Below are 57,409 nucleotides of genomic sequence, written 5' to 3' on the forward strand. Positions count from 1 at the left end.
CGTTGCTACACGCACGCTGCGCTGTTCATGGTGTCCGCACAACGAACAAGGCCACCCGTCAAGGTGGCCTTGTTCGTTGGATTCGGTGGTGGGCGATGCAAGGATCGAACTTGCGACACCTGCCGTGTGAAGGCAGTGCTCTACCGCTGAGCTAATCGCCCGCCGAGAACGCGCAATTTTAGGGGGAGTCGCGGAACGGGTCAATGCCTTGCGTGGATCGAACGTGCCGGGACGGGGATGCGGGTTGCTAGACTTGCCTCCCTCTCAAGTCGAAAGCGCACCACCATGGAATTCATCAGCGTTCATCTGGCCAGCATTCTGCGTGCCCTGCAGCAGTTCGAGCTGACGCCGTGGAAGATGGTCGGGTTTACCGGAACCTTGCTGTTCACCAGCCGCTGGTTCGTGCAGCTCTACTACACGCGCAAGTACAAGCGGGTGGTGATGCCGCTGGCGTTCTGGTGGCTGTCGGTGTTCGGTAGTGCCCTGTTGCTGGCGTATTTCGTGGTCGGCAAGAACGACTCGGTGGGCATCATCTCCAACTTCTTCCCGGTGTTCGTCTCGGTCTACAATCTGGTGGTGCATTTGCGCCACCGCAAGAACAGCGTCACCGGCGACACCACCGCGTGATGGCATGGCGCCGATGCGGGCGCCGTGCGGTTAGTCCGGGTCGTAGTCGAGGTTGGCGGCCAGCCAGCGTTCGGCTTCGGCCTGGCTCCAGCCCTTGCGTTTGGCGTAGTCCTGCACCTGTTCCAGGCCGAGCCGGCCGACCACGAAATACTGGCTGCCCGGGTGCGAGAAGTACCAGCCGGACACCGCCGCCGCCGGGTACATCGAGAAGCCTTCGGTAAGTTCGATGCCGGCGTTGCGGGTGGCGTCCAGCAGCTTGAACAAGGTGGCCTTCTCGGTGTGGTCGGGGCAGGCGGGGTAGCCGGGGGCGGGGCGGATGCCCTGGTACTTTTCGGCGATCAGCGCCTCGTTGTCGAGGTTTTCGTCGGGCACGAAGCCCCAGAACTCCTTGCGCACGCGCTGGTGCATGCGCTCGGCGAAGGACTCGGCGAGACGGTCGGCCAGCGCCTTCAGGATGATCGCGGAGTAGTCGTCGTGCTCGGCGTGGAAGCGCTCGAGATGCGCCTCGATGCCCAGGCCTGCGGTAACCGCGAAGCCGCCGATCCAGTCGGGCCGGCCGAACGCCTTCGGTGCGATGAAATCGGCCAGGCACAGGTTGGGACGTTCCACCGGCTTGTCGGCCTGCTGGCGCAGGTGGTGCAGCCGGGCCAGTGGCTGGGCGCGGGTTTCGTCGGTATAGATCTCCACGTCGTCCATGAGGTTGGCGGCCGGCCAGAAACCGATCACCGCGCGGGCCGTGAGCCACTTCTCGCTGACGATCTTGTCCAGCATCGCCTGGGCGTCCGCGAACAGCTCGCTGGCCTGCGCGCCGACCACGGCGTCGCTGAGGATGGCGGGATAGTGGCCGGCCAGTTCCCAGGCCTGGAAGAACGGCGTCCAGTCGATGCGCTGGCGCAGCTCGGCCAGCGGGTAGTCGTCGAACACGGTGATGCCGGGCTGCGCCGGCTGCGGCGGGTCGTAGCTGGCCCAGTTGCAGGTGAAGCGGTTGCCGCGCGCGTGTTCCAGCGTCACCAGTTTCTTGCCGGGACCGCGGTGCTTGTGGCGCTCGCGCACCTCGGCGTATTCGCTGCGCACCTTGGCGAGGAAGCCGTCCACCAGCTCCTTGCTGACCAGCGACTGCACCACGCCGACTGCGCGCGAAGCGTCCTTCACCCACACGCAGGCGGTTTCGTAGTGCGGCTCGATCTTGATCGCGGTGTGCGCGCGCGAGGTGGTGGCGCCACCGATCAGCAGCGGGATGTTGAAGTTGCGCCGCTTCATTTCGCGGGCGACGTGGGCCATCTCTTCCAGCGAGGGGGTGATCAGGCCGGAGACGCCGATCATGTCGGCGTTTTCCTCGATCGCGGTGTCGAGGATCTTCTGCGCCGGTACCATCACGCCGAGGTCGATCACTTCAAAGTTGTTGCAGGCGAGCACCACGCCCACGATGTTCTTGCCGATGTCGTGCACGTCGCCCTTGACCGTGGCCATCACGATCTTGCCGTTGGAGCGGCTGGTGTCGCCGCTGTTCTTCTTCTCCTCTTCCATGAAGGGCAGCAGGTAGGCCACCGCCTTCTTCATCACGCGGGCGGATTTGACCACCTGCGGCAGGAACATCTTGCCGGCGCCGAACAGGTCGCCGACCACGTTCATGCCGTCCATCAGCGGGCCTTCGATCACGTCCAGCGTGCGCGTCACGCCCTGGCGCACTTCCTCGGTGTCCTCCACCACGAACTGGTCGATGCCGTGTACCAGCGCATGCTCCAGCCGCTTGCGCACCGGCAGTTCGCGCCAGGCCAGCGCGTTGCCGTTGTCCTGCTCGCGTGCGCCCTTCTTGTGTTTCTCGGCGATTTCCATCAGCCGCTCGGTGGCATCGGCACGGCGGTTCAGCACCACGTCTTCCACGCGCTCGCGCAGCTGGGGTTCCAGCTCGTCGTAGATCGCCAGCTGGCCGGCGTTGACGATGCCCATGTCCATGCCGGCCTGGATGGCGTGGTAGAGGAACACGCTGTGGATCGCTTCGCGCACGGTGTCGTTGCCGCGGAACGAGAACGAGACGTTGGAGACGCCGCCGGAGAGATGCGACAGCGGGAAGCGCTTCTTCAGCACCTTGCACGCCTCGATGAAGTTCACCGCGTTGTCGGCGTGCTCCTCGATGCCGGTGGCGATCGGGAAGATGTTGGAGTCGAAGATGATGTCTTCGGGCGGGAAACCCACTTCCTCGGTGAGCAGCTTGTACGAGCGCTCGCAGATTTCCAGGCGGCGAGCCACGGTGTCGGCCTGGCCGTTCTCGTCGAAGGCCATCACCACGGTGGCGGCGCCGTAGCGCAGGATTTTTCTCGCCTGTTCGAGGAACGGGCCTTCGCCTTCCTTCAGCGAGATCGAGTTGACCACGCCCTTGCCCTGCAGGCATTTGAGGCCGGCCTCGATCACGCTCCACTTGGAGGAGTCCACCATCACCGGGATCTTGGCGATGTCCGGCTCGGCGGCGATCAGGTTGAGGAACTTCACCATCGCCGCTTCGGCGTCGAGCAGGCCCTCGTCCATGTTCACGTCGAGGATCTGCGCGCCGCTTTCCACCTGCTGGCGGGCCACTTCCACCGCTTCGTCGTAGCGGTCTTCCTTGATGAGTTTCTTGAACTTCGCCGAGCCGGTGACGTTGGTGCGTTCGCCCACGTTGACGAACAGCAGGTCGGGCGTGATGACCAGCGGCTCCAGGCCGGACAGGCAGGTATGGCGCGTCATGGTCATGCGGCCTCCGCTTGGTCGGCCGAAGGCAGTGCACGCGGGGCGATGCCGCGCACCGCCTCGGCGATCGTCTTGATGTGCGCCGGCGTGGTGCCGCAGCAGCCGCCGACCAGGTTGAGCAGGCCGTCGCGGGCGAAGCCGGCGATCACGCCGGCCATGTGCTCGGGCGTTTCGTCGTATTCGCCGAACGCGTTCGGCAGGCCGGCGTTCGGGTGCGTGCTGACGCAGCTTTCGGCGAGGTTGGCCAGGGTCTGCACGTGCGGGCGCAGGTCCTCGGCGCCGAGCGCGCAGTTGAAGCCGACCGACAGCGGACGGGCGTGGCGTACCGAGTAGTAGAACGCCTCGGCGGTCTGCCCGGACAGGGTGCGGCCGGAGCGGTCGGTGATGGTGCCGGAGATCATCAACGGCACCTGTGCGCCGCGCTGGTGGAACAGTTCGGAAAGCGCGAACAGCGCGGCCTTCGCGTTCAGCGTGTCGAAGATCGTCTCGACCATGATCACGTCGGCGCCACCGTCGATCAGGCCGCTGGCGGCTTCGGTGTAGTTCGCCGCCAGCTCCTCGAAGGTGACGTTGCGGAAGCCCGGGTCGTTGACGTCGGGCGACAGCGAGGCGGTGCGGCTGGTCGGGCCGAGCACGCCGATCACGAAGCGGGGCTGCTCCGGCGTCTTCGCCGTCATCGCGTCGCAGGCGGCGCGGGCCAGCTTCGCGCCTTCCAGATTCAACTCATGGGCCAGGTGCTGCAGCTTGTAGTCGGCCTGGCTGATCCGGGTGGAGTTGAAGGTATTGGTCTCGATCAGGTCGGCGCCGGCTTCGAGGTAGGCGTCGTGCACGCCGCGGATGATTTCCGGGCGAGTCAGGGTGAGCAGGTCGTTGTTGCCTTTCAGGTCGCAGGCACCGGCATGCTCGTGCGTGTGGCCGTCGTGGCCGTGCTCGAAGCGCTCGCCGCGGAAGCCGCTTTCGTCCAGCCCGTGCGCCTGCAGCATGGTGCCCATGCCGCCGTCGAGGATCAGGATGCGCTGGCGCAGCGCCTGCTCCAGCAGGGCGACGCGGTCGGGATGGAGCCAGGGCAGGGTACTCATCGAACTTCCTTTGATTGAACGGTGCAGCTGTGTTCAGGCGCTCTTGCGCGCCAGCAGGCTGATCACTTCGAAATGCGGCGCCTTGCGCTCGCGGCTGAGCCGGTTGCAGCTGAGTACGTCGAGGCCGGCGGCGCGGGCGTAGCCGTCGAGCTGCTCGCCGCTGAAACCGAGGTTGCGGTGGTCGAACGGCTCGACCGCGGCGCGGTGGTCGTGCTGGCCCAGGGTCACCGCGAGCAGACGGCCGCCGGGGCGCAGCAGGCGTGCAGCCTCGGCCACAGCCCTGGCCGGGTGCTCGGCGTAGGTCAGAGCGTGCAGCATCAGCACCAGGTCAAAACGCTGGTCGCCCAGCTCCAGCGCATGCATGTCGCCGCGGACCACGCGCACGTTGGCGAACGTCTTCAGCCGTTTCGCCGCGGCCGCGACGACGCGCTCGCTGGAATCCACGCAGACGATGGAGTGCGCGTGCGGCGCCAGCAGTTCGGCGGTGATGCCGTCGCCGGAGGCGATGTCGAGCACGTCGCCGGTCTCCAGCAGCTGCAGCAGCGAGCGGGCCAGTGTTTCCCAGGTGCGGCCGGGGGAGTAATGGCGTTCCATGTCGCCGGCCACGGTGTCGGCCCAGCCTTCCTCGCGGGCGCGGTTCGCCAGCACGCCGGGCAGGCGCGCCGAGTCCTCGCGCAGCAGCGCGTCGTCGATGCTGGTGCGCAGCGAGACCAGCAGGGCGTGCTGCGCCGCGTCGCCCTCGTTGTTGGCGCGGTAGTAGGCGGAAACGCCGGCGCGGCGGTCGCGCACCAGGCCGGCTTCCTTCAGCTTGGCCAGGTGGGTGGATACCCGCGGCTGTGCCAGGTGCAGCACCGCGGCCAGTTCGGCCACGGTGAGTTCCTCGTGTTCGAGCAGGGCCAGCAGGCGCACGCGGGTGGGGTCGGCCAGCAGGCGCAGCACGCTGGAAGCGGTGGCCAGATCCATCGGTTATCCCTGTATCGCGATACAAAGATGTACAGGCTAGGCCGGGCCTTGCCATGCGTCAAGCGCACATCGGTGAGCCGGCAGGCCATTTCCCGCTAAAATCGGCGGCTTGATTGCCTTCAGGAGCCGCCCGTGGATTTCCGTTTTACCGAAGACCAGTTGTCGATCCAGTCGATTGCCCGCGACTTTGCGCAAAAGCGCATCGTGCCGGTGGCCGCCGAGCTGGATGCGAAAGGCGAGTTCCCGCTGGAGAACATCCGCGAGATGGGCAAACTCGGCCTGATGGGCATCGAGGTACCGGAAGCCTACGGCGGCGCGGGCATGGACTCGATTGCCTACGTGCTGGCGATGATCGAGATTGCCGCCGCCGACGCGGCCACCGCGACCGTGATGAGCGTGAACAATTCGCTGTTCTGCAACGGCATCCTCAAGCACGGCAACGAAGAGCAGAAGCAGAAATACGTGCGCGCGATCGCCACCGGCGAGGCGATCGGCGCCTACGCACTGACCGAGCCGCAGTCCGGCTCCGACGCCTCGGCCATGCACACCCGCGCCACCAAGAATGCCAACGGCGACTGGGTGATCAACGGCAAGAAGAGCTGGATCACCTCCGGCCCGGTGGCGCGCTACATCGTGCTGTTCGCCATCTCCACGCCGGGCATCGGCGCCAAGGGCGTGTCGGCCTTCATCGTCGATACCCAGCTGTCGGGCTTCCACGCCGGCAAGACCGAGCCGAAGCTGGGCATCCGCGCCTCAGCCACCTGCGAGATCGAGTTCACCGACTACGTGCTGCCGAAGGAAAACCTGCTCGGTGACGAGGGCAAGGGTTTCTCGATCGCGATGGGTGTGCTCGACGCCGGCCGCATCGGCATCGCCTCGCAGGCGGTGGGCATCGCCCGCGCCGCGTACGAGGCGACCTTGCAGTGGTCGCGCGACCGCAAGGCGTTCGGCCAGCCGATCGGCACGTTCCAGATGACCCAGTCGAAGATCGCCGACATGAAGTGCAAGCTGGATGCCGCGACCTTGCTGACCCTGCGCGCGGCGTGGACCAAGGGCGAGACCGAGAAGCACGGCGGCCGCTTCGGCACCGAGGCGGCGGTGGCCAAGCTCACCGCGTCGGAAGCGGCGATGTGGATCAGCCACCAGGCGGTGCAGATCCACGGCGGCATGGGCTATTCGAAGGAGATGCCGCTGGAACGCTACTTCCGCGACGCCAAGATCACCGAGATCTACGAAGGCACCAGCGAGATCCAGCGCATGGTGATCGCGCGGGCGGAGACGGGACTGCGCTGATTGCCGTCATGCAGGGTAGAAGCCCGCTGGCGGGCGAGGCTCTTTTCACGGGATTCGGGATTCGCGCAGATAAAAGCATCGCCCGCCAGCAGGCTCCGACGTAGGGCATTGGCGGTGGTGCGAGCATGAAAAAAGCCCGGCATGGCTGCCGGGCTTTTTCATGCTCGTGGCGGATCAGACGCCACGCTTTGGGTCGGAGTCGAACGTGTGCGGCCCGTGGATGCCCGGATGCTCGTGGCCGTCCAGCTTGTCGCCCAGCAGGCGCCGCACCACCACGTAGAACACCGGAATCAGCAGCACGCCGAGCAAGGTGGCGAACAGCATGCCGCCGATCACGCCGGTGCCGATTGCGTGGCGTGCATTGGCGCCGGCGCCCGAGGAGACGAACAGCGGGAACACGCCCAGGATGAACGCCAGCGAGGTCATCAGGATCGGGCGCAGGCGCAGGCGGGCCGCCTCGATCACGCCTTCGCGCAAGGTGCGGCCATGCGCCTGCTGTTCCACTGCGAACTCCACGATCAGGATCGCGTTCTTCGCCGCCAGGCCGATCACCGTGATCAGGCCGACCTTGAAGTAGATGTCGTTGGGCAGCCCGCGCAGCAGGGTGAACACCACCGCGCCGAGCAGGCCCAGCGGCAGCACCAGCAGCACCGACACCGGGATCGACCAGCTCTCGTACAGCGCCGCCAGCGCCAGGAACACGATCACGATCGACAGCACCATCAGCAGCGTGGCGGCGTTGCCGGAGAGGATTTCCTGGTAGGACTGGCCGGTCCAGTCGAAGCCGTAGCCCTTGGGCAGGTCGTTGCCGACGATCTTCTCCATCTCGGCCATCGCCTCGCCCGAGGCGTGCCCCGGCGCCGGCGAGCCGACGATCTCCACCGCCGCATAACCGTTGTAGCGGTTCAGCGAGGGCGAGCCCATCTGCCAGTTCGCGTGCACCACGTTGGACAACGGAATCATCGCCGGCGTGCCGGCGGCGGTGGTTTGCGTGCTGGGCGTGAAGAAGTGCTGCAGCGCGTCCGGGCTCATCCGGTAGGACGAGTCGGCTTGCATGATCACGCGCTTCACGCGGCCGCCGTAGGTGAAGTCGTTGACGTACACCGGCGCCAGCATCAGGCCGACCGCGTTGTAGATGTCGCCCACCGACAGCCCCATCGACTGCGCCTGCACGCGGTCCACGTCCAGTCGCAGCTGCGGCGCGTCCTCCAGCGCGTTGGGCCGCACGCCGGTCAGCAGCGGGTCTTGGCTGGCCTTGCCGAGCAGCGTGTTGCGCGCCTGGGTCAGCGCCTCGCGGCCGGCGCCGCTGCGGTCCTGCAGGTACATGTCGAAGCCGCCGAACTGGCCCAGGCCCTGCACCGTGGGGATGTTCACCACGAAGATGCGGGCGTCGTGGATCTGGAACAGCGACCGGTTGGCGCGCTGGATGAAGTCCGCCGCGGTGCCCTGGCGCTCGGACCAGTCCTTGAGCTTGATGAAGGCCATGCCCGCGTTCTCGCCGGCCCCGATGAAGCTGAAGCCGGTCACCTGCAGCACGGTATCGACCGCCGGATCCTTCTTGAGGATCGTCAGCATCTGGCCCATCACCTCTTCGGTGCGCTGCTTGGTGGAGCCGGGCGGCAGCTGGATGACCGACATCGCGTAGCCCTGGTCCTCCTCGGGCAGGAAGCTGCCGGGCAGGCGGGTGTACAGGAAGCCGCCCAGCACCGCGACCAGCACGAACACGAACATCCAGCGCGGCGCATGCCGCACCGCGTTGCCGACGTGGCCGGTGTAGGTGTGCGTGGCCCACTCGAAGAACTGGTTGAACTTGCGGAAGACGATGTTCTTCTTCTTGTGGTGCTCAGGCTGCAGGAAGCTCGCGCACAGCGCCGGGGTGAAGGACAGCGCCAGGAAGGCCGAGAACGCCATCGACACGGCGATGGTCAGCGCGAACTGCTTGTAGATGATGCCCGAGGCGCCCGGCTGCAGCGCCGAAGGCACGAACACCGCCGTCAGCACCACCGTGATCGCCACCACCGCGCCGGTGATCTGGCCCATCGCCTTGCGCGTGGCTTCCTTCGGCGAGAGGTTCTCTTCGGTCATGATGCGTTCGACGTTCTCGATCACCACGATCGCGTCGTCCACCACGATGCCGATCGCCAGCACCATGCCGAACAGGGTCAGCTGGTTGATGGTGAAGCCGAGCACCAGCATGCCGAGGAAGGTGCCCAGCAGCGCCACCGGGATCACCAGCGTGGGGATGATGGTGGCGCGGAGGTTCTGCAGGAACAGCAGCATCACCAGGAACACCAGCACGATCGCCTCGACCAGCGTGTTCACCACCTCGTCGATGGAGATCTTCACGAAGGTGGTGCTGTCGTACGGGCTGAACCAGCTCACCCCTGGCGGAAAGCCGGGAGCCAGCTCGTCCATCTTGCCGCGCACCGCGGTGGCCACGTTCAGCGCGTTGGCGCCGGGCAGCAGCTGGATCGCGAAGGCGCCGATCGGCTTGCCGTCGACGGTGGTGTTGAAGCCGTAGTTGCCGGGGCCGAAGCTGATCCGGGCGACGTCGCCGAGCTTGACCGTGGTGCCGTCGGGGTTCGCGCGCAGGATGATGCCGGCGAACTGCTCCGGCGTGGTGAAGCGCCCTTCCGTCGACACCGTGGCGGTGAAGCCCTGGCCGGGCAGGGCCGGGTCGGCGCCGATCGAGCCGGCGGCGAACTGCACGTTCTGCGCGCGGATCGCGTTCAGCACCTGCGTCGCCGACAGGCCGTAGCCGTGCAGCTGGTCCGGGTTGAGCCAGATGCGCATGGCGTACTCGGAGCCGAACTGCTGGGTGCTGCCCACGCCCGGCACGCGCGCGATCTGGTCGAGCACCTGCGAGCCGACGATGTCGCCCAGGCGGTCGCGGTCGATGTTCGGGTTGTCGGACTTGAGCGCCACCACCATCAGGAAGCCGGCGTTGGCCTTGGCCACCACCACGCCCTGTTGGGTCACTTCGCTCGGCAGGCGCGGGGTGGCCAGCGCCACCTTGTTCTGCACCTGCACCTGGGCGATGTCCGGGTCGGTGCCGCTTTCGAAGGTTAGCGTGATGCTGGCGCGGCCGCTGGCGCTGGAGGAGGAGCTGAAGTACAGCAGGTGGTCGATGCCGGTTAGCTGTTGCTCGATGACCTGGGTGACCGCCTTTTCGGTGGTCTCGGCGCTGGCACCGGGGTAGGAGGCGCCCACCGTCACCGAGGGCGGCGCGATGTTCGGGTAGGACTCCACGCCCAGGTTGAGGATCGCCAGCACGCCGCCCAGCGAGATCAGGATGGCCACCACCCAGGCGAAGATCGGGCGGTCGATGAAGAAACTCGGCATGTTCGCTCTCCCTTACTTGCCGCGCGCCGGCGTGCCGGCGGCGGCAGGGCCGTGGTTGCCTTCGGCTTGCGGCTTCCACGGCGAGGCCTTGGCCGGCGCGCCTTCCTTCACGTTCTGCACGCCCGACACGACCACCTGGTCGCCCGCCGCGATGCCGTCGGTGACCACCCAGTCGCCGCCGCTGGCGGCGCCGAGGGTGACGTAGTGACGCGCGACCTTGCCGTCCTTGCCGACGGTGAACACGTAGGCGCCCACGGTGTCGCGCTGCACGGCCGCCTGCGGCAGCAGGAACACCTTGTGCTGCTGGCCGAGCTGCGCCTTCAGCGTCACGTACATGCCCGGCAGCAGGCTGTGCTTCGGGTTGGGGATCTGCGCGCGCAGGTTCACCGCGCCGGTGGCCGGATCGACCGTGGTGGAGGAGAAGTCGACCGTGCCGGTTTCGGCATAGCTGCTGCCGTCGGGCAGGGCGACCTGCACGCTGGCCTTGTTCGGTTCGGCCAGGGTGACGTTGCCGCTGGTCTGCGCACGGCGCATCTGCTCCATGTCGGCCACGCTCAGGGTGAAGTTCACGTAGAGCGGGTCGATCTGGTCGACCGTGGTGAGCAAGGTGGCCTCGCCGTTGCCGACCAGGGCGCCCTCGGTCACCTGCTGCTGGCCGGCGCGGCCGTCGATCGGCGCGGTCACGCTGGCGTAGCCCAGGCTGATGCGCGCGGCCTGCACGTTGGCGCGTGCCGCCTGCACCGCGGCGGCCGCGGTGCGTTCGGTGGCCAGCGCGTTGTCCAGGTCGGACTTCGAGATGTAGCCCTTCGGCGCCAGCTCGCGTGCGCGTTGCGCGTTGATCCTGGCGTTGGTGTCGGTGGCCTGCGCCTGCGCCAGCGAAGCCTCCGCTGCGCTCAGCGCCGCCTTCAGCGGGGCCGGGTCGATCTGGAACAGCAACTGCCCCCGCTTGACGTCGGTGCCTTCCGTATAGGCGCGCTTGAGCAGCACGCCGGCCACGCGGGCGCGCACGTCGGCGCTGCGGTAGGGCGAGAGGCGACCGACCAGATCCCGCGTCAGCGGCGAGTCCTGCGGCTGCACCTGGACCACGCCCACTTCCGGCGGCGGCATCTGCGGCGGCCCCTGCTCCTTGCCTTTGCCGCAGGCGGCCAGCACCAGCAGGCTCAGGCACAGCAAGGGTGTGCTCAGTGACGAGGACTTCATGGGAACTCCAGAACTTGTTCGAACGGGGATGGGGGTGACGCCGGAGTGCGTTGCGGGCTTGCCGTGGACGGGATACCGCATCGCGCTCCGCATGTCCTGTGTCATAGGTTGGTACGAGGCGGCGATCGCGCCTGGAAACGGCGCCTGTTCCGCCAAGCGCCGTACCAGGCGGCCTGCGAAGCAGGCTATACCGATCAGTTTACATTTTGTGGGCGCTGCGAATCCAGTCATTGACAGGGGCGTGGCGATCTGGACGCGTGCCCGCGGATGCGCCGCAGAGGATCGCATGCCGCATCCGTCGCGCGAGCGTGCCGAGCGGCCGAGCTTTTTCCCGCCGCTCGCCGGGTGTCGACGCGCGATCCGCGGCATCGCGAAAATCGGTCGCGGGAAGGCACGAAACCATGCGCGTGTGCATGGTCGCGGCGGGCCGCGCGGCTGGATTCGCCCTGCCGTGCGGCGTATCCTTCCGAGGCTTTTTACCTGCCTCACCCATCATCGTCTCCACCAATCAGAAGATGCCATGAATGCGACCCCTGCAGCGAACGACCCTTCCCTTTCGTCAGTAGTACTCGCAGAGCTGAAAAAGGGCGGTTTTTCGCCCGCGCGCCTGAACGAGGCGCAGGTTTTCTGCGAGGCTTTCTTTGCACGCATCGGGGGCGGCGACGCGCATCTGCACACACCGGTGCAGTGGGCGGCGCTGGTCGGCAGCCTGCTGGAGTTCATGCAGCAGCGCCGCGGCGGCCATGCCAGCGTGCGCGTGCTCAATGCGGCTGACGGGCATGCCGGCCGCAGCCTGCTGCAGATCGTCACCGACGACATGCCGTTCCTGGTCGACACGGTCAGCATGATCGTCTCGGCGAAGCTGCAGATCCATGCGGTGATCCATCCGGTGCTGAAGGTGGTGCGCGATGCTTCCGGCAAGCTGCTCGGCCTGGGCGGCGACGCCGGCAGCGCCGAATCGCTGATGCATTTCGAGATCGACCGGGTCGCCGATGCCGCCGAGCAGTCGCAGCTGGAAGCGCGGGTCGCGGCTGCGCTGGATGACGTGCGCGCCGCGGTGGGCGACTGGTCGGCGATGCGCGACAAGGCGCTGGCGGTCGCCAACGAACTGCCGCAGCGCAAGCTGCCGCTGGACGCGGCCTCGGTGCAGGAGGCCAGCGAGTTCATGCGCTGGATCGCGGCCGACAACTTCACCTTCCTCGGCTACCGCGAATACGAAGTCGCCGACGCCGACGGCGACCGCGTGCTGCGCGCGGTCGATGCGTCCGGCCTGGGCATCCTGCGCAAGAGCGATCGCTCGATGGCGCCGCGTTCGCTGCGCACGCTGGCCGCCAGCGAGCTGCCGCAATCGGGCGCCACCGACGCGATCATCCTGACCAAGACCAACGCGCGCTCGCACGTGCACCGCAGCGGCTACATGGATTACATCGGCGTGCTGCAGTTCGGCGCCGACGGCCGCGCGGTGGCCGAGCAGCGCTTCCTCGGCCTGTTCTCCTCCAACGCCTACATGGCCCGCCCGCAGGACGTGCCGCTGGTGCGGCACAAGGTGGAAACCGTGCTGGCGCGCTCGGGCCTCAAGCGCGATTCGTACTCCGGCAAGTCGCTGCGCCACATCCTGGAAACGCTGCCGCGCGAGGAGCTGTTCCAGAGCACCGAGGACGAGCTGTTCGCCACCGCGATGGGCATCCTCGAACTGCGCCAGCGCGCGCGTACGCGGCTGTTCATGCGCCGCGACCGCTACGGCCGCTTCTTCACCTGCATGGTGTTCGTGCCGCGCGACCGCTTCAACACCTCGGTGCGCGAGCGCATCGAATCGCTGCTGGGCGCGGCGCTGCATGCCGAGCAGCGCGATTCCTCGGTGCAGATGGGCGAGGCCGTGCTGGCGCGGCTGACCATCGTGCTGCGGCCGAAGATCGGTGACCAGCCGTCCTACGACCTGGCCGAGCTGGAGCAGGGCGTGGCCGGCATCGTGCGCAACTGGCACGACGAGGTGCGCGACGCGCTGGTGCGCCTGCGCGGCGAACATGAAGGCGTGGTGCTGGCCAACCGCTACGCGCGCGCACTGCCGGCCGGCTACGTCGAGGACGTCAGTCCGGCGGTGGCCGCCGAGGACGTGTACCAGCTCTCGCAACTGGCCGGCGACAACGCGTTGCGGATGTCGTTCTACCACCCGCCGAAGGCGCCCGAGACGCTGCGCTTCAAGGTCTACCGCTCCGGCGGCGACATCGCGTTGTCCGAAGTGCTGCCGCAGCTGGAGAACCTCGGCCTGCGCGTGCTCACCGAGCACGTCTACGACGTTTCCGGCGAGGCGCCGCTGTCGATCCAGGATTTCGAGGTGCAGCCGGTCGGCAAGCTCACCTTCGGCGTGGAGCAGGTCGGCGCGCTGTTCGAGGACGCGTTCGAGCAGATCTGGCGCGGCAACGCCGAGAACGACGGCTTCAACCGGCTGGTGCTCGGCGCCAAGCTGGGCTGGCGCCAGGTGGCGATGCTGCGCGGCTACTGCAAGTACCTGCTGCAGACCGGCGCCACCTTCTCGCAGTCGTACATGGAGGAAACCCTCAACCGCTATCCGGCGGTGGCCGGCCTGCTGGTGGAGTTGTTCCTGGCCAAGTTCGATCCGCGCCGCGAAGCGCTTTCCGCCGACGAGCTGAAGGCTGCCGGCGCGACCCTGGTCGCCGAGATGCTGGCGCTGATCCCGGCCAACGTGCAGGCCGCGCAGCCGGGCCTGATCGGCGAGCTGGGCGCGTCGTTGTCGAAGCCGCGCGACGCGCAGGTCCAGGCGGTGGAGAACGTGATCGGGATTCTGCTGGAGAACGTGGCCAGCCTCGACGAGGACCGCATCCTGCGCAGCTTCATGAAGCTGATCCGTGCCACCTTGCGCACCAGCTTCTTCCAGCAGTGGGACGGCGCCTACCGCGACTACATCAGCTACAAGCTCGACTCGCACCTGCTGCCCGACCTGCCCAAGCCGGTGCCGTACCGCGAGATCTGGGTGTGCGCGCCGCGCGTCGAGGGTATCCACCTGCGCTTCGGCGCGGTGGCGCGCGGCGGCCTGCGCTGGTCCGACCGGCGCGAGGATTTCCGCACCGAGGTGCTGGGCCTGGTCAAGGCGCAGATGGTGAAGAACACGGTGATCGTGCCGGTCGGTTCCAAGGGCGGCTTCTTCGTCAAGAAGTCCCCGCCCGCCAGCGACCGCGACGCGGTGCTGGCCGAGGGCATCGCCTGCTACCGCCTGTTCATCAACGGCCTGCTCGACATCACCGACAACCTGGTCGACGGCAAGGTGGTGAACCCGCACGACGTGGTGCGCCACGACGCGGACGACCCCTACCTGGTGGTGGCCGCGGACAAGGGCACCGCCAAGTTCTCCGACATCGCCAACGCGATCTCGATCGAGCACAACTATTGGCTCGGCGATGCGTTCGCCTCCGGCGGCTCGCACGGCTACGACCACAAGGGCATGGGCATCACCGCCAAGGGCGCATGGGAGTCGGTCAAGCGCCACTTCCGCGCGCTCGGCCGCGATTGCCAGAGCGAGGACTTCACCTGCGTCGGCATCGGCGACATGTCCGGCGACGTCTTCGGCAACGGCATGCTGCTGTCCGAACACACCCTGCTGCTGGCCGCGTTCGACCATCGCCACGTGTTCCTCGATCCGAACCCGGACGCGGCCCGTTCGTTCGTCGAGCGCAAGCGCATGTTCGACGTGCCGCGCTCGAGCTGGGACGACTACGACAAGTCGCTGATCTCCGCTGGCGGCGGCGTGTATCCGCGCAGCGCCAAGTCGATCCCGATCTCGCCGGAAGTGCGTGCAGTGCTGGGGCTCAAGCCCGACGTCGAGCATCTGGCGCCGAGCGACCTGCTCAGCGCGATCCTGAAGGCGCCGGTGGACCTGTTGTGGAACGGCGGCATCGGCACCTACATCAAGTCCTCCGGCGAAACGCATGCCGAGGTGAGCGACCGCGCCAACAACGCGCTGCGCATCAACGGCGCCGACGTGCGCGCGAAGATCATCGGCGAGGGCGGCAACCTGGGCATGACCCAGAAGGGCCGTATCGAGGCGGCGCAGAAGGGCGTGCTGCTGAACACCGACTTCATCGACAACTCCGCCGGCGTGGACACCTCCGACCACGAGGTGAACATCAAGATCCTGCTCAACGACGCCGTGCAGCGTGGCGAGCTGGGTTTCGATGCGCGCAACGCACAGCTCGCCGCGATGACCGACGAGGTGGGCCAGCTGGTGCTGTGGGACAACTACCGGCAGAACCAGGCGATCACCCTGATGGAGCACCAGTCGATCGGCCGCATCGGCTCGATGGCGCACTTCATCCGCACGCTGGAGGCCGAGGGCACGCTGGACCGCCAGGTCGAGAACCTGCCGTCGGAGGCCGAACTGACCGAGCGCAAGAGCCGCGGCCTGGGCCTGACCCGGCCGGAGCTGGCGGTGCTGCTGTCGTACGACAAGATCCGCCTGTTCCAGCAGCTGCTGGACTCGGACGTGCCGGAAGACCCGTACCTGTCGAAGGAACTGGTGCGCTACTTCCCGCTGCCGCTGCACGAGAAGTACGCCGCGCACATGCAGCGCCATCGGCTGAAGCGCGAGATCATCGCCACTGCGGTGACCAACTCGACGATCAACCGCATGGGCGCCACCTTCATGATGCGCATGCAGGAAGACACCGGGCAGGGCCCGGCGGCGATCGCCAAGGCGTATACCGCGGCGCGCGAGATCCTCGAGGCGCGCGAACTGTGGGCGCAGATCGAGGCGCTGGACGCCAAGGTCGCCGAGGACACCCAGATCGACGCGATCAAGCAGATCTGGTCGCTGCTGCGCCACATGACGCGGTGGCTGCTGAACCGTCCCGGCGGCTCGCTCGACATCGCCGCCAACGTCGAGCGCTACCAGGCCGGCGTGTCGACCCTGCGCAAGGCGCTGCCGGAGGTTCTGACGGCGACCGGCAAGGGTGATTTCTCCTCCAGCCAGGAGAAGTGGGAAGGCCTGGGCCTGCCGGCCGAGCTGGCGCTGCGGATGGCCCGCATGCCGGAGCTGCGCGCCGCGCTGGACATGGTCGAGGTGAGCCAGCTGAGCGGCCAGCCGATCGGGAAGGTGGCCGGCGTGTTCTACGAGCTGGGCGAGGCGCTGGACCTGGAGTGGCTGCGCGATCAGATCGAGGCGCTGCCGGTGGAAGGTCACTGGCACGCCCAGGCGCGCGGCTCGCTGCTGGACGAGCTCAACCACCAGCATCGGGCGTTGTCGCTGCAGGTGCTCAATCTCGGCGGCGGCAGCCAGCACGTCTCGCCGGTGCAGGCGTGGCTGCAGCGCGACGACGCCACGCTGCAGTACACCCGCGGCATGCTGGCGGAAATCCTCACCCAGAACGCGGACTACCCGATCGCCTCGGTCGCCGTCCGCCGCCTGGCGCAGCTGGCGCAGGTGCCGGTGGTCTGAGCCGGCCCGGGTTGAGCGAGTGACGAATGAAGGCGCAGGATCAGGCATGGTCTTGCGCCTTCATGCTGTGTAATCTCGGCTGACTTTCGCACCAGGTTTTTGCGCATGCGCCTAGCCTTCGTCGCCAGTGACACCAGCGTCGCCCAGCAGGCGTGGCGCAAGCTGGTGGAGCGCTACGGCACCGTGCCGCCGGAGCAGGCCGAGCTGATCGTGGCGCTGGGCGGCGACGGCTTCATGCTGCGCACCCTGCACGCGTACCACGCGCTGGAATTGCCGGTGTACGGCATGAAGCTGGGCCGGGTCGGTTTCCTGATGAACAAGCACCGGCTCGACAGCCTGCCGGAGCGGATCGCGCGCGCGCACGCGGCGTCGCTGTTCCCGCTGCAGATGGCGGTCACCGATGCGGCCGGCAACGAACACACCGCGCTGGCCTTCAACGAAGTCTCGCTGCTGCGCCAGAGCAACCAGGCCGCGCACCTGGAAGTGCAGCTCAACGATACGGTGAAGCTGGCGAGCCTGGTCTGCGACGGCATCATGGTCGCCACCCCGGCCGGTTCCACCGCCTACAACCTGTCCGCGCACGGGCCGATCCTGCCGCTGGATGCGAACGTGCTGGCGCTCACCCCGATCAGCCCGTTCCGCCCGCGCCGCTGGCGCGGCGCGATCCTGCCGCACCGCACCGAGGTGATCCTGCGCGTGCTCGATCCCGGCAAGCGCCCGGTCAGCGCCACCGCCGATTTCCACGAGGTGCGCGACGTGCGCACCGTGGCGATCCGTCAGTCCGGCGGGCAGGGCGTGCGGCTGCTGTTCGACCCCGAGCACAACCTGGAGCAGCGCATCCTGGACGAACAGTTCGCCGCGGAATGAGGAGTGAGTGGAGAGGAGTGAGCAGTGAGAGGGCCGACTCCGCTGTTGCTCGCTCCTCCCCACTCACTCCCCGCTCTTTGCGGTAGATTCGCGGCATGAGCCAGCCAACCGCCCACGATTCGACATCCACCACCGACAATCGCCTGGTGGTGGCGATTTCCTCGCGCGCGCTGTTCGACCTCGGCGACAGCCACGCGCTGTTCGAGCGCGAAGGCCTCGACGCCTACCGCGCGTTCCAGATCGACCACGAGAACGAGATCCTCAAGCCCGGCGTGGCGTTTCCGCTGGTGCAGAAACTGCTGGGGTTGAACAAGCTGGCCGGCGACGTGCCGCCGGTGGAGGTGATCCTGCTGTCGCGCAATTCCGGCGACACCGGGCTGCGCATCTTCAACGCGATCCAGCACTACGACCTGGAAATCAGCCGCGCCGCGTTCACCAGCGGCGCACCCACCTCCGACTACATCGCGCCGTTCCGGGCCGACCTGTTCCTCTCCGCCAACGCCGAGGACGTCGGCCGCGCGCTGGCCGCCGGCGTGGCGGCGGCCACCATCCTGCCCAGCGTCGCGCCACCGCGTATGAGCGAGCAGTTGCGCATCGCCTTCGACGGCGACGCCGTGATCTTCGGCGACGAGGGCGAGCGCGTCTCGCGCGAGGAAGGCCTGGAGGCCTTCCACCGCAACGAGCGCGAGCACGCCGCCGAGCCGCTGTCGGTGGGGCCGTTCCGCGGCTTCCTCGCCGCGTTGCACCGCCTGCAGACCGCGTTCCCGGCCGAGGACTCGCCGATCCGCACCGCGCTGGTCACTGCCCGTTCCGCCCCCGCGCACAAGCGCGTGATCCTCACCCTGCGCAAGTGGGGCGTGCGCATCGACGAGGCGCTGTTCCTCGGCGGCCGCGACAAGGGCCCGTTCCTCGACGCGTTCGGCGCCGACATCTTCTTCGACGACTCGCCGGCCAACGTGGAGTCCGCGCGCAAGCACGTGGCAACCGGGCACGTGCCGCACGGCGTGAGCAACCGCTAGCGAAGGCCTGGGCAAGCCGCCATCCTGGCGAAAGTCGAGAGCCTGGGCCTCGGCAACTGTCTGAAGGCACGGGGTTCCGGCTTTCGCTGGAACGACGAGCCAACGCCTGGCCCATTCCAAGGCGTTGCACGGCCGGGAAATCAGAGCATGCGGATCCGCTGCCACCAGCGCGTCACCTGTTCCTCGCGCACGAAGGTGAACAAGCCGGCGCCGAGGATGATCGCGATGCCGATCGCCATCGGCCAGTCCAGCCGGTCGTGGAACAGCACGTAGCCGAGCAGCACCGCCCACAGCATCTGGCTGTACTGGGTCGGCGCGACGTGGTTGGCCGGCGCCTTCTGCGTGGCCAGCATCAGCAACACCGAGGCCAGCGCGGCGAGCAGGCCGTAGCCGAGCAGCAGCCCCCACTGGACGAAGTCCGGCCAGCGGAAATCGGCCAGCATCAGCAAGCCGGCCACCAGCAACGAGCCGATCATGCCGGCGCTGTACAGGGTGATGCGCTTCTCGTGCGGGCCGGACAGGCGCAGCGCGATCATCGAGACGGCGCCGGAAAGCCCGCACACGATCGCCGCCAGGTGGCCGATGCCGAGCGCGCGGAAGCCCGGCCGCAGCACCACCAGCACGCCGACGAAGCCGGCCACCACCGCCGACCAGCGGCGCCAGCCCACGGCTTCCTTCAGCACCAGCACCGACAGCACGGTGACGAAGATCGGCAGCAGGAAGATCAGCGCGAACGCCTCGGCCATCGGCAGTGCGGTGAACGCCACCACCGCCGCGATGCTGCCGACCGCGCTGGCGAGCGCGCGCACCAGCCACAGGCCCGGGCGTTGCGCGCGCAGCGCCTCGTGCCAGCGGTCATCGGCGCCCTTGATGAACGGCAACGCGGTCAGGCCCAGCACGGCGCCGAAGAACACCGCCTCGTACGCCGGCAGCGAGCCGCGCAACGATTTCACGAACGCGTCGCTGATGGCGTACGCGGCAAAGGCCATGAAGCCGAGCAAGACACCTTTGAACATGGGTTTCCGTGGGCGAGCGTGCAGTGGAGGGCGGGATCGGGCCAGGCGGGGCGGGCGTGCTCCATACGCATCCGTCGGGCGCGTCCGGCCTGTGCGGGCGCATAGGTCGCGCTACAATACCGGCTTTTACGCGCCCTCTCTGGAGCTTCCATGGCTGTCCGTCTGAATCCGCTCGATCTGTACGACGTCCGTTCGCTGCTCAGCGACGAGGAGTGCATGGTGCAGGACACCGTCGGCCGCTTCGTCGACGAACGCGTGCTGCCGATCATCGGCGACTGTTTCGACCAGGGCCGCTTCCCGAAGGAATTGATCCCGGAGATCGCCGGCCTCGGCCTGCTCGGCGCGACGATCCCGGAGAAGTACGGCTGCGCCGGCATGAACGGCGTGAGCTACGGCCTGATCTGCCAGGAGCTGGAGCGTGGCGACTCGGGCCTGCGCAGCTTCGCCTCGGTGCAGAGTTCGCTGGTGATGTACCCGATCTACGCCTACGGCAGCGAAGCGCAGAAGATGGAGTACCTGCCGAAGATGGCGGCGGGCGAGGTGATCGGCTGCTTCGGCCTGACCGAGCCGCACGGCGGCTCCGATCCGGCCAACATGAAGACCCACGCCAAGCAGGACGGCGGCGACTGGGTCATCAACGGCGCCAAGATGTGGATCACCAACGGCAACCTGGCGCATATCGCGATCGTCTGGGCGCAGACCGATGACGGCATCCAGGGCTTCGTGGTGCCGACCGACACGGCCGGCTTCAAGGCGCAGGAAATCCACAAGAAGATGAGCCTGCGCGCCTCGGTCACCAGCGCGCTGTTCTTCGACAACGTGCGCGTGCCGGACAGCGCGCGGCTGCCCAACGTGAAGGGCTTGAAGGGGCCGCTGGGCTGCCTGACCCAGGCGCGCTACGGCATCACCTGGGGGCCGATCGGCGCGGCACAGGCCTGCCTGAAGGAAGTGCTCGACTACACCGCCGAGCGCATGCTGTTCGGCAAGCCGCTCGCCTCCAACCAGGCGATCCAGCTGAAGCTGGCCGACATGGCCCGGCGCATCACCACCGCACAGTTGCTGTCGTTGCAGCTGGGGCGCCTGAAGGACGCCGGCAAGATGCAGCCGACCCAGGTCTCGCTGGCCAAGTGGAACAACTGCCGCATGGCGATCGACATCGCGCGCCAGTGCCGCGACATCCTCGGCGGCGCCGGCATCACCACCGAGCACTCGGCCATCCGCCATGCGCTGAACCTGGAATCGGTGATCACCTACGAGGGCACCGAGACCGTGCACGAGCTGGTGGTGGGTCGCGAGCTGACTGGCATCAACGCGTTCTGAAGCGGGGTCGCATGGACCTGGATTCGTTGCGCATCGAAACCGAGCGGCTGATCCTGCGCCCGCCGCGGATGCAGGATTTCGACGCCTACGCGGCGAACATGGCCGATGCCGAGGCTGCGCGCTTCATCGGCGGCCAGCAGGCGCGCGCCGCCGCGTGGCGCGGCTTCCTGTCGCTGGCCGGTGCGTGGATGATCCAGGGTTTTTCCATGTTCTCGGTGATCGAGAAGCGCAGCGGCCAATGGATCGGTCGGCTCGGCCCGTGGCATCCGGCCGACTGGCCCGGCACCGAAGTGGGCTGGGGCCTGGCGCGCAGCGCCTGGGGCAAGGGCTATGCACTGGAAGGCTGCGTCGCCGCGATCGACTGGACCTTCGACCAGCTGGGCTGGAGCGAGATGATCCATTCCATCCATCCCGACAACCGCGCCTCGCAGGCGCTGGCGCAGCGGCTGGGTTCGAGCTGCCGCGGCCCGGGCAAGCTGCCCGCGCCGTACGAGGATTCGCCCACCGAAATCTGGGTGCAGACGCGCGAGCAATGGCGCCGGCGCCGCGCATGAGCCACCTCTCGCCCGCGCTTTACGCCACCCTGGCCGAGATCGTGCCCGAGCTGCACGTGCATTGCGTCGATCCGTGGTGCCTGATCGGGAGCGCCGCGGCACTGCTGCTCGGCGCGCAGACCGGCGCCGCGGATGTGGACGTGCTGACCTCGCGCGCCGACGCCGAGGCGTTGATGGCGCATTGGGCGTCGCGGCGCGAGCCCGCGTTCACGCCGCCGGAGGCCGACCGGTTCCGTTCGCACTTCGCCCGCTTCCACTTTCCCGGCGCGCCGGTCGAGGTGATGGGGGCGCTCGAGCTTCATGCCGACGATCGCTGGCGGCCGGTGCTGCCGGGGAAGCTCGTGCTGGCCGGCGTGAACGGCTTGGCCGTGCCGGTGCCGTCGGTCGAAGACCAGATCCGGCTTTGCGAAAGCTTCGGCCGTCCCAAGGACCTGCAGCGCGCCGCGCTGCTGAAACAACTGGGAGGGGAAAGGCCATGATCACCATCTACGGCATGCGCGCTTCCGGCAACTGCTACAAGCTGCAACTGCTGCTGGACCAGTTGGGCCGCGACTACCGCTGGGTCGACGTGGACAGCGCCGGTGGCGAGACGCGCACGCCGGCCTACCTGGCGAAGAACCCGAACGGCAAGGTGCCGCTGCTGGAACTGGAGGATGGGCGCCGGCTGGCCGAGTCCGACGCCATCCTGTGTTACCTCGCCGAAGGCACCGCCTATTGGCCGAATGGATCGGGGCCCGAGGATGCCTGGTTACGCGCGCAGACGCTGCAGTGGCTGTTCTTCGAGCAGTACAGCCATGAGCCGTGCATCGCGGTGGCGCGCTTCATCCGCGGCTGGCTGCCGCCCGACCACCCGCGCCAGGCCGAGCTGCCCGCGCTGCTGCACAAGGGCACGCAGGTGCTGGCAGTGATGGAACAGCACCTGGCCGGGCGCGACTGGTTCGTCGGCGAACGCTACGGCATCGCCGACATCGCGCTGTACGCGTACACCCATTGTGCCGGCGACGGCGGGTTCGAACTGTCCGCATTTCCGAACATTCGTGCGTGGCTCGGTCGCGTGCAGGCGCAGCCCGGCCACACCCCGATGCAACATCTACCGCTGTAGGAGCCCGCTTGCGGGCGATGCCCTTGAAGAGCATCGCCGCGCAAGCGGGCTTCTGCAGAACATTCCTCCACCTCACCGACGACACGCCATGCCCATTCCGTTCAACCTCAGCGCCCGCCACAAGGGCTTCAACCGCGCCGAAGTCGTCGACCAGAACTTCATCGAGTTCGTGCAGCTGTGGCAGGGCGAGGCACGCGCCGCGCCGCGCGACGGCGAGGCAGTGCTGCCGGGCAGCGCGCTGGACGCACGCGGCTTTCGCGAGCTGCTGGAATCCCAATTGATCTCGCGCCACCTCGACCTGATGGCGCGCGTGCTGCGCGTGCAGAACAAGGTGTTCTACACGATCGGTTCGTCCGGCCACGAAGGCAACGCGATGGTGGCGCGGCTGACCCGGCACACCGATCCGGCGTTCCTGCATTACCGCTCCGGCGGCTTCATGGCCGAGCGCTTCCGCAAGATCCCGGGCATGGACCCGGTGATGGATTCGGCGCTGTCCTTTGCCGCCAGCAAGGACGATCCGGCCTCCGGCGGCCGCCACAAGGTGTGGGGCAGCAAGCCGCTGTGGGTGCTGCCGCAGACCTCCACCATCGCCTCGCACCTGCCCAAGGCGCTCGGCACCGCGGTGGCGATCGAGCAGGCGCGGCGCATCGGCCACCAGCTGCCGATCCCCGACGACAGCATCGCGATCTGCTCGTTCGGCGACGCCTCCAGCAACCACGCCAGCGCGCAGACCTCGTTCAACGCCGCGGCATGGACGGCGTACCAGAAGCTGCCGGCGCCGGTGCTGTTCGTGTGCGAGGACAACGGCATCGGTATCTCGGTGAAGACGCCGACCGGCTGGGTCGCGGCCAACTACCAGCATCGCGCCAACCTCGATTATTTCTTCGCCGACGGCCTCGACCTGGCCGAGGGCTATGCCCAGGTGCAGCGTGCGGTGGAGCATTGCCGCACGACCCGCCGGCCGACCTTCCTGCATCTCAAGACCACCCGCGTGATGGGCCACGCCGGCACCGACTTCGAGATCGAGTGGCGCAGCATCGAGGAACTCTTTGCGGTCGAATGCTCCGACCCGCTGCTGCGTTCGGCCGACATCGCGCTGGCGTCCGGCCTGTATTCGAAGGACGCACTGCTGGATCTGTACGAAGCCACCCGCAAGCGCTGCTTCGCCGCTGCCGAGGATGCGGATTCGCGCCATCGACTGACCTCGCTGGAAGACGTGATGGCCCCGCTGGCGCCGTACACGCCGGCCGCGGTGAAAGCCGAGGCCACGCGCGCCGACTATGCGGAGAAGCGGCTGGCCGTGTTCGGCGGCGAGGCGAAGCTGCCGGAGAAGCTGCCGCCGCGGCACCTGGCGATCCAGATCGGCCAGGCGCTGCACGATCTCTTGGCGAAGTACCCGGAGGCGCTGCTGTTCGGCGAGGACGTGGCGCAGAAGGGCGGCGTGTACACCGTCACCAAGGGGCTGAACAAGACCTTCAAGGGCAGCCGCGTGTTCAACACGCTGCTCGATGAAACCATGATCCTGGGCCTGGCCCAGGGCTACGCCAACATGGGCATGCTGCCGATCCCGGAGATCCAGTACCTGGCGTACTTCCACAACGCCTGCGACCAGATCCGCGGCGAGGCGGCGTCGCTGCAGTTCTTCTCCAACGGCCAGTACCGCAACCCGATGGTGATGCGGGTGGCCTCGCTGGGCTACCAGAAGGGTTTCGGCGGCCACTTCCACAACGACAACTCGATCACCGCGCTGCGCGACATTCCCGGCCTGGTGGTGGGCTGCCCCAGCCGCGGCGACGACGCGGCATTGATGCTGCGCACGCTGATGGCGCTGGCGAAAGTGGACGGCCGCGTGTGCGCCTTCCTCGAGCCGATCGCGCTGTACATGACCAAGGACCTGTACGAAGCCGGCGACGGCCAGTGGCAGTTCGACTATCCGGCACCGGACCAGGCGATGACGCTGGGCGAGGGCCGCCTCTACCACGAGGCGGCGAACGACCTGGTGGTGTTCACCTTCGGCAACGGCGTGCCGATGGCGTTGCGTGCCGCGCGCACGATCGAAAAGGAACTGGGCTGGCAGGTGCGCGTGGTCGACCTGCGCTGGCTGGCGCCGCTCAACGACGCCTTCATCGCGGCACAGGCGAAGACGGCCAGGCGCATCATCGTGCTGGACGAGGGGCGCAAGAGCGCCGGCGTGGGCGAGGGCGTGATCACCGCGATCGTCGAGGGCGGCTGCGGCGCCACACCGATGAAGCGCGTGGTCGGCGCCGACACCTTCACCCCGCTGGCCGGTGCGGCGCTACTGGTGCTGCCGGGCGAGGCCGACGTGGTGGCGGCGGCACGCGGGCTGGCGGCAGGCTGACCGCGGCCGGCTTTCAGCGCTCGCGTTTCTCCACCACGTGCAGGTGGGGGCTGGTGCGGGGCGTCAGGCTGTCGGCGTGCAGGCAGACCCGGTTGCGGCCGCCGAGCTTGGCGTCATACATGGCCTGGTCGGCGCGATCGACCAGGGATTCCACGTCGTCGCCTTCCCGGCGTACGGCGATGCCGATGCTGACGCTGAGCAGCAACGAGTCCTCACTGACAGGTATCTCCAGCCGATGCACGCGCCGGCACAGGCGGGTTGCCACCTGCATGGCCTGCTGCGCCGGGATGCCGTCGAGCAGGGCGACGAACTCCTCGCCGCCGTAGCGCCCGAGCAGGTCGGTGGGGCGCAGCTCGGCGGCCAGTGCCTTGGCCACCGCGACCAGCGCACGGTCGCCGGCGTTGTGGCCGTGGCGATCGTTCAGCAGCTTGAAATGATCCAGGTCGAGGAACAGCAGCGCAATCGGCCGCGGCGGTCCGCCGGACAGCAGGGTGCTGGCGCGCTCGGTCCAGGCGCGGCGGTTGAGCACGTTGGTGAGCGCGTCGTGGTCGGCCAGCACCCGCACGATGTCGCGGTCGTGGCGCAGCCTGAGCGCACGGTCGGCCAGGCCGATCGACAGCACCACCGCCTCGAACGCGCCGCCGGCCAGGCTGGCGTCGTTGAGCCAGTCCAGTCGCGGCAGCGCGCCGCCGACCTGGGCGCTGGTCAGCGCGGTGAGCAGCAGCAGCGGCGTCCAGCCGGCCAGGAAGAACCACGCCTGGCGCGAACCGCGTGCCGCGGCGACGATGGCGGCCACCAGCAGCAGCACCGCACCGATCATCAGCAACGGGTTGAGCAGCAGTTGCGCCACGTCGACCAGCAGCGGGATCCGGCTGCTGCGCATCAGCACCAGCTGGATCATGCCGACGGCCAGCGCCGTGACCGGCACCCGCAGCAGCGGTGCGTAACGCTGCAGTTCGCAGAAGCGCATCATGAACAGCGAGGCGAACGCGACCGACAGCGCCACCGCGGCCGAACCGGCCAGCAAGGCCATGCCCGACAGCCACTGCCATTCCATCGGATGGAACACGAAGCCGGTCTGGATGCCCTGGATCAGCGCGTAGCAGAGCACGTAGCCGGCGTACCACGCATAGGTGACGTCACGCAGCATCAGCGCGAAGCTCAGCGCCATCAGCACCATCGTCAGCATCACCGCGAAGCAGGCGCTGGCCAGCACCAGCCAGCGCGCGTCGTTGCGCGCGTACTCGCCCGCGGTTTCCAGGTGGAAGCGGACCGGTGCGCTGAGCGTCTGCGATGGTTCGAACTTCAACAGGATCGGCGCCGACGCGGCCAGGCCGGCCGGCAGCTGCCAGGCCAGCCGGCCGTGGCCATGCAGCGATTCGCTGAAGTCGTCCAGCGCCAGCGTCTGTGGCTGGGCGCCGCCGAACACCGTGACCGTGCCCAGCGTGGCCGGGTAGATCGTCAGCACCCGCGCGCTGTCGTCCCAGGGCGGCTGCGCCGTGATCACCACCCAGTTGCCGGCATCGCCCTGCGGAAACCGTTGCAGCAGGGACGGGTCGAAACTTTTCAGCAGGCCGGCGTGGTACTCGCTCAGCACTGTCTGCGGGGTATCGCGGGGATGCGCCTCGCGCCAGGCGCCGTTCAGCGGGGTGGCGGCCTGGGCCGTGCCCAGCCCGAACCAGCAGAGCAGGCCGAGCACGAGGCCGCACCACGACCGCCTGCGGCGGGCCGTTGTCGGCGTTGTGGTCAGCCTCTCCATGTCTTCCCCCCGCTGTGCGAGCGTCTTGCAGGACTGCCGGTGGATGATGCGTTTGCCGGCCGTCCCATGGCCTCCACGTCCCGGCATCAGGTGGGGGCATTCCCCGCCATGCTGGCCCTTTCCGTGCCGGACGCGCGACGGCGCGAGCGACAACCGTTGAACGTGCATCATCCTTCGTTTTTGTATCAAGCACGGGCCGTGCCACGGCGCTGCGCCTGGCGAATCCCCCGGCCATGCCCCGGTGGCCGGTGCTCCGGGCGAGCGTGGCATGGCCGGCGGCAGCCGAGGTGGTTCAATCCGGACGCGGAGGGTCATCCGTGGCGGCATCGAGGCATTGTGCAAAGCGCGGGACTCGACGGCCAGTGACTATCGTCAGCCCCGGCGCCGGAAACCGCCGGCGCGGCGGTGGCTCGGACTCAGGCCGGCCGGCGCGCGCCCAGCATCACCAGCAGTTCCTGCGCGCTGCGGATGCGCTCGCTGGCGCCGGGGAGCTCCAGGATCACCTTCAGCTTGTCCTGGCCGTCCAGCTTGTACACGCGCGGCTGGCGCTGGATCAGCTGGATGATGGTCATCGGGTTCACCTCGGGCTTCTCGCGGAACACGATGCGACCGCCGTTGGCGCCGAAGTCGAGCTTGCGGATGCCGAGCGGGGTCGCCATCAGTTTCAGGCTGGCCACGGCGAACAGCTGCCGGGTCGGCTCCGGCAGCAGGCCGAAGCGGTCGATCATCTCCACCTGCAGGTCGCGCAGCTCGTCCTCGCTGCGTGCGCTGGCGATGCGCTTGTACAAGGTGAGGCGGTGGTGCACGTCGGGCAGGTAATCGTCGGGGATCAGCGCAGGCAGGTGCAGCTCGACCTCGGTTTCGTGTTCGCTGCTCAGGTCGAAATCCGGCACCTTGCCCGACTTCAGCGCGCGCACCGCGCGGTCCAGCAATTCGGTGTACAGGCCGAAGCCGATCTCCTGGATCTGGCCGGATTGCTCGTCGCCGAGCAGCTCGCCGGCGCCGCGGATCTCCAGGTCGTGGGTGGCCAGGGTGAAACCGGCACCGAGTTCTTCCAGCGAAGCCAGCGCCTCCAGCCGCTTCTGCGCATCGGCGGTGATCGAGCGGCGGTCGGGCACCACGAGATAGGCATACGCGCGGTGGTGCGAACGCCCGACGCGGCCGCGCAACTGATGCAGCTGGGCCAGGCCGAAGCGGTCGGCGCGGTCGATGATGATGGTGTTCGCGGTGGGGATGTCGATGCCGGTTTCGATGATGGTGGTGCACACCAGCACGTTGAAGCGCTGGCGGTGGAAATCCGCCATCACGCCTTCCAGTTCGCGCTCGGGCATCTGGCCGTGGGCGATGCGGATGCGCGCGTCGGGCACCAGTTCCTCCAGCTCGCGCACGGTGCGCTCGATGCTCTGCACCTCGTTGTGCAGGAAGTACACCTGGCCGCCGCGCGACAGCTCGCGCTGCAGCGCCTCGCGGATCGTCGCCGGGTCCCACGCCGAGATGAAGGTGCGCACGGCGGTGCGGTGCGCCGGCGGCGTGGCGATCAGCGACAGGTCGCGCAGGCCGGCCATCGCCATGTTCAGCGTGCGCGGGATCGGCGTGGCAGTCATCGTCAGCAGGTCGACCTCAGCGCGCAGCTTCTTCAGCTGTTCCTTCTGGCGCACGCCGAAGCGCTGTTCCTCGTCGACGATGACCAGGCCGAGATTCTTGAACTTGACGTCTGGCTGCAGCAGCTTGTGCGTGCCCACGATCACGTCGATCTGGCCGTCGGCCAGACGCTTCAGCGCCTCGTTCACTTCCTTGGCGGACTTGAAGCGCGACAGCACGTCGACGCGCACCGGCCAGTCGGCGAAGCGGTCGGCGAAGTTGCGGTAGTGCTGCTGGGCGAGCAGGGTGGTCGGCACCAGCACGGCGACCTGCCTGCCGGCGGTGGCGGTGGCGAACGCGGCGCGCAGCGCCACCTCGGTCTTGCCGAAACCGACGTCGCCGCAGATCACCCGGTCCATCGCACGCGGCGCGGCCAGGTCATCCAGCACCGCCTCGATGGCGCTTTCCTGGTCGGGAGTTTCCTCAAACGGAAAGCTGCTGCCGAACTCTTCCACCAGCTGGCGATCGATCGGCAGCGACTCGCCGCCGCGGGCCTGGCGCTGCGCGTAGATCGCCAGCAGCTCGGCGGCCACGTCGCGCACTTTCTCTGCCGCCTTCCTGCGTGCGCGTTCCCACGCATCGCCGCCCAGCGAGTGCAGCGGCGCCAGCTCCGGCGCGGTGCCGGAGTAGCGGCTGACCAGGCCGAGCTGCGCCACCGGCACGTACAGCTTGTCGCCCCTGGCGTACTCGATGGTGAGGAACTCGCCGTCCATGCCGCCCACGTCCATCGAGACCAGGCCCTGGTAGCGGCCCACGCCATGGTCGACGTGCACGATCGGTGCACCCGGAGTGAGCTCGGTGAGGTCGCGGATGATCGCTTCGGGGTCGCGTGCAGTGCCGCGGCGGCGCTTGCGCTCGCGCTCGCTGCGCACCCGCTCGCCGTACAGCTCGCGCTCGGTAAGTACGGTGATCGCGGGTTTGGTCAGCGCGAAGCCCTGTTCCAGGCTCGCGATGGTGATGGCAAAACGTTGTGCATCTTCAGCAAGGAAGGACGTCCAGCCGTCCACGTTGTCCGGTTTCATCCCGGCGCCGGCCAGCGTCTCGACCAGCGCCTCGCGCCGCCCCGCCGAATCCGCGGCGATCAGTACCCGGCCCGGATAGCTGGCCAGGAAATGCCGCAGCGACGTGCCCGGCTCCTCGCCCTTGCGATTCAGCGGCAGCTCCGGCGCCGGCTGGGTGCCGGTGTCGACGGCGTGCTCGTGGCCGGGCTCGACCACCTCCACGCGCAGGCGCTTGTTGAGTCGCTCGCGCAACTGTTCCGGCGGCAGGTAGAGTTCGGCCGGCGGCAGTACCGGGCGTTCGATGTCGTGCGCGCGCTGGTCGTAGCGTTCGGCGGTCTGCGCCCAGAACTGGTCGGCGGCTTCGCCGGCGCCTTCGCCGAGCACGAACAGCGCATCGTCGGCGAGGTAGTCGAACAGCGTGGCGGTTTGTTGGAAAAAAAGTGGCAGGTAATACTCGATGCCGCCGGGCGTGACGCCTTCCTTCATGTCCTGGTACAGCGGGCAGCGGCGCACGTCGATCGGGAAGCGCTCGCGCAGGTTGCCGCGGAACTCCTTCGCCGCTTCCTCGGTGAGCGGAAACTCGCGCGCGGGCAGCAGCTCGACCCGGTCCACCGGCTGCTGCGAACGCTGGGTTTCCGGATCGAAGCTGCGGATCGACTCCACCTCGTCGTCGAACAGCTCGATGCGGTACGGCTCGGCGGTGCCCATCGGGAAGATGTCGAGCAGCGCGCCGCGCACCGCGAAGTCGCCCGGCTCGGCCACCTGCGGCACATGGCGGTAGCCGGACGCTTCCAGCCGGCGTTGCTCGCCGGCGAGATCCAGCTTCTGGCCCTTCGCCAGCACCAGCCCGGAGCCGGTGATGTGCGAGTGCGGCGCGATCCGCTGCATCAGCGTGGCCACCGGCACCACCAGCACGCCGCGCTTCACGCCCGGCAGTCGATACAGCGTGGCGACGCGTTGCGAGACGATCTCCGGGTGCGGGCTGAACACGTCGTACGGCAGCGTTTCCCAGTCCGGGAAGTGCAGCACCGGCAGCCCACCGGCGAAAATCTTCAGTTCCGCTTCCAGCGCCTGCGCGCGCTGGGTGTCGCGCGCCACCACCACCAGCAGGCCGCCGTGCGCGCGCGCCGCCTCGGCCAGCAGCAGTGCCCGCGCGGAGCCGTGCGGCGGCGTCCAGTAGCGGCGCTGTTTCGGGCTGGTGGGCAGGGGCGGGTGCTTGATCGGGCTGGGCATAGCCGACAAGTGTAACGCGGCGGCCCGTGCAGGCCGGCTGCGTTTCTACAGCTTCAGCGTGATCTGTGCGGTGCCCGGCTCGTCCGGCAGCATCCGCTGGGCGAAGCCCAGCTCCTTGCACAGCTGCAGCATCGGCCGGTTCTCCAGCAGCACGTAACCCCACAGCTCGGCCAGGCCGCGGCGGCGGCAGTCTTCGACCAGGTGCCGCATCAGCAGGGCACCCAAGCCGCGGCGGCTCCAGTCGTGCTCCACCAGTACCGAGAACTCGGCGCTGTCGGTGGCCTCGTCCACGTAGATCCGGCCCACGCCGCGCATCTCGGCCGGTTTGATGGATTCGTCCATCAGCACGTAGGCGGTCTCGAGCTTGGAATCGATGCGGCACAGCCGCTGCGCCATCGGCGTCGGCAACTCGGACATCGCATGCAGGAAACGGCGGCGGATATCCTCCGGCGACAGTCGGGTGAAGCAGCGCTGCATTGCCGCCACGTCGCCCGGCTCGATCATGCGCAGCACCAGTTCGCGGCCGTCCTCGGTACGTACCTGTTCGCCGCGCGGCGCGGGCCGCACGCGCGGACGCGCGAAGCGCTCGCTGGCGCGTGGCGGCAGCGAGGCGTAGCGGGTGGGAGCGGCGAAGTCGATGGCGGGGATCATGGCAGGTCCGTACTTTTGCGTATTGTGTGCAATGCAACATGAATTTGCAATGACGGGGCTCGTGGCGAACCGCCGCGGATGCATGGCAACGGCGCCCACGCCGGCGGACCGATGTTGCAGCACGGGAGGTGGCCACGCGGGCAGACAGGCGCCGCCCCGCCCCGCACAATGCGGGCTGGATTTTCCCGGAGCACCGCATGACCCGCCAAGCGAAGCACGGTCTCAGCGCCGCCCAGCTGGATGCATTGTGCGGCCACTGGCCCGGCGTCAGCCGCGATACCAAGTGGGGCGTCGACAGGGTGTTCAGCGTGGGCAGCAAGATGTTCGCGGTGATGCCGTCGGACGGCAGCGAAGGCGGCCGGCTGTCATGCAAGGTGGCCGACCAGCGGTTCCTCGAACTCACCGACCAGCCCGGCATCATCCCCGCGCCGTACCTGGCGCGCGCGCACTGGATCTCGATCGTCGAGCCGCAGCGCTTCGCCACGGCGGAGCTGGAGGCATTCGTGCTCGATGCCTATACGCTGGTGCGCGCGAAGCTGACGAAAAAACTGCAGGCGGCACTGGGGCCGCTGCCGACCGTCAAGGCAAGGAAATGAAACAGCATCTCGGCGCCCTGGCGCTGCTGGTCGCCGATTACGACGAGGCGATCGCCTGGTACACCCGCGCGCTCGGCTTCGAACTGGTCGAGGACACCGACCTGGGCGGCGGCAAACGCTGGGTGCTGCTGGCGCCGCCCGGTTCCAGCGAAACGCGTTTGCTGCTGGCCAAGGCGAATAGCGACGAGCAGGCCTCGCGCATCGGCAACCAGACCGGCGGCCGCGTGTTCCTGCTGCTGCACACCGACGACTTCCAGCGTGACTGGCAGCGCATGCGCGCCCAAGGCGTGCATTTCCGCGAGGAGCCGCGGCACGAAGCCTACGGCACGGTGGCGGTGTTCGAGGACCTGTACGGCAACGGCTGGGATCTGCTGGAAGCGAAGCGCTGAGGCGTCACCAGATCAGGTCGTCCGGCACTTCGAACTGCCGGTAATACTCGTCGTCCGCGCCGCTGCTGCTGCCGGCTTCGGTGCGGCCGTGGTCGAGCACGATCATCGTCGCATCGCGTTCGCGGATCTTGTCGGCCGCCACGCGCGGCAACAGCTCGTAACCTTCGCCGTAGCGCACGATCACCAGCGTGCCGGCGGCCAGCTGCGCGCGCAGCGGTTCGTTCACCAGCACGTCCTTGATCCTGTCGCCGTCAGTGAAGCGATAGGCAATCTCGCCCTCGCGCTTCACCTTGTGCGCCTCGACGATCTGGCGAACCTGCGCCCGCGCCTCGTTCGCGCGCGCCTGCGCATTGCGTTCGGCAGCAATCGCGCGATCGCGCTCGGCCTTCTCCGCCTGCAGCCGCCGCGCTTCCAGTTCCTCGGCACTCGGCGCCACCGGTGCCTTGCCCTGGTGCTTCTTCGCCTGCTCGCGCACGACCTGCGCCGCCTTGGCCTTGTTGACGAGACCGGCTTTGAGGAGTTGTTCCTGGAGAGGGTTGCGCATGGGACTTGCCGGGAATGCCTTGCGGGGGAACGGGAGAAGTATGCCGCGGCGGCTCAGTCCGCGTTGTCCGGCTCGAAGAAGCTCCAGCGCACATCGCCAAACTCGGCCTTCATCGCCGCCTCGACGGTGTTGATCGCGTCGATCAGGCTGGCGGTGGGCTGCATGCGCGCCTTCACTGCGACCATCACGTCGGCACCCATCTGCAGGGTGATCAGGTTCAGCACTTCGGCGACTTCGGGGCGGGCCTTGAGGAACGCCAGCAGCTCGTCGCGGCGGCGCGGCTCCACGCCCTGGCCGATCAGCAAGGCCTTGACCTCGATCGCCACCAGCACCGCGACCACGATCAGCAGCGCGCCGATGGCGATGGTGCCGGCGGCGTCGAACATCAGGTTGCCGGTGAGCATGGTGGCGCCCACCGCGAGCGCGGCCAGGCACAGGCCGACCAGGGCGGCCAGGTCTTCGCCGAAGATCACCAGCAGTTCGCTGGAGCGGGTTTCGCGGAACCAGGTCCACAGGTCCTGCGTGCCGCGGGCCTTGTTTACTTCCTGCAGGCAGCCGCGCATCGAGATGCCCTCCACCACGATGCCGAACATGAGCACGCCCAGCGCCAGCCACGGCCATTTCAGCGGCTCGGGATTGGTGAGCTTGTGCACGCCCTCGTAGATCGAGAACATGCCGCCCACGCTGAACAGCAGTATCGCCACCAGGAACGACCAGAAATACAGCGCGCGGCCCCAGCCCAGCGGAAACTCGTCCGACGGCGGCCGCTTCGCCTGGCGGATGCCGAGCAGCAGCAGGCCCTGGTTGCCGCAGTCGGCCAGCGAGTGCACCGCCTCGGCCATCATCGCGCCGGAGCCGGTGACGAAGGCGGCGAACAGCTTGGCCACGAAGATGGCGAAGTTCGCGCCAAGCGCGAGGAAGATGGCCTTGACCGGGTTGGCGGCGTGACCTGACATGTGCAGTTCCTTCGACGATGGCCGTGAAGTGTAAGCCACCCGATGCGATGAGGATTCGCCGTAGGAGCGCACCCTGTGCGCGATGCTCTTCGTCACGTGACGAAAGGCATCGCGCACAGGGTGCGCTCCTACGGGAGGCGAGGGCGTTCCGGGTTCGGGGGGAGGTCAGCGGATGCCGACGCCCAGGCCCACGCCGAAGTGCACGTTGTTGCGCCCCTTGTTCATTTCCTCGGCGGTCCAGACATGCGACTGCGCCACGCTGACCAGCGGGAACACGTAGTCGGCTTCGCCGACCTTGCCGGCACGGCTGCCGTTGAGCTTGCCGTTGACCGTCATCAGCGCGCCGGCGGGGTAGTCCAGCGGCTCCACGTAGCCGGGCATCACGGCGATGAAGCGGCCGTTGCCGCTGTCGTTCGCCTTCGGGCGTTGCGAGGCGTCCAACGGGTAGGCCAGCAGTTCGATCTCGCTGTGGTCGGCGAATACCTTGACCTGCACGATACGCCCGCCCCAGATTACCTCGCTGCTGCTGAATTTCTCCGGCGATTGTGCGACCTGGAACGGTGCGGCGGTCACCGTGGCGGCGCCGGCCTTGTAGATCGGTGCGGGAGCGCAGGCCGCCAGCATCAGCACGGCGGCCGGTACGGCGAGGCGGATCAGCAGGGAGGTGGGGCGGCTGCGCATGGTCGTGCTCCTGGAGGAACGCTGGCGGGTGCGTCGAGCTTAGCGGCGACCCGGCGACCGCGGTAGTCGCGAGGCGGGCAGCGGGCTGGGCGTGTTCAGCTGGCTGCCGGCTTCGTCCAGCAGCCAGTCCAGCTTCCATTCGGCCGGGCGATCCTGCGAGAGCAGGCCGGCCAGCACGCGCAGCGGTTCGCGCAGGGTGTCGTCGAGGTTCCATGGTGCGTTGAGGATGACCATGCCCGAGCCGTTGAGGCGCAGCGGCGAATCGTCCGGATGCACCAGCAGCTCGGCGCGTAGGATGCGTTTCACCCCGCTGTGCTGCAGCTTGCGCAGGAACGGCTGCACCTGGCTGCGCAGCTTGATCGGGTACCACACCGCGTAGATGCCGGTGGGCCAGCGCAGCAGGGCCGACTTCAATGCCTGCTCGATCAGCTTGTACTCGGCCTCCTGCGCCTCGTACGGCGGGTCGATCAGCACCAGACCGCGCTTTTCCTTCGGCGGCAGCAGCGCCTTCAGCGCCTCGTAGCCGTCGCGCTGGTGCACGTGCACCTGTGGATTGCCGCGGAACAGCTCGTGCAATTTCGCCGCTTCCTCGACGTGCAGTTCGCACAGCTGGGCGCTGTCGCCGGGGCGCAACAGTCGGGCGACCTGCAGCGGCGAGCCGGGGTAGTGCTTCAGGCCCTGTTCGTTGCCCTCGCCGCCGAGGATGCCGTCGCGCCAGCGCCTGAGCAGCGGCGGCACCTTTTCGGCCGGGTGCAGGCGCGCGATGCCGTCCCTGTGCTCGCCGGTCTTCTTCGCCTCGAAACCCTCCAGCGGGTAGCTGCCGCTGCCGGCGTGGGTGTCGATGTAGCAGAACGGCGCGGGCTTGGCCTGCAGCGCCTCGACCAGCGCGAGCAGCACGACGTGCTTGAGGACATCGGCGAAGTTGCCGGCGTGATAGGCGTGGCGATAATTCATGGCGGTCACGGCGGGCGGGGGAGCCCAGTATAGAGGCCGGCAGCGGGCTCCCCGTCGCAGCACGTAACCTTTCCTGCACATCGACCGGCGCAGGCTTTGCCTGTTGCAGTGTTGCAACCGGCCAGGCACGCCGCTTCGGCCGTCCATCTGCGCGGAGAATCATCATGACGTTCTCGCCGAAAATCATCGTTTCGACGGCCACCCTCGGCCTTTGCCTGGCGTTCGGCACAGCCAGTGCCCAGGACAGCGGAAGCATGGCGCCGGCGCCGGCGTCGAGCAGCATGGGCCAGATGGGAGGCATGCATCACCAGATGATGCGCCACAACAAGAACGGCAGCATGCACATGATGCCTGCCACGGTGAGCTCGGTCGATACCAAGACCGGCATCGTCGAGGTGAGCTCGGCCGGCATGTCGCTGCGCGTGCACTTCCCGCCGGCGTCGGTGGCGAACCTGAAGGCCGGCGACAAGATCACCCTGCACATGGGCTATACCCAGTAGTTCGCCCGGTGGCGGACGAACCGCGGCGGGCTTCGGTCGTGTCGCGATGGAGCCGCGTCCAGGGTTGAGGCCCATCGGCACGCCCCCTATGCTGTGCCGATGAGCCGCTCGCCACGTCACGCCGCATGCTTGCCGTCCTTCCGGGCGATGGCCTGGCTGGCGTGGCTGATCCTCGCGCTGGCGCCGGTGCACGGCATGCCGCGCGGGGCGGCTGGTGGCGCGCTTCAAGCCGCGCCCGCGTCGACCGTCGCCCAGCTCGACGGCCATGGCGACCACGCCATGGCCGATCAGTCCGGTTGTTGCGGCGACCGGGGCCACGACGCGCATGGCTCGATGGGTTCGGCCTACTGTGCGGCGGCGTGCGGCAGCATCCTGCCGGCGTTCGCCTTGGCCGGGCTGGTGCCGGTGGCACCGGAACCCTGGCATGTTTCGCCATCCTTCGCGTTGGCGCCCAGCGTCGTGCAGGCGCCGCCGCTGCGGCCGCCCGCCGGCTGATTCAGCGCACTGCGACCACGCCTTCACGCTCGCCCGACGGTGAACGTGAAGGCGGCCCGTGACCGGCGTCGACTGCCGATGCCTCCACCGAAGGATGCCCACGTGAATCCCTTTCCCCCACCGTCCGCGGCCGATCTGTCGCGGCGGCGCTTCGTGCAGGGCCTGGCCCTGGGCGGCGCGGCGGCCGGCCTCGGCCTGCTGCGTCCGCCCAATGCCTGGGCGCTGACCAGCCCCGGCCAGCCCAGCGTGTTCGGCGGTACCGAGTTCGCACTCGACATCGTCGAGGCCACGGTCAACTTCACCGGGGTGGCGCGGCCGGCGACCACCGTCAACGGCAGCGTGCCTGGCCCGCTGCTGCGCTGGAGGCAGGGCACCACGGTAAACCTGCGCGTGACCAACCGCCTGCGCGTGCCCACCTCGATCCATTGGCACGGCATCATCCTGCCGTTCCGGATGGATGGCGTGCCCGGCCTCAGCTTCGGCGGCATCGCGCCGGGCGAAAGCTTTCTCTACCAGTTCCAGGTGTGCCAGAGCGGCACCTACTGGTATCACTCGCACTCAGGGTTCCAGGAACAGAACGCGCTGTACGGCCCGCTGGTGATCGAGCCGGCCGGCCCCGAGCGCTACCCGACCGATCGCGACTACGTGGTGATGCTCAACGACTGGACCGACGAGGACCCCGAGCGCATCTACGCCAGGCTCAAGAAGCAGAGCGACTACTACAACTTCGCCCAGCCGACCGTGCCGGATTTCTTCCGCGATGTGCGCGAAAAGGGGCTGCGCCAGGCGCTGGCGATGCGCCGGATGTGGAACGCCATGCGCATGAACCCGACCGACCTGGGCGACGTCTCCGGCTACACCTACACCTACTTGATGAACGGCACGACGCCGACCGGCAACTGGACCGGCATCTTCAGGCCCGGCGAGAAGATCCGGCTGCGCTTCATCAACGGTTCGTCGTCCAGCATCTTCGACGTGCGCATTCCCGGCCTGAAGATGACGGTGATCGCCGCCGACGGCCAGGACGTGCAGCCGGTGGCGGTCGACGAATTCCGCATCTCGGCAGCCGAAACCTACGACGTCATCGTCGAGCCGCAGGACGCGCGCGCGTACACGCTGTTCGCTCAGTCGATCGACCGCAGCGGCTACGCACGCGGCACCCTGGCGCCGCGTGCCGGCATGGAAGCCGAGGTGCCGGCGCTGGACCGGCGCCTGTGGCTGGGCATGCAGGACATGATGGGCGCGATGTCGCATGCGGACCACGGCGGCGGCCACGCCGCGATGCCCGGCATGGAGCATGGCGGCGTGGCGGGCATGGCGACCAGTCCCGCACCGGTGGTGCGCCATGCCCGCACCGAATACGGGCCCGGCGTGGACATGCGTGTCGACACGCCGCGCAGCAACCTCGATGACCCGGGCATCGGCCTGCGCGACGACGGCCGCCGCGTGCTGACCTACGCCGACCTGCACACCGTCGGCGGCCCGCTCGACGCGCGCGAACCCGGTCGCGAGATCGAGCTGCATCTGACCGGCAACATGGAGCGCTTCATGTGGTCGTTCGACGGCATCAAGTTCCCCGACGCCAAGCCCATCCATTTCAACACCGGCGAGCGCCTGCGCATCGTGCTGGTCAACGACACCATGATGAACCACCCGATCCACCTGCACGGCATGTGGAGCGAGCTGGAGAATCCGGACGGGCAGTTCCAGGTGCGCAAGCACACCATCAACGTGCAGCCGGCGCAGCGCATCACCTATGCGGTCACGGCCGATGCGCCGGGCCGCTGGGCCTACCACTGCCACCTGCTGTACCACATGGAGGCGGGCATGTTCCGCGAGGTGGTGGTGGCATGAAGACGCCTTGTCGCGACACCTCGATCGTTCCGCTCCGTTCGGCGCTGCTGGCCGCGCTGCTGCTGGCGTTGCCGCTGGCGGCAGCGGCGCAGAGCGCGCCGGCTTCGGCGGGCAGCACCGCACCGGTGGACATGGGCGCGATGCCGGGCATGGATCACGCCGGCATGCACGGCATGGCGATGCCGGCCAGCGCCGGCAGCAGTGCGCCACCGGCGGCGAAGACGCTGGTCAAGAAGGCGAGGAAGCCGCACGTCCCCGCCACGCCGGCTGCTGCGCCCGCCGGCGCGCACTCCATGCACGGCATGGACCATGGCGCGATGCCGCCGATGGACCACGGCTCGATGCAAGGGATGGACCATGGCGCGGCATACGACACGGGAGCGATGCCGGACAGGGCCATGGAGCCGATGCCGGGCGGCCGTGCGCCGGCGGACGCACGCAGCGGCGATTATTCCGACGGCATCGCCGCCAGTCCCGCGCACGCGCTGCACATGCACGGCAGCGCGCCGGCCGGCATGCTGCTGGTCGATCAGCTCGAAGCGTTTCACGGCCGCGACGGCAACGGCCAGTCGTGGGAAGGCGCAGGCTGGTACGGCAGCGACGCGGACAAGCTGTGGCTGCGCAGCGAGGGCGAGCGCACTGGCGGCAGGCTTGACGATGGCGAGGTCGAGGCGTTGTGGGACCACGCCGTCGCCGCGTTCTGGAGTACACAACTGGGTGTGCGCCACGACTTCGGCGCCGGCCCGCGGCGCAGCTGGGCCGCGTTCGGCGTGCAGGGCCTGGCGCCGTACTGGTTCGAAATCCAGGCCACCGCCTATGCCGGGCCTGCCGGCCGCAGCGCGGCGCGCCTGCGTGCCGACTACGAACTGCTGTTCACCCAGCGGCTGATCCTGCAGCCGGAGCTGGAGGTCAACCTGCACGGCAAGTCCGACCCGGCACGCGGCATCGGCAGCGGCATCTCGGACGCGAAGCTGGGCTTGCGCTTGCGCTACGAGATCCGGCGTGAATTCGCGCCATACATCGGCGTAGTCTGGACGCGCCGCTTCGGCGCCACGGCCGATTTCGCCCGTGCCGATCATCAAGCAGTTTTCGACCGCCAATGGGTCGCCGGCCTGCGCATCTGGTTCTGAGGAAAGCCCATGAAACAAGCCATCATCACCGTCGTGATTCTCTGCGTCGTCGCCATCGCCGGCGTCGGTGCCTTCGTCGGGTCCGGCGTCTACAACATCGGTGCCGACGCCCATCACACGAAACCGGTCTACGCGCTGATGCAGGCGCTGCGCCAACGTTCGATCGCGCACCACGCGAAGGACATCGTCGTGCCCAAGCTTGACGACCCGCCGCTGATCCTCAAGGGCGCCGGCCAGTATGCGGCGATGTGCACCGGCTGCCACCTGGCACCAGGCATGGCCGAAAACGAAATGCGCCCCGGCCTGTACCCGAAGCCGCCCGAGCTGGCGAAATTCCGGCCCGACCCGCGCGCGGCGTTCTGGGTGATCAAGCACGGCATCAAGATGAGCGCGATGCCGGCGTGGGGCGCCAGTCACGACGACGCCACCATCTGGAGCATGGTGGCGTTCCTGCAGAAGCTGCCCGGCATGACACCCGCGCAGTACAAGGACATGGTGGCGAAGGCGCCGCCGGACGAGGACATGCACAGCCATGGCGACGCCGACGAGGACGCGCATGGCGGCGGCACCATGGCGGGCATGGACATGGGCGAGGATGGCGGCCACAGCCATGCGGCATCGGCGCAGGGCGACCACGGGCACGCGACGCCCGCCAGCTCCGCGGCGGCCGCGCCGTTGTCGCTTGCGGGAATGCAGCCCAAGGCGGCGCCGGCCGCCGAGGCCGCGGCGCAGGCCTTCCACGCGGCCCTGCAGCACGGCGACCGTGCGGCGGTGCTCGCCCTGCTGGCGCCCGACGCCAGCATCAGCGAGGGCGGCCGCACGGAGTCCCGCGATGAATACGCGGGCGGCCATCTGGGCGAGGACATCGCCTTCCTGAAAACGGCGCGGATCACGCCGGTCTCGCTGGGCTCGATGCCGATGGGCGACACCGCGATGGTCGGCAGCGAAAGCGACCTGCAGGCCACGATCAAGGGCAAGCCGGCCATGCTGCGCAGCCGCGAGATGCTCAACCTCAGGAAGGATGGCGCCGGCTGGAAGATCGTGTCCGTCCAGTGGGAAACCGCCCCCGTGCCAGCACAATGACCAGGAGAATGACGATGAAGCGTTGGCTTTCCCGCGCGGGCATCAGCCTGCTGTTTGCGATGTTGTTCGCGCCGGTGGCGCTGGCGGCGAACGCGTTCGATGTCTACAGTGACCCGTCCTGCGGCTGCTGCGGCGCATGGGTCGAGTACATGCGCGCGCACGGCTACACCGTCAGCGTGCACCAGGATCAGCCGATGGCGGCGGTGAAAGCGCGCTTCGGCGTGCCGGCCCGTGCCCTGTCCTGCCACACCGCGCTGATCGACGGCTACGTGGTCGAGGGGCATGTGCCGGTGGAGGACATCCGCCGCCTGCTGGCCGAGCGGCCGAACGCGCGCGGCCTGGCCGCGCCCGGCATGCCGATGGGTTCGCCCGGTATGGAAGTGGGCGCGCCCGAGCGCTATGACGTGGTGTTGATCGGTCGCGACGGCTCGACCCGGGTGTATGTGACCCACGGCCCAAAGGCGTGATCGCCGTGGCCGGTGTGCGAAGGCCAGGCCAGACCATGCCATCGCCTGGGCGCATCATCGGTGAGGCTTATACTCCATCAGGCGGGCGGCGAAAGATGCATGATCAAGGCGAGCCAGTCACGTGAACGAGCATCAATCATCTGTGGCGGCGAACGCGTGTGCCGGTATCTGCACGTCTGCCCCGTCGATCGAGGCGCTCAACAGCGAGTGTTTTTGCCTCGGTGTGGACGCCCAGGCACTTCATGCAAGCCTCGACGGCGTTCTTGGCGCGCATGGGTTGCCCGAGGCACTGGCAGTCTCTCACCCTCATTTGTTTTCCGTGCTGCCGATCTATGTTTCGCGTCGTCGCCTTGAACAAGCGGCAAAGGTGGTCGCCGCCATCGAGGAAGTGACCGCCTTGCCGACCTACCGGTTGGCAGTGATGGCATGGGCCCCCGACATAGCCCGCTTCGAGCCAGGATCACCGGGTGGATTGCTGGGGCTGGATTTCCATATGGGAAGGAACGGACCTCAACTCATAGAGATCAATACCAATCCGGGCGGCGTATTGCTCAATGCGGTTCTCGGGCAGGCACAGCGCGCGTGCATGTCCGAAGTGACCAAGCCGCCCACAGCAATCGATGGCGTGGACGTCGCCGTTCTGGAAGTCATGCTGACGGAGTGGCGTCTGCAACGCGGTTCCACGCCACTGGGGCTCGTGGTCATCGTCGACGAGTCGCCGCAACAGCAGTACCTCTATCCGGAGTTCGTGTTGTTTCGCGAACTCTTTCGGCGGCATGGCTATCGCGCCGAAATTTGCGGCCCCGAAGACCTGGTCCTGAAGCAGGATCGCCTTTGGCTGGGCGAAAACGCCGTCGACATGATCTACAACCGTCTGACCGACTTCGCGTTCGAGCAACCTGCCCACGCCGCCATACGGATCGCCTACCTGGCCGGCACCGTGGCCGTAAGCCCGCATCCGCGGGCGCACGCGCTGTACTCGGACAAACGCAACTTGAGCTTGCTGGGCAACCGCGACTTCCTGGAATCGATCGGTGCCAGCCAAGTCGCGGTGGACACCTTGTGCGCAGGAGTCCCGAAGACCGAATTGCTGACGCCGCAGAATCGCGACGCGATGTGGGCAGGACGGCGTCATCTTTTCTTCAAACCGTCCGCCGGATTCGGCAGCAAGGCCACATACCGCGGCGACAAGCTCACGCGTCGGGTATGGGACGAAATCGCCAGTGCCAGCTACATCGCCCAGGAAATCGTGGCGCCCAGCGAGCGCCTCGCTGACCTACATGCGGCTCCGTTCAAAGTCGATTTCCGTTGCTATGCCTATCGCGGCAAGGTGCTGCTCTACGCCGCCCGGATGTATCGGGGGCAAACCACCAACTTCCGGACTCCCGGTGGTGGATTTGCCCCCGTGTTGACGGGCATGGACCGTTGACGCCGCTGCCCATGCTTCTGAATGTCGGCGGGCGTAGTCAACTCGGATCATTGCAGGCGTTCCCAAGCTCCGAGTCTGGCAATTCCGTCAGCCATCTCCCTTTCCTCGTCTACGTGCGGTGCGAACGTACGGACTCGTGCGGCTTCGCGGGAAAAATTCTCCGAAAAAAAGCTCGTTCAAGTCGCTGTCGATCGCCAGGCCAATTCGCTCAGGAACATCCACTACGTTCGCACGGATGGCGGGCGCGTGCATGTCGGCGCCATCCGGGAAGGCAAGGATGTCGATGCCGCTGATAGAGGCGACCATGGCGGCGACGTCCTGAACGATGCCATCCACATAAACTGCAGTGGCGCGTTGCGCCTGTTCCGATGGGGACGTCAATGATTCGTGCATGTCGCCGGACTCGCCCGATGGCCCCTTCAGGCCGCTTTCCTTCCACAGCATCCGCTCCAGGTTCGCCGGCGAAATGCCGAGGTTGCGCTGAAGATGGAGTATGCCCGCAGGGGCGAGCGAACCAAACCGGGTGGACATTGCGGCCGCCGCGGCCGCTCACCCACTGTGCAAGCCCGAGGTCGTCCACGCGATGATCCGTGGCCGGCCGATAGGTCAGCTACCGCTCGTCTGAACTGAGTTCGATGGCCGTGCAGCAAGTCAGTGAAGGATTCATCGGGTCCCCCGTGGGCGAGTGCGCCCGAACAAGTCGTTGCAGGCTCCAGCCAGCAGTCCGGCGATCGACATGGCGTTGGAAGCGTGCGGAATGGAATCCGTGCTCACGACACGGGCTGCGCCGGCCTTGAGCAACTGGTCGTAGGCATCCTCGGCGAACACGGCGTGGATGGCGACGCACACCGCGGCAGGCAGGCCGATTCGGCGCAGGTGTCCAAGGGTTTCGATCACCGTGCACCCGGAGGAAACGATGTCGTCGACGATCACCGGTGTGCGTCCGCGAGCAGCCCCGGCATCGGGCAGGCTGACCTCGACATCGCGATCGCCGTGCCGCTGCTTCTGCAGTACTTGCCAGGGCAGGCCGACTTTCTGTGCGATGTCGGATACCCACTGTTCGCTTTCGCTGTCGGGTCCGATGAGCATGGCGTGGGGGACATTGTCACGGATCCACTCGGCCACGACCGGCGCCGCTGCCATGCGCGCCGCTGGAATGCGATACAGCCCGGAAAGCTCCGGGTTGCGGTGCAGGTGTGGATCGACCGTTACCAGCCAGTCGAAACTTTCCTCCAGAAATCGCGCGTACAACGGCGCGCTGATCGCCTCGCCGCGATGGAATCGCGTGTCCTGTCGCATGTAGGCGAGGTAGGGTGCCACCAGGCCGACCGAGCGGGCACCGAATTCGCGCGCGGTCGCCGCCGCGAAGCGCAGTGCGATCGACAGCTCGTCGGGGTGATGCAGGCTGGCAACGATCGCAACGTCCGCCCCTGACAATGCATCGTCGATGGCGACCAGCGACTCGCCGTCCGGGAATCGGCGCCAGTCCACGCAACCGACCCGCGCCTCCAGCGTGGGGGCCATGTTCTCAGCGATGCCGCGCTGCGATGGGAATGGAAGCAGAACCCGTGTCATGCGCCGGTCCCGATGGTGAAGACATCCCGCTGCGAAGCTGCATACTCGAGCGCGTAGGCCAGTTCACCCGGCGTCCGTGCGTGCACATGGAAAATCGGTTCCCCGGCACGCAGGGTATCGCCGATGCGTATGTGGCAATCAATGCCCGCGCTTTGACTGGCCGGTGCGCCGGCCAGTTTGGCGATCTTCGCGAGGCGGCGATTGTCGACGCCTTCGACAACACCGCTTCGCGACGCGAGGACCGGCCGCACGTGCGGTGCGAGAACAGGTTCGTGGAAGCCGCCTTGCGCCTCGCAAATCGCGAGGAACTTCCGCAGGGCTGCACCGTTTTGCAGCAGAGCCTCGGCCTGCGCGCGGCCCGTGTCTGACCTGGTGCCAGGCGCGATGTCGAGCAAGGCGCCGGCCAGATCGATGGCCCGTTCGCGCAAATCGCGGGGCGCATCCGGGATGCCACGCAGGACAGACAGGACGTCGCGCGCCTCCAGTACCGGCCCGATCCCGTAGCCCACGGGCTGACGGCCGTCGGTTCGCGCGATTGCCAGCGAAAGGCCCATGGCTCTCGCGGTGACTTTCAATCGCCCTTCCAGTGCATCGGCGGCGTCAGCGGTTCGCACCTTGGCGGTCGATCCGATCGGAATGTCGATCAGCACGTGCGAGGAGCCAGCGGCAACCTTCTTCGACAGCACGCTCGCCACAAGTTGCCCATCACTGTCGAAATCCAGTGGTCGTTCGATCCCGATCAGTACATCGTCGGCTGGACTCAGGCCCACGTTGCCGCCCCAGACGATGCAGCCGTTTTCGCGCTCGACCACGCGACGCATCGCGGCGAGATCCAGGGCCACTGCCGCCATGACTTCCATCGTATCGGCGGTCCCCGCCGGGGACGTGATCGCTCGCGAAGACGTCTTCGGGATCCGGTGCCCGGCCGCGGCGACGATGGCGACCACGAGGGGCGTCGTCCGGTTGCCGGGAAGGCCGCCCACGCAATGCTTGTCGAGTACCGTGTCGCTACCCCAGTCGATCCGTTGTCCTACCGAAACCATGGCACGCGTCAGGCCGATGGTCTCCTGGTGATCGAGCCGTTCGCCGGTACAAGCAGTCACGAATGCCGCCAATTCGATGTCGGACAGGCGGTTGTCCACGGTGTCACGCATCAGACCCAGGAAATCCTTTTCGTCCAGGCGCTGACCGAACACCTTGGCCCGCAGCGCCGGTGCCGAAGCCGGGGGAGACGGATGGCTGAACGTGGCCCAAGCGTCGGGACCCGGGTCGAGCGCTTTCCAGGCGGCCTCCGACAATGCGGCGACATCCAGGGCAAGCCGGTCATCCGTGACCACGTTGAGGGTGGCGACCACTTCGCGATGTCCGCTGCGGACAAGCACGCGGGTCAGTGCCGCGAACCCCTCCGCCCGGCACACGGTGCAATCGCGGTGCATGTAGACGACGGGCTGCCGATAGGTGTCGATGCCGGCCCGCTCCATTCGCAACCGGTTGTGGGTGCCATTCATTGGCGGGCATCCACTACAACGCGCTCCAGGTGTTCGGGTACGCGGGCGTCCCAGCCGAGCTCGCGCTGGATGCGCGCCCGCAGGGTGTCGGCTGCATCCGGATCGCCGTGGGTGACGTAGGTCATCCCGGGCACACGGGTTGCCCCGCCCATCCACGCCAGGAGCTCGTCGGCATCGGCGTGGCCCGAGAAGCTTTGCAGCGGGACGACCTCGGCACGAATCGGTACGTCCCGACCGAACATACGCAGACGGTCCGCACCACCGATCAGCGACGCCCCACGCGTGCCGCCCGCTTGGTAACCGGACAGCACGATTGCGTTGCGCGAGTCCGGAGCGAACGCCTCCAGATGGTGCAGTACGCGCCCGCCGGTGAGCATGCCGCTGGCGGAGATGATGATCATCGGGCCGCGGCGCTGGTTCAGCGCCTTCGACTCGTCCACGGTACGGACCATGGTCGCCAGCTCATACATGGCCTGGCATTCGGCATCCGTGACGTGGTGTTCGCCGTGATAGCGGTGGTAGATGTCCGTCGCATTGATCGCCATCGGACTATTGAGGAAAACCGGAATCCCGGGAATCTCGCCACGCTGGCGCAAGCGGGCGATATGCAGCATCAGGCCTTGTGCTCGGCCAACAGCGAAGGCGGGGATGACAATGACGCCGCCACGGGCCGCCACGCGGCGAATAACCGGAGCGAGCTCCGCTTCGGAGTCCATGCGAGCATGTTGACGATTGCCATAGGTCGATTCGCACACCAGCACGTCAGCCTGTTGCAGTGGCTGTGGCGGACGCATCATCGGGTCCTGGGTGCGACCGAGATCTCCGCTGAAATGCACAATCGTCCCGTTGATGTCGAGACTGATCTGCGCTGCCCCCAGCAAGTGGCCTGCAGGGTGGAAGCGGGCGCGCAGCCCGCGACCGATCTCCAACTCACGGTCGAAATCATGGGTGACGAAGCGCTCCAGCGCCGTGTCCGCATCCTCGGCCGTGTACAGCGGCGTGGGATGGGCATGTTTTGAGTAACCCTTCTTTCGCGCGTACTTGGCTTCCTCTTCCAGCAGGTGCCCGCTGTCGGATAGCAGCAGCGAACATAGGTCCCGGGTGGCCGGAGTGCAGATCACCTTGCCGCGAAAACCGTTGCGCACCAGCGCGGGAATGTAACCGGAATGATCCAGATGCGCGTGGGTCAGCAGTACGGTGTCGATGGTGTCTGGCGGTACCGGGAAATCGGCGCGGTTGCGATCGCGCAGCTGCTTGTAGCCTTGGAACAGACCGCAATCGACGAGAACCCGTTGTCCCGACGATTCGATCAGGTAGCGCGAACCGGTCACCGTGCCGGTGGCGCCCAGGAAATGCAGCAAGGTACGTGCGGGATCGCTCATGGGTTGGCCTGTTGTGGATGAGGAAGCGTCCGGCACATGCTCATGGCGTGGCCACGGTTGGCGCGGTCGAGGTGGGGTTGTACTCGGCGGCCCGGCCCAGTTTCATGCGGCGCAACAGCAATGCATTGGCCGCGACGATGACCGAGCTGCCGGACATCGACAGCGCGGCAATCTCGGGCGACAGCACGAACGGATAAAGTACGCCGGCAGCCAGCGGGAAAGCGATCACGTTGTAACCCACCGCCCACCACAAGTTCTGGTGCATCTTGCGCAGCGTGCCGCGGGCGATGGTAATTGCACGCACCACGTCGTACGGATCGCTGCGCATCAGCACAATGTCCGCGCTGTCGATGGCGACGTCGGTGCCTGCGCCGATGGCGAATCCGACGTCGGCCTGGGTCAGGGCCGGTGCGTCGTTGATGCCGTCACCGACCATGCCCACACGCCGGCCCTGGGCCTGGAGCTTCTTCACCTCGTCGGCCTTCTCGCCCGGAAGCACGTCCGCCAGCACGATGTCGATGTTGAGCTCGGCCGCGACGCGCTCTGCGGTCGGGCGGTTGTCGCCGGTGATCATGGCGACCTTGACCCCGCGGCGGTGGAGCTCGGCGATGGTGTCGCGCGACGTCGGGCGGACTGCATCGGCGATCGCGATCAATCCGATCAAGGCCCGTTCGCGGCCCACGTAGATCACGGTCCGGCCACCGCTTTGCAATCTTTCCGCCTGCGTCTGCAATGGCTCCAGTGCGACGCCCCCGTCGATCATCAGCAGGCGGTTTCCGAGCAACAGCTTCGCGCCCTCGACGGTGCCAGTGGTACCCCGGCCATCGACGTTGCTGAAGGCTGCTGCTTTCATGGAGACAGGCGCTGCGCGCTTGAGGATCGCTTGTGCCAGCGGATGTTCCGAGTGGGACTCCACTGATGCGGCCAGCGCCAGCATCCGTTCCTCCGTCCAGCCATCCGCCACGGCGACTTCGACCACTTCGGGCTGCCCCACGGTCAGGGTGCCGGTCTTGTCGAAAATCACCACATCCAGCCGAGCACTTTGTTCGATTGCCTCGGCATGCTTGAACAGGATGCCCTGTTTCGCCCCCAGTCCCGTGCCGATCATGATGGCCATCGGAGTGGCCAGACCCAACGCATCCGGACAGGCGATCACGAACACCGTGATAGTAAGCGTGAGCGCGAACAGCAACGACTGGCCGATCCACCAGAACCAGACGGAAAACGTGAGCAGGCCGATGATGATCGCGGCCAGCACCAGCCACTGCGAGGCCCTGTCGGCAAGCAGTTGGGCGGGTGCCTTGGAGTTCTGGGCTTCCTGCACCAGCGCGATGATCTGGGCGAGGGCGGTCTCCGAGCCAACCTTGGTGGCGCGGTAGGCAAAGGCACCGCTCTTGTTGATCGCGCCACCCACCACCAAGCTGCCCGGGTCCTTGCGTACAGGCATCGATTCGCCGGTCAGCATCGACTCGTCCACTTGCGAGCTGCCTTCGATGACCTCGCCGTCCACGGGAATCTTGGCGCCGGGACGAACCACCACGGTGTCGCCGATCACGACCTCGGCGGTGGGAACGTCGACTTCGGTGTGGCCCCGTCGCACCACCGCGCGTGGCGGCGAGAGCTTGAGCAGTGCCCGCATCGCGTCGGATGCGCCGGCCCGGGCGCGCATCTCCAGCCAGTGCCCCAGCAGGACGAAGGTCAGCAACACCGCGGAGGCCTCGTAGAAGTTCGGCCCTTCGAAGAAGAACGTGGTGCCGATGCTGAAGCCGTAGCCGGTACCGACGCTCAGCAGAACCAATACGGCCATGTCGAGTACGCCATGGCGCAGCGACCGGATGGCGGCAGTGAAGAATGGCCAGCCCGGGTAGATCACCGCGCCGGAGCCGAGCAGGAACAGCCAGAGATCCTTGTCCAGCCCGAACGGCACCGGTGGCGGCTGCATCAGCCCCATCGGTGACCACAGGAATACGGGAATGGCGAAGATCAGCGCGACAACAAAACGCCGTTGCATGTCCCGAGCGGCAGCGTGGAGGTCGCCTCCGTGATGCATGCCTTCATGGGCATCGTGCAGGGCTTCGGACTTTTTGCCGGCGGCGGCGGTGCCATGCCCGGCATGATGATCGGCATGGGCGGCCGCCGTACTGGGGGCGGCTGTCGGCGTCGGCACGTGCGCTGCGTGCGCGCCGTGGTCCGCATGCGCGTGGGATGTGGTCACGCCGGGAGTGCCCTGGTTGCAGGAGAATCCTGCGCCCCGGATCACGGCGGCAATCTGTCCGGGCGACAGCCGATCCGGGTCGTAATCGACTTTCAGCGTGCCGGACGGGAAATTCGCGTTCGCCGCCGATACACCCGGGATGGCTAAGACGCTGCGCTCCAACGTGGTGGCGCATCCGGCGGTGCACATCCGGCCGACGGGCCACACGTGGGTTCTCATCTTCGATGCGATTTTGTTCAAGGCGCAGCTCCGGAAGTACTGCCCATTCGCCGACGACGTGGAATGAAGCGAGGTACCTCGGTCATGTAGCTGGCATAGGCCTCGCCGAACCGCTTGAGGCTATCGCGCTCCTCGGCAATCGAGAGACGGGCGTAGACCCAGATCAGGACTGGATACATGGCTAGCGTCAGCAGTGTGGGCCATTGCAGCAGGAATCCGGTCATGATCATGAAGAACCCGACATATTGGGGATGTCGGATACGGGCATAGATTCCTTCGTGGGCGATCCGTCCATCGCGCTGGGCGCGGTAGAGCACCGGCCATGCTACCGACAGCAACCAGAAGCCCAAGCCGATGAGCACGAAGCTCGCGATATGGAACGGGCCAAGGTGAGGGTGCAGTCTCCAGCCAAACATCATTTCGAACACATGGCCGGCGTCGTGGCTCAGCCAGTGCACCCCCGGAAACTTCGACGACAGCCATCCCGACAGCAGGAACAACGACAGCGGGAAGCCGTACATTTCGGCGAACAGCGCTACAACAAAGGCGGAGAACAGGCCGAAACTGCGCCAGTCACGGGCGTTCAAGGGCATGTAGAAGCTCCAGGCGAAGAAGATGAAGAAGGCAGCATTGGCGGCGGCGAGTCCCCACATGCCGTAGCCGGGAATGGTCGTGTTCATGGCCGATCCTCTTCTCGCCGATGGGTGCCATTGGTCCTGTGTTCAGTGGCACCCGAACGGGCGTCACTCGACGGGGAAGGGCTGTCGCCGGACCGATGCTGCCGTGAGTGCCGATGGCCGTCGTACCCGCCATGGCCACCGTGGCCGAACATATGTAGCAGCGGACAGGCTGCCAACAATAGAAAGGGTAGATACGGCAAACCGAGTGCGAGGTGAGCCCGGTGCTCGGTAAACAAGTAGAACGCGGCAATCGCGAGCAGAAGCCAGAACGCGACGCGCCATTGCCACCGACGCTCAGGATAGTCGTTGGTGTGCCCTCGTAACTGTGGGCGTGGGTCGCCAAGGGATGGGTCATTCTTCATCGCTGGGTCCCCCTGGTGAAACCAAACGGGTGGTCGATAGCACTCATCCGTGAGCGCTTTGCTGTGGCTCAACTCTGCGCGTTCAGAAGAACGGGAACTTGGCCTCGGTCAAATGGATGGCATGGATTCAAGTCTGGAGTTTCGCAGGGACTGGAGCGAAGTATGGGCGGCTACAAAAAGGGGTGGATTGATCGTGGTCAAGAGGGTGCCGCGGGATTTGCAATCGCGGTCTTGTGAATGTGGCCTTCTGGGCGGCCAGACGGCCATATGACTGGATCTGCTGTGGATGAAAGGCAATGCTGCAGCACAACGTCGCGACTGGGCCTCAAGCCAGAGGCGCCCGCCCTCGATCGGTGTCTGCTGCCAAGGTGCCCCCATACAACATCAGATGCAGATGGGATGATGCCGTGTGCGCCCGTACGCCAGGATCATCATGAAAGTGTGGGGTATCCGCTGTCCTGAGTTGTCCTTAGTTGGGCGCTGCGCGTTTCCGCAAGGTCACGTTGCCCGCTCTGGATGACCGCGTGACTCGCGCATGCGAGCACATTGAACATGGCCGGTGAACTTGAAGTTGATTCAAGTCAAAGCAACCTTGTATTCATCGAGATATATAGCTATTCATGGTCCGTCCGTTCCACATGCATCCCGCCACACGCCGCCGCCTTGCCTGGCTGGTGACGGTGCTGCTGCTCTGGCAGCAGGTGGCGCTGGCTGCCTACGTCTGTCCAACGCTGCCGAAGGCAACGGGCCAGTCGACGGCGATGACCTCAATGCCGGCGGTGGACCAGACCTGCGCGCAGATGCAGGGGGCTCCTACCGACCCGCTCTGCGACAAGCATTGCTTGCCCGATCACGCCACCCAGGTCGATGTCCGCACCGCCTCGGTGCCACTCAACGTGCTGACTGCGCTGCCGCCGATGCTGTTGTCCGTGGCGGCCGTGACGTTGCCGTCGAACCGCACCCTGGCACGGCTCGACCGTTTGCGCGCGCCGCCACCCGCGCCCATGTTGTTGTACTGCACACTCCTGATTTGATCTGACCCGTCGCGGTATCCACCGACGTGGCGTCATGCCCGCTTTGGCAAGACGCAAATGCAGATCGACGGAGTGTTCACTCATGTTGTCCATTTATTTCGCCCGACACCTGATGGTGGCGGGCCTGGTTCTGCTCCCGTGGGCGGCGGCGCATGCCGCCGAACCGCCACTGACCCTGGAAACAGCTGTCCAGGCAAGGCCTGGCGCGCGCGCCGCAACTTGAAGCGCGCGCCGCCGACATCGCGGCGACGCGCGAGGAGGCGGCGCGTGCCGGCCAACTGCCGGATCCCACGCTGACGTTCGGGCTTTCCAACTACCCGGTCACAAGCCCGGGCGCTTTCAGTCTGCGTTCGGACGAGATGACCGCGCGTACGGTCGGCGTGATGCAGGCCATTCCATCGCGCACAGCGCGTCGCGCGGAGCGTGCGCTGGCCAGCGCACGGGTCGATGCGGCGCAGGCCGACAGCGTGGTCGCCGCGCAGGGCGTGCGCGAGCGCATCGCCGATGCGTGGATCGACGTATGGGCGGCCGAGCAGCAGCACGCGCTGCTGCTCGGCCTGCATGACGAAGCGGCATTGGCCTGGCGGATCGCGCAGGCGCGCCTGCGCGGCGGCGAGGGCAGCGCGGTCGATGCACTGGCGGCGCGGGCCGAGATGGCCACGCTGGACAATCGGATCGAGGCGGCCGAGGTGGATCTGGCGGCCGCACAGGCGGGCCTGCAGCGCTGGCTGGGAACGTCGCCCGGCGCGCTTGCCGCGACGCAGGATTTCAGCCGGTTGCCGGTGGACGCCGACCGTCTGGTGTCCACCGTCGACCGGCAGGCACCGCTGCAGGCGTGGGCCGCGCGCGAGCAGGTGGCGCAGGCGGCGCTCGAGCAGGCGCGCGCGGCGCGCCACCCGGACTGGAGCGTGAGCGCCAGCTACGGCCGGCGCGCGCCGGGCCTGTCGGACATGGTGATGCTGGAGGTCGGCGTCAGCCTGCCGCTGTTCACCCGCAACCGGCAGGACCGCGGGATCAGCGCCCGGCAGGCGCAGTGGGACGCCGTGCAGGCCGATCGCGAGGACGCGCGCCGCGCCCAGCGCGAGGTGGTGACGCGGGCGCTGGCGGCGTGGCAGGGCTGGGGGCGGCAGATCGCACGCTACCAACAAACCCTGCTGCCGCTGGCGCGTGACCGCGCACAAACCGCGCTGGCCGGTTACCGCGGCAGCGGTTCGCTGCAGCCGTGGCTGGATGCCCGCCGCGCCGAGATCGAGCTGCGCCTGGGCTACGCCGATGCGCTGGCGGCACGCGCACGGCTGTGGGCGTCGCTTGCCTACCTGCTGCCTTCGGAGACAACGCCATGAAGCGCCTGTTGATCATTCTTGCCGCCATCGTCGCGGCTGCTGGCCTGCTCGTCGCCGGCTATCTCGGCGGTCGTCACCGGGCCCCCACCGCGCCCGCGCAGGTGCATCCGTCGCCGGCTGCGCCGGAGCCTGCTGGCAAGGTGCTGTACTGGTACGACCCGATGGCGCCGGAGCAGCATTTCGACCGCCCCGGCCTGTCGCCGATGGGCATGCAAATGGTGCCGCGGTATGCCGACGCCAATGCGGCCGGGGCGTTCGTGCGGATCGATCCGGCCACCGTGCAGAACCTGGGCGTGCGCACCGCACCGGTCGAGCGCCGCGTGCTGTCGACCACGCTGCGCGTGCCCGGCACGGTGGCGTGGAATCCGCGCGAGGCCACCACGGTCAGCGCCCGCGTCGATGCGGTGATCGCCAGGCTGCAGGTGCGTGCGCCGTACGCGCAGGTGGCGGCGGGCCAGCCGCTGGCCGAACTGCTGGCGCCGCAGTGGAGCAGCGCGCTGGCCGAGTACGACGCGCTGCAGGGCGCGCGGTCGGCCGACGCGAAGGCCTTGCGCGGCGCCGCGCGCGAGCGCCTGCAGGTACTCGGCCTGACCGCTGTGGACATCCGCGCTGTGCGCCGCGGCGCGGGTGCGGCGATCGCGCTGTATGCGCCGCAGGCCGGCGTAGTCACCACGCTGGAGGTGCGCGAAGGGCAGCGGGTCAGCGCCGGGCAGACCCTGCTGACCTTGAACGGCCTGGCCACGGTGTGGGTCGAGGCGGCGGTGCCGCAGGCGCTCGCCGGTGCGGTGCGCGGCGGTACGCCCGTCACCGTCACGGTCGATGCGCTGCCGGGCCAGGTGTTTCATGGCAGCGTGGAGGCGCTGTTGCCGGATATCGACAGCGCCACGCGCACCCGGCGCGCGCGCATCGTGCTGGCCAACCCGGGCGATCGGCTGAGCCCGGGCATGTTCGTCACCGTGCAACTGCATCCGGCCGATGGCGTGGCGGTGCCGGTGGTGCCGGACGACGCGCTGATCGCGACCGGCCAGCAGACGCGGGTAATCGTGGCCGAAGCGGGCGGCCGTTTCCGCCCGCTCGCCGTGCGCACCGGACGCTCGGCCGACGGCTACACGGAGATCCTGGCCGGTCTGCACGGCGGCGAGAAGATCGTCGTGTCCGGCCAGTTCCTGATCGATTCGGAGGCCAGCCTGTCCGGTGCGCTGGAGCGCTTGGGCGATGGCCGGGAGGCGCCCGCAGCGGCTACCAGCGCGGCGAACCATGCCATGTCCCACCCGATGCCGACGGGAGACAAGCGATGATTGCCGCGCTGATTCGGGCCGCGATCGCGAACCGCATGTTGGTCTTGCTGGCCGCGCTGGCGTTGGCCGCGGCCGGCGTGTTCTCGCTGCTGCGCACGCCGCTGGACGCCTTGCCGGACCTGTCCGACACCCAGGTGATCATCCGCACCGGCTGGGCCGGGCAATCGCCGCAGGTGGTCGAGGACCAGGTCACCTATCCGCTGGCCACCACCATGCTGTCGGTGCCCGGCGCGCGCACGGTGCGCGGCTATTCGTTCTTCGGCGACTCCTACGTCTACGTGCTGTTCGACGACAGCACCGATCTGTACTGGGCCCGCGCGCGCGTGCTGGAGTACCTGAGCCAGGTGCGCGACCGGCTGCCGGCCGGGGTCAACCCGTCGCTGGGTCCCGACGCCACCGGCCTGGGCTGGGTCTACGAGTACGCGCTGGTCGACCGCAGCGGCAAGCACGACCTCGGCGAACTGCGCGCGCTGCAGGACTGGTTTTTGCGCTACCAGCTGAAGACGGTGCCGGACGTGGCCGAAGTGGCCAGCCTGGGCGGCATGGAACGCGCCTGGCAGATCGTGCCGGACCCGCCGGCGCTGGCCGCGCGCGGCATCACCGTGGCGCAGCTGACGGACGCGGTGCGCGCGGCCAACGGCGCCGGCGGCGGCTCGGTGATCGAGCAGGGCGAGGCGGAGTTGATGGTGCGCAGTGAAGGCTATCTGCGCAGCCGCGAGGATTTCGAGCGCGTGCCGGTCGACACCAACGCGGCTGGCGTGCCGGTGCTGCTTGGCGAGGTCGCCACGGTGCGGCGCGGGCCGAGCTTCCGGCGCGGCATCGCCGAGCTGGATGGCCAGGGCGAAGTGGCCGGCGGCATCATCGTGCTGCGTTCGGGCAAGAACGCGAAGGCCGCGATCGAGGCGGTCAAGGCCAAGCTCGCCGAGCTCCAGCACAGCCTGCCGGCCGGCGTCGAGATCGTGCCGACCTACGACCGCGCGCAGCTGATCGATGCGGCAGTGAGCAACCTGTGGGGCAAGCTGCTGGAAGAATTCCTGGTGGTCGCGCTGGTCTGCGTGCTGTTCCTCGGCCACCTGCGCTCGGCGCAGGTCGCGGTGGTCAGCCTGCCGCTGGGCGTGCTCGTCGCGTTCATCGCGCTGCACCTGCAAGGCGTGACGGCGAACCTGATGTCGCTCGGCGGCATCGCCATCGCGATCGGCGCGATGGTCGATGCGGCGGTGGTGATGATCGAGAACGCGCACAAGCACCTGGAACACTGGCGCGATGCGCACGACGGCAAGGAGCCGCAAGGCACGGCACGCTGGTCGCTGGTCGCCGACGCGGCGGCCGAAGTGGGCCCGGCGTTGTTCGTCAGCCTGCTGATCATCGCGCTGTCCTTCATCCCGGTGTTCGCGCTGCAGGGGCAGGAGGGCAAGCTGTTCAAGCCGCTGGCGTTCACCAAGACCTACGCGATGGCGGCGGCGGCCGGGCTGGCGGTGACCCTGGTGCCGGTGCTGATGGGTTACCTGGTCCGCGGGCGCATCCGCCCGGAACACGCCAATCCGCTCAACCGCGGCCTGATCGCGCTGTACCGGCCGATCCTGGAAGCGGTGCTGCGCTCCCCGAAAACGACCCTGGCGCTGGCCGGGCTGTTGCTGCTCACCGCGCTACTGCCGCTCGGCCGGCTCGGCAGCGAATTCATGCCGGCGATGGACGAAGGCACGCTGCTGTACATGCCCACCGCGTTGCCGGGGCTGTCCTCGGGCAAGGCGGCGCAGCTGCTGCAGCTCACCGACCGCATGATCAAGAGCGTGCCCGAGGTCGACCACGTATTCGGCAAGGCCGGCCGTGCCGACACCGCCACCGATCCGGCGCCGATGGAGATGTTCGAGACCACCATCACCTTCAAACCAAAGAGCCAGTGGCGACTGGGCATGACGATGGACAGGATCAAGGCGGAGCTGGACCGGGCGGTGCGCGTGCCGGGCCTGACCAACCTGTTCGTGCCGCCGCTGCGCAACCGCATCGACATGCTGGCTACCGGCATCAAGAGCCCGATCGGCATCAAGGTGCTCGGCTCCGATCCATCGACATTGCAGGAGGTGGCCGATCGCATCGAGACAGTGGCTCGGCAGGTGCCTGGCGTCGGTTCGGCCATTGCCGAGCGGGCGGCCAGCGGTCGCTATGTCGACGTGCGCATCCGCCGGGTCGATGCCGCGCGCTATGGCCTGACCCAGCAGCAGCTGCAGCAGCTGATTGCCACCGTAGTCGGCGGCGAGCCGGTTGGCGAGGTCGTCGCCGGACGCGAGCGCTATCCGATCGTGCTGCGCTACCCGCGGGCCGAGCGCGATTCACTCGCAGCATTGAAGGCATTGCCGATCGTCGCGGCGAACGGCGTGCAGCTGACCCTGGGGCAGGTGGCCGAGATCGAGGTAGTCGCTGGGCCGCCGATGCTGAAAAGCGAGAACGGCCAACTGGCGACCTACGTCTACGTCGATACCGCCGGCCGCGACCTCGGCGCGGTGGTGGCGGATCTGCAACGTGTGGTGGCGCGCGAGGTGCGCCTGCCGCCGGGCATCACGCTGGCGTGGTCGGGCCAGTTCGAATACCTGGCGCAGGCGACGCAGCGGCTGACCCTGGTGGTGCCGGTGGTGCTGCTGATCGTGTTCGTGCTGATCTACGCCGTGTTCCGCCGGATCAGCGAGGCGACGCTGATCATGGCCAGCGTGCCGCTGGCGCTGGTCGGCGGGCTGTGGCTGGTCTGGCTGCTGGGGCATGCGGTGTCGGTGGCGACGATGATCGGCTTCATCGCGCTGGCCGGCGTCGCCGCCGAGTTCGGCGTGGTGATGATGCTGTACCTGCACCACGCGTGGGACCGCCAGCTGGCAGCCGATCCGCACTCGGGTGCGGCCGAGCTGGACGAGGCGATCCGCGAAGGCGCGGTGCAGCGCGTGCGGCCGAAGGCGATGACGGTGGCGGTGATCCTCGCCGGCCTGCTGCCGATCCTGCTCGGCCACGGTGCCGGCTCCGAAGTGATGCAGCGCATCGCCGCGCCGATGATCGGCGGCATGCTCACCGCGCCGTTGCTGTCCATGCTGGTCATCCCCGCCGCGTTCCGCCTGCTGGTGCTGCGCCGGCTGCGTCGGGCCGGTGATGACAGCGATCAAGCAGGTGCAAGCGGAGTAGGGTAAAGACCCATGACGAGCGAACCCATCCTGCGCAGCACGCTGACCTGTCCGCATTGCGGCCACCAGGCCACCGAGACCATGCCGACCGACGCCTGCCAGTTCTTCTACGACTGTCCGGGTTGCGGCGAACTGCTGCGGCCCAAACCGGGCGACTGCTGCGTGTTCTGTTTCTGGGGCAGCGTGCCGTGCCCGCCGATCCAGCAGCAGAAGGGCTGCTGCGGCTAGCGGCCCGACGATGGCTGCGGGTTGCGCGGCCGGGCGCCGCGTCGTGCATTGCCCTTCGCGTTCAGCGCATCGCAGCGGCGCTGCCGACGGGCGTCCGCCGGAACAGCGCATAAAGGAACTG

At 67.7% G+C, this 57,409-nt stretch carries 45 protein-coding genes and 1 tRNA gene (1 of these 46 cut by a window edge); 24 read left to right on the top strand and 22 right to left on the bottom strand.

The window, feature by feature from the left end:
• Positions 1-86 precede the first annotated feature (86 nt).
• Positions 87-161, bottom strand: a tRNA-Val gene (locus RHOOR87_RS0114255).
• A gap of 124 nt (positions 162-285) precedes the next feature.
• Between RHOOR87_RS0114255 and RHOOR87_RS0114260 the strand changes: the two genes are divergently transcribed.
• A complete protein-coding gene (locus RHOOR87_RS0114260) occupies positions 286-627 on the top strand; it encodes a lipid-A-disaccharide synthase N-terminal domain-containing protein (RefSeq protein ID WP_007512800.1) in 342 nt (113 codons plus the stop codon).
• 30 nt (positions 628-657) lie between these two features.
• Here RHOOR87_RS0114260 and metH read toward each other — a convergent pair whose 3' ends face one another.
• Genes metH through RHOOR87_RS0114275 form a run of 3 tightly spaced genes read right to left on the bottom strand, consistent with a single transcriptional unit; the run spans position 658 to position 5,396 of the window.
• Positions 658-3,357, bottom strand: coding sequence for a methionine synthase (gene metH / locus RHOOR87_RS0114265; protein ID WP_027485374.1), 2,700 nt, complete (start codon positions 3,355-3,357; stop codon positions 658-660).
• Positions 3,354-4,433, bottom strand: coding sequence for a homocysteine S-methyltransferase family protein (locus RHOOR87_RS0114270; RefSeq protein WP_027485375.1), 1,080 nt, complete (start codon positions 4,431-4,433; stop codon positions 3,354-3,356). Before RHOOR87_RS0114270 ends, metH begins: the two co-directional genes overlap by 4 nt.
• Before the next feature lie 33 nt (positions 4,434-4,466).
• Positions 4,467-5,396 carry a metalloregulator ArsR/SmtB family transcription factor gene (locus tag RHOOR87_RS0114275; RefSeq protein WP_007512807.1) on the bottom strand — a complete coding sequence of 310 codons (930 nt, stop codon included), beginning with the start codon at positions 5,394-5,396 and terminating at the stop codon, positions 4,467-4,469.
• A gap of 132 nt (positions 5,397-5,528) precedes the next feature.
• Here RHOOR87_RS0114275 and RHOOR87_RS0114280 point away from each other — a divergent pair, with 132 nt between their 5' ends.
• On the top strand, positions 5,529-6,689 hold the full coding sequence (locus tag RHOOR87_RS0114280; RefSeq protein ID WP_027485376.1) for an acyl-CoA dehydrogenase family protein: 1,161 nt from the start codon (positions 5,529-5,531) through the stop codon (positions 6,687-6,689).
• A 174-nt stretch (positions 6,690-6,863) separates the two neighbouring features.
• Here the strand turns inward: RHOOR87_RS0114280 and RHOOR87_RS0114285 are convergent, their stop codons facing one another.
• Together RHOOR87_RS0114285 and RHOOR87_RS0114290 are read right to left on the bottom strand one after the other, a co-directional pair.
• A complete protein-coding gene (locus RHOOR87_RS0114285; RefSeq protein WP_007512811.1) occupies positions 6,864-10,031 on the bottom strand; it encodes a multidrug efflux RND transporter permease subunit in 3,168 nt (1,055 codons plus the stop codon).
• Positions 10,032-10,043: 12 nt separating this feature from the next.
• Positions 10,044-11,231, bottom strand: coding sequence for an efflux RND transporter periplasmic adaptor subunit (locus RHOOR87_RS0114290; RefSeq protein ID WP_027485377.1), 1,188 nt, complete (start codon positions 11,229-11,231; stop codon positions 10,044-10,046).
• 520 nt (positions 11,232-11,751) lie between these two features.
• Here RHOOR87_RS0114290 and RHOOR87_RS0114295 point away from each other — a divergent pair.
• From RHOOR87_RS0114295 to RHOOR87_RS0114305, 3 genes are all read left to right on the top strand, one after another.
• Complete coding sequence (locus RHOOR87_RS0114295) at positions 11,752-16,680, top strand: NAD-glutamate dehydrogenase domain-containing protein (RefSeq protein ID WP_027485378.1); 4,929 nt, start codon at positions 11,752-11,754, stop codon at positions 16,678-16,680.
• 105 nt (positions 16,681-16,785) lie between these two features.
• Positions 16,786-17,547, top strand: a complete 762-nt coding sequence (locus tag RHOOR87_RS0114300) for an NAD kinase (RefSeq protein WP_007512824.1) — start codon at positions 16,786-16,788, stop codon at positions 17,545-17,547.
• Positions 17,548-17,642: 95 nt separating this feature from the next.
• Positions 17,643-18,566: a 5'-nucleotidase gene (locus tag RHOOR87_RS0114305; RefSeq protein ID WP_027485379.1), complete on the top strand. Its 924-nt coding sequence runs from the start codon at positions 17,643-17,645 to the stop codon at positions 18,564-18,566.
• A 140-nt stretch (positions 18,567-18,706) separates the two neighbouring features.
• Here the strand turns inward: RHOOR87_RS0114305 and RHOOR87_RS0114310 are convergent, their stop codons facing one another.
• On the bottom strand, positions 18,707-19,582 hold the full coding sequence (locus tag RHOOR87_RS0114310; RefSeq protein WP_007512829.1) for a DMT family transporter: 876 nt from the start codon (positions 19,580-19,582) through the stop codon (positions 18,707-18,709).
• 150 nt (positions 19,583-19,732) lie between these two features.
• On the opposite strand from RHOOR87_RS0114310, the gene RHOOR87_RS0114315 reads away from it, so the two are divergent.
• The 5 genes from RHOOR87_RS0114315 (at position 19,733) to RHOOR87_RS0114335 (ending at position 24,917) form a co-directional block, all read left to right on the top strand.
• A complete protein-coding gene (locus RHOOR87_RS0114315; RefSeq protein ID WP_007512831.1) occupies positions 19,733-20,902 on the top strand; it encodes an acyl-CoA dehydrogenase family protein in 1,170 nt (389 codons plus the stop codon).
• An 11-nt stretch (positions 20,903-20,913) separates the two neighbouring features.
• Complete coding sequence (locus RHOOR87_RS0114320; RefSeq protein ID WP_007512833.1) at positions 20,914-21,456, top strand: GNAT family N-acetyltransferase; 543 nt, start codon at positions 20,914-20,916, stop codon at positions 21,454-21,456.
• Positions 21,453-21,935, top strand: a complete 483-nt coding sequence (locus tag RHOOR87_RS0114325) for a hypothetical protein (RefSeq protein WP_100224910.1) — start codon at positions 21,453-21,455, stop codon at positions 21,933-21,935. The genes RHOOR87_RS0114320 and RHOOR87_RS0114325 overlap by 4 nt, the downstream gene beginning before the upstream one ends.
• A complete protein-coding gene (locus RHOOR87_RS0114330) occupies positions 21,932-22,558 on the top strand; it encodes a glutathione S-transferase family protein (protein WP_007512837.1) in 627 nt (208 codons plus the stop codon). The genes RHOOR87_RS0114325 and RHOOR87_RS0114330 overlap by 4 nt, the downstream gene beginning before the upstream one ends.
• Before the next feature lie 88 nt (positions 22,559-22,646).
• A complete protein-coding gene (locus tag RHOOR87_RS0114335) occupies positions 22,647-24,917 on the top strand; it encodes a thiamine pyrophosphate-dependent enzyme (protein ID WP_027485380.1) in 2,271 nt (756 codons plus the stop codon).
• A 13-nt stretch (positions 24,918-24,930) separates the two neighbouring features.
• On the opposite strand, the gene RHOOR87_RS0114340 is transcribed toward RHOOR87_RS0114335, so the two are convergent.
• The 3 genes from RHOOR87_RS0114340 to RHOOR87_RS0114350 all read right to left on the bottom strand — a co-directional run bounded on the left by RHOOR87_RS0114340 (position 24,931) and on the right by RHOOR87_RS0114350 (position 31,202).
• Complete coding sequence (locus tag RHOOR87_RS0114340; protein WP_231378339.1) at positions 24,931-26,616, bottom strand: diguanylate cyclase; 1,686 nt, start codon at positions 26,614-26,616, stop codon at positions 24,931-24,933.
• 476 nt (positions 26,617-27,092) lie between these two features.
• Positions 27,093-30,551, bottom strand: a complete 3,459-nt coding sequence (gene mfd / locus RHOOR87_RS0114345; RefSeq protein ID WP_027485382.1) for a transcription-repair coupling factor — start codon at positions 30,549-30,551, stop codon at positions 27,093-27,095.
• Positions 30,552-30,596: 45 nt separating this feature from the next.
• Entirely contained in the window at positions 30,597-31,202 is a 606-nt protein-coding gene (locus RHOOR87_RS0114350) for a GNAT family N-acetyltransferase (RefSeq protein WP_007512850.1), read from the bottom strand.
• Between the two features lie 197 nt (positions 31,203-31,399).
• Between RHOOR87_RS0114350 and RHOOR87_RS0114355 the strand changes: the two genes are divergently transcribed.
• Together RHOOR87_RS0114355 and RHOOR87_RS0114360 are read left to right on the top strand one after the other, a co-directional pair.
• Positions 31,400-31,798, top strand: coding sequence for an MmcQ/YjbR family DNA-binding protein (locus RHOOR87_RS0114355; RefSeq protein WP_015447273.1), 399 nt, complete (start codon positions 31,400-31,402; stop codon positions 31,796-31,798).
• The gene (locus RHOOR87_RS0114360) at positions 31,795-32,187 is read left to right on the top strand and encodes a VOC family protein (RefSeq protein ID WP_007512854.1); all 393 of its coding nucleotides are present in this window, start codon (positions 31,795-31,797) and stop codon (positions 32,185-32,187) included. The genes RHOOR87_RS0114355 and RHOOR87_RS0114360 overlap by 4 nt, the downstream gene beginning before the upstream one ends.
• Positions 32,188-32,191: 4 nt before the next feature.
• Here RHOOR87_RS0114360 and RHOOR87_RS0114365 read toward each other — a convergent pair whose 3' ends face one another.
• The 4 genes from RHOOR87_RS0114365 to rlmJ all read right to left on the bottom strand — a co-directional run bounded on the left by RHOOR87_RS0114365 (position 32,192) and on the right by rlmJ (position 35,322).
• Positions 32,192-32,731 carry a DUF2058 domain-containing protein gene (locus RHOOR87_RS0114365; RefSeq protein WP_007512856.1) on the bottom strand — a complete coding sequence of 180 codons (540 nt, stop codon included), beginning with the start codon at positions 32,729-32,731 and terminating at the stop codon, positions 32,192-32,194.
• 53 nt (positions 32,732-32,784) lie between these two features.
• Entirely contained in the window at positions 32,785-33,687 is a 903-nt protein-coding gene (locus RHOOR87_RS0114370; protein WP_027485383.1) for a cation diffusion facilitator family transporter, read from the bottom strand.
• Positions 33,688-33,852: 165 nt separating this feature from the next.
• The gene (locus tag RHOOR87_RS0114375) at positions 33,853-34,368 is read right to left on the bottom strand and encodes a Slp family lipoprotein (RefSeq protein WP_027485384.1); all 516 of its coding nucleotides are present in this window, start codon (positions 34,366-34,368) and stop codon (positions 33,853-33,855) included.
• Between the two features lie 39 nt (positions 34,369-34,407).
• Complete coding sequence (rlmJ, locus tag RHOOR87_RS0114380; RefSeq protein WP_027485385.1) at positions 34,408-35,322, bottom strand: 23S rRNA (adenine(2030)-N(6))-methyltransferase RlmJ; 915 nt, start codon at positions 35,320-35,322, stop codon at positions 34,408-34,410.
• 164 nt (positions 35,323-35,486) lie between these two features.
• Between rlmJ and RHOOR87_RS0114385 the strand changes: the two genes are divergently transcribed.
• The 7 genes from RHOOR87_RS0114385 (at position 35,487) to RHOOR87_RS19295 (ending at position 42,280) form a co-directional block, all read left to right on the top strand.
• A complete protein-coding gene (locus tag RHOOR87_RS0114385; RefSeq protein WP_027485386.1) occupies positions 35,487-35,822 on the top strand; it encodes a hypothetical protein in 336 nt (111 codons plus the stop codon).
• A 129-nt stretch (positions 35,823-35,951) separates the two neighbouring features.
• Positions 35,952-36,317, top strand: coding sequence for a hypothetical protein (locus RHOOR87_RS0114390; protein ID WP_231381802.1), 366 nt, complete (start codon positions 35,952-35,954; stop codon positions 36,315-36,317).
• 102 nt (positions 36,318-36,419) lie between these two features.
• Positions 36,420-38,171 carry a copper resistance system multicopper oxidase gene (locus RHOOR87_RS0114395; protein WP_027485388.1) on the top strand — a complete coding sequence of 584 codons (1,752 nt, stop codon included), beginning with the start codon at positions 36,420-36,422 and terminating at the stop codon, positions 38,169-38,171.
• Entirely contained in the window at positions 38,168-39,301 is a 1,134-nt protein-coding gene (locus RHOOR87_RS0114400) for a copper resistance protein B (RefSeq protein ID WP_027485389.1), read from the top strand. The genes RHOOR87_RS0114395 and RHOOR87_RS0114400 overlap by 4 nt, the downstream gene beginning before the upstream one ends.
• Positions 39,302-39,310: 9 nt before the next feature.
• Positions 39,311-40,384 (top strand): c-type cytochrome, encoded by a 1,074-nt coding sequence (locus RHOOR87_RS0114405; RefSeq protein ID WP_027485390.1) that lies wholly within the window; start codon positions 39,311-39,313, stop codon positions 40,382-40,384.
• A 14-nt stretch (positions 40,385-40,398) separates the two neighbouring features.
• Positions 40,399-40,851, top strand: coding sequence for a DUF411 domain-containing protein (locus tag RHOOR87_RS0114410; protein ID WP_027485391.1), 453 nt, complete (start codon positions 40,399-40,401; stop codon positions 40,849-40,851).
• 121 nt (positions 40,852-40,972) lie between these two features.
• Positions 40,973-42,280 carry a hypothetical protein gene (locus RHOOR87_RS19295; protein WP_196802005.1) on the top strand — a complete coding sequence of 436 codons (1,308 nt, stop codon included), beginning with the start codon at positions 40,973-40,975 and terminating at the stop codon, positions 42,278-42,280.
• 87 nt (positions 42,281-42,367) lie between these two features.
• On the opposite strand, the gene RHOOR87_RS0114420 is transcribed toward RHOOR87_RS19295, so the two are convergent.
• The 7 genes from RHOOR87_RS0114420 to RHOOR87_RS20935 form a co-directional block, all read right to left on the bottom strand.
• Positions 42,368-42,811, bottom strand: a complete 444-nt coding sequence (locus tag RHOOR87_RS0114420) for an acetate/propionate family kinase (RefSeq protein WP_027485392.1) — start codon at positions 42,809-42,811, stop codon at positions 42,368-42,370.
• Positions 42,812-42,943: 132 nt separating this feature from the next.
• Positions 42,944-43,855, bottom strand: a complete 912-nt coding sequence (locus tag RHOOR87_RS0114425; protein WP_027485393.1) for a ribose-phosphate pyrophosphokinase — start codon at positions 43,853-43,855, stop codon at positions 42,944-42,946.
• A complete protein-coding gene (locus RHOOR87_RS0114430) occupies positions 43,852-45,363 on the bottom strand; it encodes a thymidine phosphorylase family protein (protein ID WP_027485394.1) in 1,512 nt (503 codons plus the stop codon). Before RHOOR87_RS0114430 ends, RHOOR87_RS0114425 begins: the two co-directional genes overlap by 4 nt.
• Positions 45,360-46,745 carry an MBL fold metallo-hydrolase gene (locus tag RHOOR87_RS0114435; protein ID WP_027485395.1) on the bottom strand — a complete coding sequence of 462 codons (1,386 nt, stop codon included), beginning with the start codon at positions 46,743-46,745 and terminating at the stop codon, positions 45,360-45,362. Before RHOOR87_RS0114435 ends, RHOOR87_RS0114430 begins: the two co-directional genes overlap by 4 nt.
• A gap of 40 nt (positions 46,746-46,785) precedes the next feature.
• Positions 46,786-49,200: a heavy metal translocating P-type ATPase gene (locus RHOOR87_RS0114440; protein WP_231378338.1), complete on the bottom strand. Its 2,415-nt coding sequence runs from the start codon at positions 49,198-49,200 to the stop codon at positions 46,786-46,788.
• Positions 49,197-49,859 carry an isoprenylcysteine carboxylmethyltransferase family protein gene (locus RHOOR87_RS0114445; protein ID WP_027485397.1) on the bottom strand — a complete coding sequence of 221 codons (663 nt, stop codon included), beginning with the start codon at positions 49,857-49,859 and terminating at the stop codon, positions 49,197-49,199. The genes RHOOR87_RS0114440 and RHOOR87_RS0114445 overlap by 4 nt, the downstream gene beginning before the upstream one ends.
• Positions 49,856-50,221 carry a DUF2933 domain-containing protein gene (locus RHOOR87_RS20935; protein ID WP_081660221.1) on the bottom strand — a complete coding sequence of 122 codons (366 nt, stop codon included), beginning with the start codon at positions 50,219-50,221 and terminating at the stop codon, positions 49,856-49,858. The genes RHOOR87_RS0114445 and RHOOR87_RS20935 overlap by 4 nt, the downstream gene beginning before the upstream one ends.
• A 620-nt stretch (positions 50,222-50,841) precedes the next feature.
• Here RHOOR87_RS20935 and RHOOR87_RS0114450 point away from each other — a divergent pair.
• The 5 genes from RHOOR87_RS0114450 (at position 50,842) to RHOOR87_RS0114470 (ending at position 57,288) form a co-directional block, all read left to right on the top strand.
• A complete protein-coding gene (locus RHOOR87_RS0114450) occupies positions 50,842-51,255 on the top strand; it encodes a hypothetical protein (protein WP_027485398.1) in 414 nt (137 codons plus the stop codon).
• Positions 51,256-51,494: 239 nt separating this feature from the next.
• Positions 51,495-52,598: a TolC family protein gene (locus RHOOR87_RS0114455; RefSeq protein WP_231381803.1), complete on the top strand. Its 1,104-nt coding sequence runs from the start codon at positions 51,495-51,497 to the stop codon at positions 52,596-52,598.
• Positions 52,595-53,896: an efflux RND transporter periplasmic adaptor subunit gene (locus RHOOR87_RS0114460; RefSeq protein WP_027485400.1), complete on the top strand. Its 1,302-nt coding sequence runs from the start codon at positions 52,595-52,597 to the stop codon at positions 53,894-53,896. The genes RHOOR87_RS0114455 and RHOOR87_RS0114460 overlap by 4 nt, the downstream gene beginning before the upstream one ends.
• Complete coding sequence (locus RHOOR87_RS0114465; protein WP_027485401.1) at positions 53,893-57,066, top strand: CusA/CzcA family heavy metal efflux RND transporter; 3,174 nt, start codon at positions 53,893-53,895, stop codon at positions 57,064-57,066. Before RHOOR87_RS0114460 ends, RHOOR87_RS0114465 begins: the two co-directional genes overlap by 4 nt.
• 6 nt (positions 57,067-57,072) lie before the next feature.
• The gene (locus tag RHOOR87_RS0114470) at positions 57,073-57,288 is read left to right on the top strand and encodes a GDCCVxC domain-containing (seleno)protein (RefSeq protein ID WP_007512887.1); all 216 of its coding nucleotides are present in this window, start codon (positions 57,073-57,075) and stop codon (positions 57,286-57,288) included.
• A gap of 61 nt (positions 57,289-57,349) precedes the next feature.
• Here RHOOR87_RS0114470 and RHOOR87_RS0114475 read toward each other — a convergent pair whose 3' ends face one another.
• Positions 57,350-57,409, bottom strand: the final stretch of a protein-coding gene (locus RHOOR87_RS0114475; RefSeq protein WP_027485402.1) for a class I SAM-dependent methyltransferase. 585 nt of this gene lie beyond the right edge of the window; the window shows 60 of its 645 coding nt (coding positions 586-645); the start codon falls outside the window, past its right edge; the stop codon is at positions 57,350-57,352.

This window comes from Rhodanobacter sp. OR87, assembly GCF_000473345.1.
GTDB classification, from domain to species: domain Bacteria; phylum Pseudomonadota; class Gammaproteobacteria; order Xanthomonadales; family Rhodanobacteraceae; genus Rhodanobacter; species Rhodanobacter denitrificans.

Coding starts and splice junctions, on each gene's coding strand:
- RHOOR87_RS0114315 (WP_007512831.1), top strand. CDS start 19,733: ATGGCTGTCCGTCTGAATCCGCTCGATCTGTACGACGTCCGTTCGCTG.
- RHOOR87_RS0114355 (WP_015447273.1), top strand. CDS start 31,400: ATGACCCGCCAAGCGAAGCACGGTCTCAGCGCCGCCCAGCTGGATGCA.
- RHOOR87_RS0114420 (WP_027485392.1), bottom strand. CDS start 42,811: ATGTCCACCCGGTTTGGTTCGCTCGCCCCTGCGGGCATACTCCATCTT.
- RHOOR87_RS0114300 (WP_007512824.1), top strand. CDS start 16,786: ATGCGCCTAGCCTTCGTCGCCAGTGACACCAGCGTCGCCCAGCAGGCG.
- RHOOR87_RS0114320 (WP_007512833.1), top strand. CDS start 20,914: ATGGACCTGGATTCGTTGCGCATCGAAACCGAGCGGCTGATCCTGCGC.
- RHOOR87_RS0114405 (WP_027485390.1), top strand. CDS start 39,311: ATGAAACAAGCCATCATCACCGTCGTGATTCTCTGCGTCGTCGCCATC.
- RHOOR87_RS0114435 (WP_027485395.1), bottom strand. CDS start 46,745: ATGAGCGATCCCGCACGTACCTTGCTGCATTTCCTGGGCGCCACCGGC.
- RHOOR87_RS0114460 (WP_027485400.1), top strand. CDS start 52,595: ATGAAGCGCCTGTTGATCATTCTTGCCGCCATCGTCGCGGCTGCTGGC.
- RHOOR87_RS0114335 (WP_027485380.1), top strand. CDS start 22,647: ATGCCCATTCCGTTCAACCTCAGCGCCCGCCACAAGGGCTTCAACCGC.
- RHOOR87_RS0114295 (WP_027485378.1), top strand. CDS start 11,752: ATGAATGCGACCCCTGCAGCGAACGACCCTTCCCTTTCGTCAGTAGTA.
- metH (WP_027485374.1), bottom strand. CDS start 3,357: ATGACCATGACGCGCCATACCTGCCTGTCCGGCCTGGAGCCGCTGGTC.
- RHOOR87_RS0114385 (WP_027485386.1), top strand. CDS start 35,487: ATGACGTTCTCGCCGAAAATCATCGTTTCGACGGCCACCCTCGGCCTT.
- RHOOR87_RS0114310 (WP_007512829.1), bottom strand. CDS start 19,582: ATGTTCAAAGGTGTCTTGCTCGGCTTCATGGCCTTTGCCGCGTACGCC.
- RHOOR87_RS20935 (WP_081660221.1), bottom strand. CDS start 50,221: ATGAAGAATGACCCATCCCTTGGCGACCCACGCCCACAGTTACGAGGG.
- rlmJ (WP_027485385.1), bottom strand. CDS start 35,322: ATGAATTATCGCCACGCCTATCACGCCGGCAACTTCGCCGATGTCCTC.
- mfd (WP_027485382.1), bottom strand. CDS start 30,551: ATGCCCAGCCCGATCAAGCACCCGCCCCTGCCCACCAGCCCGAAACAG.
- RHOOR87_RS0114270 (WP_027485375.1), bottom strand. CDS start 4,433: ATGAGTACCCTGCCCTGGCTCCATCCCGACCGCGTCGCCCTGCTGGAG.
- RHOOR87_RS0114290 (WP_027485377.1), bottom strand. CDS start 11,231: ATGAAGTCCTCGTCACTGAGCACACCCTTGCTGTGCCTGAGCCTGCTG.
- RHOOR87_RS0114425 (WP_027485393.1), bottom strand. CDS start 43,855: ATGACACGGGTTCTGCTTCCATTCCCATCGCAGCGCGGCATCGCTGAG.
- RHOOR87_RS0114325 (WP_100224910.1), top strand. CDS start 21,453: ATGAGCCACCTCTCGCCCGCGCTTTACGCCACCCTGGCCGAGATCGTG.
- RHOOR87_RS0114275 (WP_007512807.1), bottom strand. CDS start 5,396: ATGGATCTGGCCACCGCTTCCAGCGTGCTGCGCCTGCTGGCCGACCCC.
- RHOOR87_RS0114430 (WP_027485394.1), bottom strand. CDS start 45,363: ATGAATGGCACCCACAACCGGTTGCGAATGGAGCGGGCCGGCATCGAC.
- RHOOR87_RS0114370 (WP_027485383.1), bottom strand. CDS start 33,687: ATGTCAGGTCACGCCGCCAACCCGGTCAAGGCCATCTTCCTCGCGCTT.
- RHOOR87_RS0114285 (WP_007512811.1), bottom strand. CDS start 10,031: ATGCCGAGTTTCTTCATCGACCGCCCGATCTTCGCCTGGGTGGTGGCC.
- RHOOR87_RS0114470 (WP_007512887.1), top strand. CDS start 57,073: ATGACGAGCGAACCCATCCTGCGCAGCACGCTGACCTGTCCGCATTGC.
- RHOOR87_RS0114350 (WP_007512850.1), bottom strand. CDS start 31,202: ATGATCCCCGCCATCGACTTCGCCGCTCCCACCCGCTACGCCTCGCTG.
- RHOOR87_RS0114450 (WP_027485398.1), top strand. CDS start 50,842: ATGGTCCGTCCGTTCCACATGCATCCCGCCACACGCCGCCGCCTTGCC.
- RHOOR87_RS0114360 (WP_007512854.1), top strand. CDS start 31,795: ATGAAACAGCATCTCGGCGCCCTGGCGCTGCTGGTCGCCGATTACGAC.
- RHOOR87_RS0114465 (WP_027485401.1), top strand. CDS start 53,893: ATGATTGCCGCGCTGATTCGGGCCGCGATCGCGAACCGCATGTTGGTC.
- RHOOR87_RS0114330 (WP_007512837.1), top strand. CDS start 21,932: ATGATCACCATCTACGGCATGCGCGCTTCCGGCAACTGCTACAAGCTG.
- RHOOR87_RS0114445 (WP_027485397.1), bottom strand. CDS start 49,859: ATGAACACGACCATTCCCGGCTACGGCATGTGGGGACTCGCCGCCGCC.
- RHOOR87_RS0114400 (WP_027485389.1), top strand. CDS start 38,168: ATGAAGACGCCTTGTCGCGACACCTCGATCGTTCCGCTCCGTTCGGCG.
- RHOOR87_RS0114260 (WP_007512800.1), top strand. CDS start 286: ATGGAATTCATCAGCGTTCATCTGGCCAGCATTCTGCGTGCCCTGCAG.
- RHOOR87_RS0114305 (WP_027485379.1), top strand. CDS start 17,643: ATGAGCCAGCCAACCGCCCACGATTCGACATCCACCACCGACAATCGC.
- RHOOR87_RS0114410 (WP_027485391.1), top strand. CDS start 40,399: ATGAAGCGTTGGCTTTCCCGCGCGGGCATCAGCCTGCTGTTTGCGATG.
- RHOOR87_RS0114365 (WP_007512856.1), bottom strand. CDS start 32,731: ATGCGCAACCCTCTCCAGGAACAACTCCTCAAAGCCGGTCTCGTCAAC.
- RHOOR87_RS0114375 (WP_027485384.1), bottom strand. CDS start 34,368: ATGCGCAGCCGCCCCACCTCCCTGCTGATCCGCCTCGCCGTACCGGCC.